Below are 57,671 nucleotides of genomic sequence, written 5' to 3'. Positions count from 1 at the left end.
ATTAATGCGGAAATTTTAAATGTTTTATAATAAAATCCACTTCGTCGATACAATAATATTTCTTCAAGATGATTTTGTATAGCGGCTATTTTCAGAATTATTCGTTTGGCGTATTTTACACGCACTAATGCAATTTTACTTATTATGATTATGTTATCATCTACTTTGTGTTATTATAGATGCAGAATGAAAAAAGTAAAGCAAGAAACAAAAAATTTTGCGATAAATATCTTGGACTTCTGAATACTACTGATTTTGGCATAATGTTTCTAACTATGGAAAGTCTATATATAGAAGTTCTAATAATACTAAGACTCTCGGATGTACTCCAAAAAAATTTTAAAGTTACAATTGCAAGACCAACAACATCATCTGCCATATTAAATAGCCTTCAGATGGACATTTAATTTGTTTGTCACTTGCCAAATTCAAGTTTAACTTTTAACGAAAAGTTTTTGCTGTGATATAATAAAAATAAAAAAGAAGATGTATTAATAAAAACAGGTAGTATGATAATCCAGAAAAATTCCTGCATAAGGGAATGAAAAATAGTTTCCTAGGAGGTACTATTTTATGACTAATAATGACAATGAATTACAATTTATAAAAGAACAACTTAACGCAATACTGGAATCAAGCTATGATGGGATTTATATTACTGACGGAGAAGGACGATTTTTGAATATAAACAACAGATTACTGGAAATGACTGGTTATAAGAAAGAAGATGTGATTGAAACTCATGCCCAAGATTTGGCCAAAACAGGAATAATTAATAAATCAATAGTAGAAATGGTTATAGAAAAAAAAGAGCGTATTACAATAAATCAAACTTTAAAAGGTAAAACCATAAAAGAAATTATGGTAACAGCTACACCTATATTAGATGAGAAGGGAAAAATAAAATACATTGTGGCAAATGTTAGAGACATGACAGATTTAATCTACCTTGAAAACGAATGCAAGAAAATTCAGTCTCTTTCAGAACAATACTATTTGGAGTTAATGAAAGAAAGGGGCTATTCAGGGAAAGTAATTGCTGAGAGTGAAGAAATGAGAAAAATAATGCAATTAGCATATCGCGTAGCACAAGTAGATTCTAATGTTTTATTGGAAGGAGAATCTGGAACAGGGAAAGAAGTAATTGCAAGATTTATTCATGAAATGAGTCCTCGTAATAAAGCTCCTTTTATTTCCATAAATTGTGCTGGGATACCTGAGTCATTGCTGGATGCTGAATTATTCGGCTATGAAGAAGGTGCTTTCACTGGTGCAAGAAAAAGAGGAAAAGTGGGGTTAATAGAACTAGCTGATGGGGGAACACTTTTTTTAGATGAACTTAATTCACTTCCGATCGGCTTACAAGGAAAACTTTTAAGAGTCATTGAAACGTTTGAAATAAGAAGGTTGGGTTCCGAAAAATCAAAAAAAATCAATTTTAGATTAATTGCCTCGACTAATAAGGATTTAAAAGAATTGGTAGATAAAGGACTGTTTAGGAAAGATCTATATTTTAGAGTAAATACCGTTCCTATAATTTTGCCGCCTCTTCGAGAAAGAAAAAAAGATATAATACCACTTGCAATTCACTATCTTCAGTATTTCAATAAAAAATATAATTCCCGCAAAGATTTGTCTATAAATACATTTAAATATCTTGAAGCATATAATTGGCCAGGTAATGTGAGAGAATTAAAAAATGTGATTGAAAGATTAGTCGTCATGACTGAGAATGATGTAATCACTGAAAAAGATCTCCCCAATGAACTTATAAATAGTTTAAACAATGATAAATTTCAGATTATACTTAGAGACATTGTACCACTAAAAGAATTAATTGATGAAGCTGAAACAAAGTTGATCAAACTTGCGATGGAACATTGCCACTCCACGAGGGAAGCTGCAAAAGCTTTAAAGATCAGCCAAACGTCGATTGTAAGAAAATATAAGAAGATACGAGAAAAATTAGGGAGTTGAACCAAAAATGCTTCAACTGAATCATTAATAAATCACAGCAAAAACGTCTAGACTAAAGTGTTTTAGCTAAGAAGAGTGATATATGAACCATAAATGATTCATATATCACTCTTCTTTTTCACTATTAAATCTTAGCAAGTTTAATAAATAAAAGTTAAATTAATATAGTATATAAATTTGGCACGCTTATTGCTAATATATTAACATGACAAATTTATTTTATTAATAACAGTGCTTTTCTATATATGGATAATTAGGTTAAAAATAACAAATGCATAAAAGGAGTGTGATTTTTATGCTTAAAAATTTTTGAAAGGAGTAGAAGCGACAAGTTTGTTTGATTATTAACAATCAAACTTTTTACCGCAAGTAGCGAAGTGACGCGGTAATGGCAGCACACTAGTATGTATTTGCAGGAAGTAAATTTATATCAATAATTTGAGGGGGTAATGAGGTTGGAAAAAAGATATTCTAACTTGTTTGAACCTTTTAAAATCGGAAAACTTGAAATTAAAAACAGGTTTGTGATGGCACCAATGGGACCCGGAGGATTGTCAACGCCTGATGGAGCTTTTAATGAAAAGGGCATTGAATATTATGTTGAGAGAGCAAAAGGCGGTACTGGTCTTATAATTACCGGCATATGCTACGTGGAAAATGAAATTGAAAAAAAAGCTATGCCTACAATGCCATGTCCTACCTTGAACCCTGTAAGCTTTATTAAAACCGCCAGTCAAATGACTGAAAGGGTACATGCTTATGATTCAAAAATATTTTTGCAATTAACAGCAGGATTTGGAAGAGTGGCAATACCAGCCATATTAAGAGGTGAAGCCGTAGCACCGTCGCCTATTGAGAACTTTTGGAATCCTAAAATAATGTGCAGGGAACTGACCACCGAAGAAGTCGAGACTATTGTAAAAAAGTTCGCTGAAGCTGCAGTTATAGCTAAGATGTCCGGCTTTGATGGTGTAGAGATTCATGCTGTACATGAGGGATATCTACTTGATCAGTTTACAATAGCACTATTTAACAAAAGGACTGATAAATATGGTGGAGATTTAATGGGAAGATTGAGATTCCCTATAGAAATAGTTCAGGCTATAAAAAAAGCCTGTGGAGACGATTTTCCTGTATCATTGAGGTATAGTGTAAAGAGCTATATAAAGGGTATAAGGCAGGGAGGACTTGCTGAAGAGGAATTTACTGAGCTTGGTCGCGATATTGATGAAGGGCTTGAAGCCGCTAAAATACTTGAAGAAGCAGGCTATGATGCATTCAATGCCGATGCAGGGACATATGATTCCTGGTATTGGAACCATCCGCCCATGTATCAAAAGAAGGGACTTTATTTGCCTTTGACCGAAAAACTAAAGAAGGTGGTAAATGTTCCGGTATTAGTGGCGGGAAGAATGGAGGATCCAGAGTTAGCAAGCAGTGCATTAGAGGAAGGAAAAGCCGATGCTATTGTTATTGGGCGGGGCCTTTTAGCAGATCCTCAATTGCCCAATAAGATAAAATCAGGAAAAGTAGACGATATTCGTCCATGCCTTGGTTGTCACGACGGTTGCATGGGAAGAATAGCTCAGGTAAAGCCACTATGCTGTGCTGTTAACCCACAAGTTGGCAGAGAAGCTGAATATGGGGTAAAACCTGCTGAAAAAACAAAAAATGTAATGGTTATAGGCGGTGGAGTAGCAGGCATGGAAGCTGCAAGAATTTGCGCATCAAGAGGACATAAAGTGAGTCTTTACGAAAAAGGCGATACTTTAGGCGGAGTACTTTTAGCAGCAGGGGTTCCTGATTTTAAAAAGGATGACATAAGATTGGTGCACTGGTATGAAAAGCAACTTAAAGATCTTAAAGTCGATGTGCATTTGAATACAGAAGTTACAAAAGAACTAGTAGATGAAATTAATCCAGATGTTGTTGTAGTGGCTACAGGCTCTACTCCAAAACAATTAAATATACCGGGTATTGAAAGAACTTTGCAAGCCACAGATGTACTGCTTGGGAAAAAGAAAGTAGGAGATAAAGTAGTTGTGATCGGAGGTGGTCTTGTAGGATGCGAACTGGCACTGTGGCTTGCTAAACAAGGCAAGAAGGTTATTATTGTGGAAATATTGAAAGACATATTATCAGCTGGAATGCCGATACCGCATATGAATTCAGAAATGCTGAAGGATTTGTTAAAATTCTACAATGTTGAAATAAGAACCAATACTTCTATAGCTGCAGTAAATGATACAGGAGCTGTTGTAAAGACCGAAACTGGTGAAGAAATTATAGCAGCAGACAGCGTGATTATGGCAATAGGTTATGATCCTGATAACAGATTATATAAACAAATAGCACCGTATAAGGCCGAAACTTACCTTCTGGGTGATGCAAGAAAAGTACAAAATATCATGAATGCCATCTGGGATGCTTATGAAGTTGCTAGGAACATTTGAGGAGGTGAATAAGCCATGAAGCAGTATAAGATGGAACTTACCGATGAAGAAAAGGAGATACTGGAGGGAAAACATGGCGAAGTGATGCGAAAAGTATTGGAGTCTGTAGTGCTTTACGGAGAAGCCTTTGAAGCTAGAAGGCTTCTCCCTATTGATGGTCCAGTACATTTGGTTACATCATTTGCGCTGACAGGGATAGAAAGCGTATTTGATATGATGGATGAACTAATAAATGCAGGATTGAAAACAAAAGAACCTTTTACGGTAGATCCAAGACCTATTGATTATGATAATGTAGAATGTACCGAAGCACAAAAAAAGATATTTAATGCTATGTATGAAAATCAGGAAAGATATGAGATACAGCTCAAAAAATTAGGCCTAAAGGATGATAGCGCATTTACATGCACATGTTACATGCCAGAAGTCGGGAACATTCCTAAAAAGGGGCAGATTCTCTCGTGGGCTGAATCTTCTGCTGTAGTATATGCAAATTCTATAATAGGTGCGAGAACTAATCGAATGTCTGCCCTTATAGAGCTTTTATGCGGTATCATTGGTAAAGTGCCAGAATTTGGATTGGTAACGGATAAGGGAAGACGGGCAACATGGCTTGTTGAAGTCAAAACTTCTACACTTCCAAACGCACAAGTTTTAGGAAGTGCAATAGGTATGAAAGTTATGGAGGATGTACCGTATATTGTGGGTCTTGATAGATTCCTTGGAAAAGGGATTAATAGTACTACTTTAGATTACCTTAAAGATATGGGTGCTGCTAGTGCATCAAATGGTGCCGTGGGTTTATATCATGTGGAAAATATAACTCCAGAAGCGGTTGAGCAAGGGAGATCTCTTTTGGTTGAAAACTACCGCATATATACTATAGATGATAATGAGATTAAAAGAGTAATTGATTCGTACCCGATACTCTGGAAAGATTTAGATGCAAAGCCTACTATGTGCTTTATAGGATGTCCCCATCTATCACTTGGACAAATTTATGGTTGGGTTGAAAAGATTTCTGATAGACTTTCAAAAGCAGGGAAAGATAAGGTTTCAATAAATACTGTATTATGCGCAGCTCCAGACGTTATTTCAAAGTTTAAATTAGATAATGAGGCATATAAGAAATTGGTTGACATGGGATTGCATCTAACTTATATATGCCCGCTTATGTACATGAGTAATCCTGAGTGTGCAAAGCAACCAATTATAACAAACTCAAATAAATTAAGAACTTATTCTACGGCCAGATTCTTCCTGGACGATGATATATTAGACATAATAGTAAATGGGAATATATAAGGGGGTGTGGAATTTGACAAGGACGTTTAAGGGAAGAGTTGTTCTTGGCGGAAACGTAAGTGGAGAAAGCATTGTAACTCATCAAGGATTAAATATACTCGCATCATATTTAAAAAGCCTTAATGATAGAAATGGAAAGGCAATTTGCTCCGATCAGAATAATAAAGATCTTTACAACAAGGATCTAGCGGGTAAAATAATCTGTCTTCCACAAACTATTGGTTCCACCACCGGAGGTATGATTCTACAGAGCGTTACAGAACTGGGTATAGGTCCAAAAGCAATGCTCTTTTCAAAGCATATAGATTCTCTTGCAGCTGCTGGGATTATACTTTGTTATGTATGGAATAATAAAAAAATTGTAACTATTGACCAATTAGGAGATGAATTTTTAGAATTTGTAAAAGATGGACAGCATATTGAAATAAGTGAAGATGGTACTGTGATTGTAAGTTAGAAGCTACGATAGCAACGATGAAATGTCGGACTTACTCGGAAATTTAAGTCCTGAGTAAGTCTGACAAAATTCTTAAAATGCCTTACTCTTTAAAATTATTTCAATAAAACTCTCATAATTGGTGTACCGCAAATAACCGTATTATCTAAATTTAACTTTTCCATTTTCGTTACCTTTTCATCCATATTCGTAATTACTACTGGTGATATCAGAATTATATGATTTACTATGTATTTTTTCAAGAGCAAATGTTAACAATTTGTCGCCTTTCTTAACATCCTGACCGTCCTCTACATACATTTCAAAACCTTCACCGTTTAATTCAACAGTCTCAAGGCCTATGTGAATCATAATTTCGACACCACATTTTGAACGGAGGCCGATAGCGTGCTTTGTTCTAAAAACATTTATGACAACACCATCTACAGGTGATACAACCACTCCATCGGTCGGCACTATAGCAATTCCGTCTCCCATCATTTTTTGTGAAAATACCGGCTCGGGAACATTTGTAATATCAACTAAATCGCCGGACATCGGAGATGTAATTATTTCTCCCTGGTGTCACTTTTCTTTTTACCAAATAAATTTCTAACACAATGAACACCCTGTTTTATTCAAGTCCGAGAATATCTTTTATTTTGCTCTTGTCTAATACCTCGTGTATACCATATAGCAATAGCTTATACAGGCTATTCTATTCGTCGATATTTTCAAGGAGCTACTTGGCAGGAATGTCAAACCCACTTTATGCGTAATATTCTTGACAAAATTCCGAAAGTTTTACAAAAAGAAATCCATGCCAAGGTAAGAGCTATATTTGAAGCACCATATGCCAAAACAGCAAGAATGGTACTAAACAAGTATTAGATGAATATAGAAATAAAGCACCTATGGCAATGGAAGTTTTAGAAGAGGGGTTTGAAAATGCAATACGAATTTTAGAACTTGCTGAACTTTACCAAAGGAGACTTCGCACTACTAATATGTTATAGCGGCTAAATGAAGTGATTTGCCGCCGTGAAAGAGTGATAAGGATATTCCCCAGTCGAGAATCTGCTATTCTCCTAATCGGAACTTTACTAATGGAACAACAAGATGAAAAAATGGTCTTGTGGCAAAAAGTACTTGGATACGGCCGAGTATTTTAAATGGCAAAAAAAACAAGAGAAAAGATAGTTAACCATTATCACCACCGGTAGCTTTTAATAACTGCTGAAGGCTCTTGGTGTCAAGGGCTGTCAAGGCCCGGCGATAGCGTATCTTTGACACCTACATGTCCGGAGGCAGTATAATAGGCCGTGCAGCGGTAATATGAGCATCTGGTTGTATCCAGCGGAATTTTTATACAGAAATTTGGACTTGACCTATTCTGATGCCTCTTTTTTAAAAAGCTCCCTGTTTTAATAAAATATTTCTCATGCTGCTCTACTCGCCACGGTCTCTGTCATTTGCCCCGTTGTCATAGCAATTGGTAAAACTCTTATATAGTTTATATTAACAGAGTAACTCTCTTTTGTAATGTAGTCATCAAATTTCATCTTTCAATATTTTAAAGCCGCAATCTCAATTTATTTATAGTTGATTCTAGTGTAAAAAGCCTCTTTTCTTTATGAAGAAGTATAAATATAAAATAGATTGAATAAATAAACATAAAAATATAGGTAGTACAAATTTTCATAGAATTATGTTAGAATCAAAGAAGCAAAAATTACAACAAATGGGGTGTTGCACTTGTTTAGAGAAAACAGCGACCATTTTCAACAATCTTTATTTGAAAGTGTTAACTTCATGGATTCAAGGATAAAGGCTAAACTAGAAAAATCATGGGCACCCATATTCTATAAATACGTGTTCTGCAACATCGATGAAAAACCCTTTTCAGTCTTATACAGTGATACAGGAAGGCCTAACTTCCCGGTTAACATACTCCTTTCCCTGGAATACATAAAACACCTTAAAAACTACTCTGATGATGAACTTATTGAAAACTTTAACTTCAATTACCTGATAAATTACGCTGTAGGAATAAGGACATTAGGAGGCATGAACCTTTCAGAGAAAACCTTGTATGACTTTAGATCAAGGATATACCAATACCTCATAAAACATCCTGAACAAGAGGACTTGATATTCGGGCAATTTCTAAATCTTACCAGTATTTTTGCCAAAGAAGCAGGCATATCCATGAAAGAACAGCGCATGGACTCCACCATGTTCATGTCAAACATCAAAAAAGCAGGAAGAATCGCCCTTGCCTTTGATGTACTTTACAGGGCAGTAAAATCCATCCCTGAAGATAGACTTTCAGAGAACCTGAAAGAAGTCCTCAACCCTAAATTCAAGACAGAAGTGATACATAAAACCAAGCCTTCAGAAAGCGAAAGCAGGCTCGAAATACTCTTGAATCTGTGCCAAGAAGCAAAGGAAACAATCGAAAACATTCCCGGACTTGAAAAATCCGATGCATATAAAATCCTCGCAAGATTCCTGTCAGAACAGGCGTACTACGACGAAAAAACCAAGAGGCTCAAGGCCAAAGACAGCAAAAGCATACCCAGCGATTCCCTTCAGTCAGCATACGATGAGGATGCTACTTATCGCAAGAAGGGGAACAAAGCTGAAAGCGGATACGTTTTAAACCTCAGCGAAACCTGTTCAAAAGAAAATCCCTTCCAGCTCATAACAGACTATACGGTAGAAAAGAACATAAAAAGCGATGTAGAACTTTTAAAAGAAAGACTACCTATTGTAAAACAAAATACTGAATGCCAAGAAGTCTATGTAGACGGTGGTTATTACTCCGAAGAAGTAGTGCAAATTGCAAAAGAAAACGGTGTGGAACTCCACTTTACCGACTTAAGCGGCAGGAAGCCTATTTCTAGGATATCAGTGACCGAATATGAAATAGATGAAGAAACGAAAGTGATAACGAAGTGCCCAAGGGGAATAATACCCATCCATGCCGGTGTTAAGAAGGGGCAGACGGTGGCCCATTTTCCAAAAGAAGCCTGTGCAATGTGTGAATTGAAAAATCAATGTTACTGCAAAGAACAGAAAAAAGATTACGTGGTGAGGATAAATCTAAAATCGATAGAAGCAGCCAAACAACGGGAAAAGATAGAATGTAGGTGTGAGGAAGACAAGAGCAAAAGAGCTGCAATAGAAGGTACCAATTCAGCCTTGAAGAGGGGTCATGGTCTTTCGAAGCTTCGAGTAAGGGGACTTGTAAAATGTAGAGTAAACGTAGGCTTAAAGGTATTGGCCCAGAACTTTAAGCGTTTTGCAAGATACATGTTGGAGCGAGCTAAAAAAGCTATTCCAAAGGTCCGAGGGGGAAGTGTGCCCATATTGGCCCAATAAATGGTAATAACGTATTATAAAGGTAAAATATAAGCTTTTCTTGGCGGACTTTAAACTGGATTTTTGTTATCATAGGTGCAAATTACCACAATTTACCTAAATAAATTTGTCAAAGTACAGAAAAGCAGATTCTAAAATTGAGTTTCTACACTAGAATCATAGTTATGTTATTTCATATTTTCGTATTATCCTAAATTTTACCTATTTGTAATTACTTCTAAATATAATTTCCTATGTTCGTATTTTTTTATTACCATAAAAATTTTCCCAATCTTTAACAAATTGCAACACACTCCAATCAGTCATTGGATGGAAAATCATTTGATTTATCATATCATAATTAACCGTAATAGCATGAGCTCCAGCCATACATACTCCATAAATTTGTTCGACATTTTTAAAACTTGCTGCAATAACTTTAGTATTAAAATTATATATATTTATAAGTTTTACAACATCTGATACAACTTTAATGCCATTTGCGGATATATTATCTAATCTGTTTACATAAGGCGCAACAAAATCGGCACCAGATTTAGCCGCTATAAGAGCCTGTTGAGGTGTAAATACAGCAGTTGCCGTTGTTTTTATTTCTCCTTTAAGCATTTTTATGGCTTTTATTCCTTCAGGTATTACGGGTATTTTTATATATAAATTTCCTCCTATTTCTCTATTTATATATTTTGCTTCTTCTACAATTTCATCTGCTTTCTGGCTAATAACCTGTACATGAAGCATTTTATCATATCCTATTATATCTCTAATTTCCTTCAATAATTCAATAAAATCCCTTTTTTCTTTTGCTATTATAGAAGGATTTGTCGTTACACCATCTATCGGATACATTTCAATGCTTTGTTTAATTTCTTTTATGTTAGCTGTATCCATTAATAATAACATAATAATTTTCCTCCCTTCTTTTTGCCCTTGTATAACCTTAAATTTTTCATAAACTAAACAAAACGAAACGGAGAAAATCTATGAAAAGCAAAGTTAAACACACATCTCTACTTGGTTTTATGGTAAATTAATTATTATTATTCCCTCACAATTACTATTGCATCCCCTACATTTATAATTGGTATATTTTTATTTTCTACATGTAAAGTTCCGGGTAGTTCTGCTATCGTACTTCCGTCAAATTTTATAGTAATGTGTCCTAGATTTTTAAGGTTAATATTGACCAATTCACCCACTGCTGTTATTTTAAATTTTTCTTCATTTATCTTAAGTATATCTCCAACTTCTATATTTTTATAATCTATATGCGCTTTATCTATGTTATTATTATGTAGTACACAATACTCAATTAATTCATCCGGAACATTATCTCCAAATAATATAACAATTTTTTCTGAATAAAAATCTTGTGCTTTTGCACCTATTTTAGTAACTATCGTTTCATAAATAGTATTCATTTTGCTCTCCTCCTAATAAAATTCTTAACATTTAGGTCTTTGCAGAATCCCAAAATCCTTATGGATTAAGGGATTCTGCTATATATTTTCAAAGGAATTCCTCCACTTTCGTCGAATTTATATAGAGAACCAAATCCCAAAAAGAAATGGAGGAAATCCTATGAAAATCAAAGCTAAACAACTTTCTCTCTCCGATATTTACGATGATGTTCAATCCTTCTTTGAAGAAGATAAACCCAAGTTTATTAAACTCTTTGATTCCTTTATTGATTTATCTGAACTTATTCCACCTTCTTTTTACGCCCATTATTATTCTCACTTCGGGCGTCATAGGGATTTTTCTCTTGAATCTATGCTCACTTCTTTGATTATCCAAAAAATTCTCTCTATCCCTACTGTTCAACTCCTTGTCCATGTTCTTAAGCTCTCTAAAGAATTAAGAGAGCTTTGTGGCTTTAAAAGAGTCCCTCATCCTTCTCAATTCTCTAGATTTAAATCCATTTTCCTCAAAGATTTGGAGAATTTCTTCAATAATCTTGTTAATTTAACTGAGCCTATTTGTCAGGCTATTAATCCTTCACTTTCTAATATCCTCATCGCTGATACTACTGGCTTTCAACCTTATGTCAGAGAAAATAATCCTAAGTTCTTTGATTCCCTTTATAGAAATATTAAAAAGTTCTCTAAATCTAATCCTGATTTTGATGCCCACTCTTATGCTTGTTCTAAAATGCCTAAGTTCGCTCACTCTAATCCTGATGCTAAATTCTCTTATATTAATGGCCATTATTGTTACTCTATCAAAGCTACCATCCTCACTAATGGCTTAGGCATTATTCAGCATATTAGTTTCTATGACGATGATTCTTTAAATGTCAATACTGCTAAATCTGCTGCCGAGTCTAAAGATTTGTACGATTCTAAAACTTTAATCCCTTCTCTTAAGGAATTCTTTAATTTACATCCTAATTTCTCTTATAGATACTTCTTAGGTGACGCTGGGTTTGATTCTTTTGATAATTACAAATACTTGTTCTCAGAGCATGGCATAATCCCTATTATCCCTATTAACCCTCGAAATTCTAAAAACTTACCTCAGCCTACTTTTAACTCTGATGGTATCCCTACCTGCCCCCGTGACCCTTCTCTTAAAATGTCCTATGATGGCATCGTCCGGGAAAAAGGTAGAACTACCAGAATTAAATGGCTTTGCCCTATGTCCAAAAAAGTTAGACTAAACGGTAAAACTACTTATATCCTTCAATGTGATAACCCCTGTACCTCTTCTAAATGCGGCAGAATATTCTATACTACCCTTGATATTGATTTTAGAAAAAACACTGTTGTCCCTCGTAACTCTAAAAAGTGGTCCAAACTTTATGAAAAACGCCCTATTATTGAAAAATCTATTTCTCTTTTAAAAAGTTCTATCGCTGTTGATAGCTTTAAACTCATAAATACCAGGTCAATCAAAGCTGATGTTTTTCTTGGGGCTATCACTCAACATATTGGTTTAATTATTACTGCAAAACTTGGTACTTTTGAACATCCTTTATCTTTGAAAAAACTTTTGGCTTGATAACTTGTTCTTATGGTTTGATTCGTTTGTCACCTTTTTACATTAAAAAGGTGTGTTAGGTATTGTCTTTTTTGAATTTGTATCTTTCTTCCATTTCTCTTTTCCCCTCTTGAGCGTGCCTTTAAAATGTAATTTCTTTATTTTGTTCCTTGTAATGTAACTTTTTTACTCTAATATTTATCTCATTTTGCAATCACCTAAAATTCTTAACATTAATTAATAATAAGGAAAGAAGATAGTGGTACTATCTTCTATTCCCTTATTATTTTACCATTTTATTTTGAATAAAGGCCAAAACTTGCAAGCCATGCAACAAATACAGTGGTAGGACCAGTCAAGAATCTACTATACAATACAGATGGTACACCAACTTCTACTGTTTCCGGTTCTGCTTCTGCAAGTCCAAGCCCCACAGGTATAAAATCACATGCTGCCTGTGAGTTTATTGCAAATAAAGCAGGTAAAGATAATTGTGGAGGAATATGGCCTTTGCCTATTTCAACACCAACTAATACACCTATAACCTGAGCTATTACCGCGCCAGGTCCCAAGAACGGCGAAAGAAATGGAAAAGAACAAATTGCTGATATCAGTAACAATCCAGGTAATGTACCAGCAAGAGGCGTTAATACATGTGCCAACGCATCGCCTATTCCAGATTTTAATATTATGCCAATTAACATAGATACAAAAGCCATAAATGGAAGAATCGTCCTTAATACTGTATCTATAGTATCACGCCCTGCTTGATATAGTACCCCAACTAAGTATCCCATGCCTTTACCTATTTTAACCATTAAATTTCCTGTATTTGATTGTTCACTAATTTTTTTACTTGTATCATACTTTGGCTTTGGAGTTGCTGCTGCAACTTCTTCAATGTTAGCTTTTATCTCTTCTATAGGCCCATTAAATAGTTCTATGTTGTTCGTTTTAACTCCTGAGACATATATATCAGGTTTAATATATTGTGAAAGCGGACCGCTTGGGCCAGCAGGTGTCAAATTTACTGTTGGTATATTTTTTTGAGGGTATATACCACACCTTAATGTTCCACCACAATCTATTATTACGCACGCAATTTCATCATCTGGAACTGTAGTTTTGAAACCGTCTATCAGTTCACAACCCGTTAACTCAGCAATCCTTTTCGCAACAGGTGAAATATCTCCTCCTGTAATCGTCACAACTTTGTTTCTTTTCTCTGTAGGCGTTATAATTAAAGGTCCACCAAATCCACCTGGCCCCGCAGTTATCTTTATACTCCTATATTTGCTCATTTTTCATCCTCCTTTATTGTAAATTTTGTGTTATTAAAAGTATTTTAACTAAAAATTTCCTTAGTAAAGGCTTCATAAATATTTTTGTTTAACTTCATTTCTTCTGTTAAGCAATTTATCTAAGATAACTTATTTTTTATCGCTCAAGATTATTTAAGAGAAATTACCGTCTTTAATTTAACATTTTGTTGCTTTTCAACCCAAGAAGTTGTGAAATCTGTTATCCAACCTCTAAAGAAATTCGTTACAACTCCTACCAAAAAATATCTTAAAGCCAAGTCACTTGTTGGCAAACCTAGTTGAGTAATACCATTCGCTATACCTAAAAACACAAAGAGTTCAGCTGGATTTACATGCGGAAACAGTCCATTCATGGTATGACATGAAAAGGATGCTGCTGCATAATAGCTAGGTTTGTATTTTTCTGGTAAAAATTTACCTAATGATAATGTCATGGGATTGCAGAAAAAGAATGTTCCAACCACAGGTAGTATAAGATATCTTGTAAATACATTTCTTGAACTAGCTTTTGCTAATTTTTCAACCTTTTCAGGACCAACAAATTTTATTAATGCATTCATCGCAACAAGGAGCATTATTAATGTGGGAACTATCCCAGAAAGCATATTTACAAATGTTTTCCCACCTTCTTGAAATAAACCTATAAAAACTTCCGCCGCATGTGTCAATACTTCCATAAAATTACCTCCTTTTTGTTCTTTTATTTAATTTTGCATAACTACTTATAAACTATTTAAAACATTTCTTCTATTCCTCACCTCCTTCACCAGAAAATTTTTTAAAATTTTCTATTGCATTCTCTATAGCTTTAGCTGTCAATTTGTCAAAATTTTTTAGTGTGTTATTATCTATACTGAGAATATTTTTGTCTTCTAATCCTTTCACAGGTTTCATTCTGGCAAAGACCGAAACACCCTTCATTTTTTCAACTCGAATAATGTTACCATTTCCGTCGACCGCAATTAGAACAACTACCCCAGCTCTTATTTTGCCTTTGTTCTTCCCTATTGCAACTCTTCCTAATTCTCTCATTTTTTTAAAATGCTTATTAAAATGTTTTATTTGCAAATATCCTAAAATACTCTGTATAAACCATGCAGCTCCCAGCAATATAACTATATGCCAAACCATAAAATCCCTCTTTTAAAAATTGTTTCTAAAATTATTTAATAATGCATTTTTTACATATTGTTATTTAATTCAATTAATAATTTTGCAGTTCTTTCTGTAGTAATAAGCACATTTATAAATCTACCATTTAACGCTCCTAATATTGAGGGAACCTTTTCAAGAGATTCAGCAACTCCTATTGAATATTCAATATTTCGCAGTTTTTCTAAATCTATCGCTATTGTTCTATCATTTAAATCCGAATTTATAATATTACCATTTATGTCGTAAAATCTAGAACATATATCACCAACTGCATTTACCTTTTTCAAAAATTCAATATCTTCATTTCCAAAATAACCTGACCATATTAGATTAGAAGACTTAATAGGTGCGCCTATTCCTACCACTGCAATATTAACTTTATTCCATAATTCTAGTATTGATCTTAAATTATTATCATTCATAATAGCTTTTTTCGTTTCTTTTTCTGCAGTAATAGCCGGAGCATAGAGATAATGTCCTTTAGCCTTAAAGGCAGACGCAACTTTTGATACTATTGTATTAACATGGTATTCACTTTCTATGTTTCCTGGTCCACCTACAAGGGGAATAATATTAGCAGATATACTATTACAGTCCGACAATGCATTTGCAACTGCAGCCATGGTAGTACCCCATGCAAACCCAATTACGTCACCATCTTTAACAATTCTCTTTAAATATTCTGCTCCGGCTTTACCAAGCATTTGTTTTAATATTATTTCGTTTTGCTCATCTGTAGATGGTATAACAACTGCTTCTTTTAAAGAAAATTTACTTTCTAATAATTTTTCCAATTCTAAGCACTCACCAAAATCACTTTTGATCACGATTTCTACTATTCCCTTTTCTCTTGCCTTTTTCAAAAGTCTACTTATAGTTGTCCGATAAATACCTAATTTTTTGGATATCTCACTTTGAGTTAAGTTTTCAATATAATACATCTGAGCAATTTTAGCAAGAAGCCTTGTTTCTTCCCACTTACTCATAGCATCACCCCTCATTTTTTATTCTACTTTAGTAGTATAAACTTTTTGACACAAATGTGCAATAGTGTAATATTTGATTTATAAAACGCAAAACATGAGGGGTGATGAGAGTAGAAAATTATATGTTGAGCAACTTAACCACGAGATTTTCCACCTGAAATGTTGTAAGTAACTCCATGAATATAACTTGCTCTTTCTGAAGCCAAAAAACAAACCAAATCTGCTATTTCACTAACTCTACCAGCTCTTCCTAGAGGTATTGATTTATTTTCATAATTTTCTCTTAATTTTTCTACAGTGATACCTCTCGTATAAGCAAGAGCCTTTTCATATTCTAAAGTTCTTAATCCTGTATCTTCAATAATTCCTGGAGCAACTCCTACAACTCTTATTCCATATTTGCCCAATTCCTTTGCCCATGACCTTGTAAAAGCATAAATAGCACCTTTTGTTCCTGCATAGCAACTCTGACCTTCTGAACCTTCAAGACCTGCTTCCGAGCTCATATTAATTATGACACCGTATCCATTTTTTATCATTTCTCGCGCTACTTCCTGAGTGCAGAAAAAAGTGCCCTTTTGATTTACTGCTACCATTAAGTCAAAATCTTGCTCGTTTAACTCATATTTTCCGTTTGGATCTTTAGGATCTACTAAAAGTCTTGGAATATTTATACCAGCATTATTAACCAATATATCAATTTTTCTAAATATCTTAATAACATTCTCTACCATCTTCCTAACACTATCTTTTTTGGCAACATCTGTTTGTAAAAATAGATGTCTTTTTCTTCCCCCACTTAATTGATTTATGACTTTCTCACCATCAGAATTTATATCAGCTATAACTACTGATGCTCCTTGTTCTGCTAACTTAATTGCTATTTCTTTACCTATACCAGAAGCACCTCCTGTTATTATCGCAACTTTGTTTTCTAGATTTAACCACGATTCTCCCACAGCCTGCGATAAAAATGGATTTGTATTAGGAGTAAAAATAACAGCAGCAAATGTCCACGACAGCGTAATGTCTGAAGAAGTATTAGAAGAAGTTGAGGGAAAAGTAGGAACACCAAAAGCAATATCCCCACTTTCTACGTTCCGAAAGTGGGGCTTAAAATTAATTTTGTCAACAAACTGAATATCACTTTACACTTTGTATATAAAGTGATTCAGATTGAAGACAAACCCCACTTTTTATACATGTAAAAAGTGGGGTTTGCTTTATATTTGGATATAATTGTATATAATCTGATGAATATTGGATAAAAACATGCAAATTATGAATTTGTGTTTTATTGCTTCTTCTAGTATCCTCGTAAATATTTTTTCGAATATATCTGTGTTTTTGAATTTTCTTTCATAGTTTTTCCCAAAGGTAGAAAAGTGGGGTATTTCTTCGTTTAATCCATATCCTCAAAACCATCTGTAGGTCACATGTGTTTGTATTTCTATTGTTAGTATGTTTTTGTAAATGATAAAATATGTATTTAATGCACTTATTCTGTATGCCTAAATTTTAGCATCTAAACAATATATATATAATAGACATTCAAAATAAGTGCTCTATACTTCAAACAAGGTCACTTCTACCTGCCCTCAATATATTAGTATATAACCTAAAATATAGTACAAAAGAACGAAAAAGAAACTATTGGAAATAATTATAAATTGCAATTCCCAATTTTACCCAATGTATAGCAAACCATTTTCCCATAATCATTTTTTTTAATTAAATCAAAGGCTTGCTTTGCAAATTGTTTTGCCATATATCTATCATATGCAGTGGGACTTCCTCCTCTTTGTTTATGTCCTATGATTGTTACATGTACTTTTCTGTTTAAAGCTTGTTGTAACAATTCGCTATAATGCATTGTTCTTTTTAGTCCTTCACAGATTGTTATTATTATGTATTTATTGCCATTACTAAATTTTTCCTTTACCATATTAACAAGTTCTTCATCACTAATTGGCATTTCAGGTATCAATGCTATATCTGCTGCACCTTGATCAAATGCAGCCTTTGCTATATTTCCAGAATCGCCTCCTAATGTTTCCACTATGTATATTTTGCCAGGCATAGCAGTAGCAGTATCTTCAATATCATTTATAACCTCCAGTGTTTTATTAATAGCGGTATCAAAACCTAGTGTATAATCTGTACCTTTGACATCATTATCTATCGTGGCTGGGACTCCAACTACCTTTATTCCTAAATCAGACAATTTTTTAGCAGCTCTTAAAGAGCCATCTCCGCCTAATACCACCAGCCAATCTACTCCACTCTTGTTCAAATTTTGCTTTAAATAAATCATTTTTTTGTCATCTTTTAAATTTTCATATCGACCTGTGAATAATATACTTCCTCCTCTTTTCCCTAATGACATACCACTTATACTATTAAAATTAAGATCGATAAAATTATTTTCCTCTACCCCTTTATACCCTCCAATATATCCAATCAAATCACAATCCGTTTTGCTACATAATTTTGCTAATTCCAATATAAACGCATTCATTCCGGGGCAATCCCCTCCACTTGTTACTACACCTATCTTCATGAAATTCACCTCGGAGATATCGATAATCATATCCTATTAAAACTACCAAATATCTCAATATATTGTTTTACAAGTTCTTTGATATCATTCTGAATAGTAGAAATTAAATGTCTTACATCATTTTTATTAATAGTTCCAATATATCTTTTTATAGTTTTAAAATATGTTATCTTTATTTCAGTTCCAATATTTACTTTACTTATACCTAATTTTATAGCTTTTTTTATATCTTCTAAAGGTATACCTGTGCCTCCATGTAAAACTAAAGGCACTGATGAAATATCATTAATTTTTGAGAGTCTTTCAAAATCTAACTTAGGTTTGTCTTTATATAATCCATGTGCATTCCCAATAGCTATTGCCAAAGAGTCTACTTTACTCCTTTCTATGAATTCCACTACACTATCCGGATCGGTTAATACATCATCAATATTTTCAACATTTTCTTCTATTCCTGATATTCTGCCTAATTCACCTTCTAATGGTATTCCTCTGTCATGGCATAATTCAGCTATCATTCTGGTATTTTTAATATTATTTTCAAAATCAAGCAGTGAGCCATCGTACATTATAGAATCAAATCCATCGTTTATACACTCTTTTATTATTTCTATATTTTTACCGTGATCAAGATGTAAAACAATAGGAATATTAAAATCTTCTTTTAGCTGTTTTACATAATTAACTATTTTTTTAACTCCTAAAAATTTAACTGTTCCCTCACTAGCCATCAAAAATACAGGAGAACTCAATTCATATGCTCCTAAAACTATGCCTAATGCATCATCATAAAAATTAAAATTAAAACCTCCAATAGCATACTTATTCTTTCTCGCCGCTATAAGTAAATCATTCAAATTATGGGCCCCCTTTTTCGCAATTTTTCTAATTTCTACTTCCTAAATTTATTCGTTAAGATATTTTAAGAATAGCTTTGGAGTTTTTAACAATACCCTCCGCTGTCAATCCATAATACTTTAAAAGCTCTTTAGGTGAACCTGATTGGCCAAATTGGTCTTTTATACCTATTCTCTTTATCTTTACTGGGTATTCTTCTGAAAGAACTTCTGCCACAGCAGACCCAAGTCCTCCTATTATGTTGTGCTCTTCTGCTGTTATAACTTTGCCCGTCTTTTTAGCTACTTCTACTATTAAATCTTTGTCTATCGGCTTTATGGTGTGGATGTTCACCACTGTCGCTTCTATTCCCTCTTCTTTTAGTTTATCTGCTGCTTCAATCGCTATGGCTACCATTATCCCTGTCGCTATTATCGCTACGTCTTTCCCTTCTCTTATTACTTCACCTTTTCCTAATTCAAATTTGTAGTTTTGATCGTGTATATCTGGTACTGCCATCCTCCCCAACCTTATGTATACTGGTCCATAGTGCTCTGCCGCCGCAAATATGGCTTGTCTCGTCTCTTCTGCATCGGCTGGGTTTATTACCACCATCCCAGGTATTCCTCTCATAAGGGATATATCCTCTATTGATTGGTGTGTCGCCCCGTCTTCTCCTACTGTTATGCCAGCATGGGTAGCTGCTATTTTTACGTTTAAGTGTGGATAACCTATGGAGTTTCTCACTTGCTCATAAGCTCTTCCTGTTGCAAATATGGCAAAAGTGCTGGCAAAAGGAATTTTCCCACAGGTAGCGAGTCCTGCTGCTGTTACCATCATATCTTGCTCTGATATTCCCATGTTAAAAAATCTATCTGGATATACTTTTTGAAAATCTGCCGTCTTTGTGGATTTTGATAGGTCAGCGTCTAATACCACTACATCTTTGTTTTTTGCGCCTAATTCTACTAAGGCTTTCCCATAGGCTTCTCTTGTCGCCATAGCCATTTATACTCCACTCCCTTCAAGTTCTTGTATAGCTTTTTGTCTTTGTTCTTCATTAGGCGCACTGCCATGCCATCCTACTTGATTTTCCATAAAGGATACGCCTTTCCCTTTTATTGTATGAGCTATTATCAATGTAGGTTTTCCTTTTGTAGCTTTTGCTTCTTCTATGGCTTTGTCTATTTGGTCAAAGTCGTGGCCGTCTATTTCTATTACGTGCCATCCAAAAGCTTTGAATTTTTCATTTACTGGTTCTATGTTTTTTACTTCTCTGTTTGGGCCATCTATTTGTAAGCCGTTAAAGTCAAGTATTGCAGTCAAGTTGTCGAGTTTGTAATGGGCTGCTGTCATAGCTGCTTCCCATATTTGCCCTTCTTGTAATTCTCCATCTCCTAATATTACATAGACTCTATAGCCCTTTTTATCTAATTTACCTGCTAATGCCATTCCATTTGCAGCGGAAAGCCCTTGCCCTAATGACCCTGTGGTCATATCAAGTCCCGGTGTGGATTTCATATCGGGATGCCCTTGAAGTATTGAACCGAGCTTATCTAAAGTAGATAAAATCTTTTCTGAAAAATAACCTTTTTTAGCAAGAGTAGCATAAAGTGCAGGTGCCGCATGACCTTTTGACAGTACAATTCTATCTCTGTCTTCCCATTTAGGATTGTCTGGTTTTACATTCATTTTGTCAAAATAGAGTGTTGTTAAAATATCTACACAAGAGAGCGAACCTCCAGGATGTCCATGAGCCGCTTCTGAAATCATATTAATTATAGCTAATCGTATTTCCTTTGCTATTCTTTTTAAATTTTCTTTTTTATTCATGTTAAAAATATCTTCCCTTCCACTTTAATTTTAAAAATTTATTGAAAATTGACCAAGGAACATTTCCTTGGCCAATTTTGTAAAAATTAGATTAATTTACTTTGCATTTGCTATTTTTTGAGGTTTAGCAACAAGAGAAATTATAATAAACAGTAATATCAATATTCCAATCAAAACATACACACCCGTCTTAGAAAAAAGCTTTGCCGCATATCCTACAATAATTCCAGTTACTGCAAAATCGGCATCACCAAAAGTCGTGTTTGCAAATCCAAGTTGACCCATAACTGGTAATAAAATTGCAGGAAGGAAAGTCAAGATTAAGCCATTGACAAAACCTCCTATAATTGTTCCCCTTAAACCTCCTGTTGCATTAGACAATACGCCGGCAGCTGCACCTACAAAAAACAACGGTATCAAACCAGGAATAATAACTGGTAATCCTATATGGGGTAATATAAGGAACATTACTATTCCACCTACAAGAGATGATAAGAAACCAACAATTACTGCATTAGGAGCAAATGGGAAAATTACAGGACAGTCAAGAGCAGGTATGGCATCTGGAACTATCTTTTCTGCAATACCTTTAAAAGCAGGCACAATTTCGGCAAGCATCATTCTAACACCTTGGAGAACAACTACAAAACCTGCTGTAAATGTTAATGCTTGAATAATAGCAAATATAAAAATGTTTTGATTTCCCGATGCTTCTAAAACTAGTTTTCTATCTGCGGAGTATAGCGTTACTAAGAAAATTATCATCATAATTATTGCTGTTGATATAGTATTATCTTTGAAAAAGCTTAATCCTTGTGGTACCTTAATATCTTCTGTTGACCGTTTTTTGTCTCCAACCAAACCACTAATATATGCGGAAATAAAATATGTCAAAGCATTATAATGACCCATTGCAACACTATCATTTCCTGTAACTTTTCTATAATATGGTTGCACAATTGCTGGTGTAAGCACCATTGTAGAACCTAAAATTAATGAACCAACTATAACTAATTCAGTTCCTCTAAAACCAGCTGTACTCAATACTGCAGCCAAAAGACCTGACATAAATAATATATGGTGCCCTGTTAAAAATACATACTTAAGAGGTGTAAGTCTTGCTATAATTAGGTTTACTAAAAATCCAAATGCCATCATTAAAGCCATTTCTGTTCCAAACATTTTTTGTGCTAGTCCAATTACCGCTTCGTTCGTTGGAATAACTCCTTGTAAATGGAAAGCATTTTGGAACAATGGACCTAATACATTAAGTGAATCAACAATTGCTCCAGCGCCAATCTGTAAAATAATAAAACCAATTATTGTTTTTAAAGTACCATTAATAATTTCTTGCACAGATTTTTTCAAAGCAATTAAACCTATTAGGGCCATTATGCCAACCATTATTGCTGGTTGACTAAATAAACTGACTATAAATTCCATACTTATCCTCCTTTATTTTAATTTTTTTATTGCTTCTAACACTTTTTCTTCAATATCTTTTTTGTCTATTGCATTTTTTACAAATACTATATTAAAATTCAAATTTTTTAACTCGGATTCTAATTCGGAAGTTGAAACAACTAAATCCGCTACTTTCCCTTTTACGGAACCAAGGTCACACGCCTCTACATTAGCAGCAATTCCATTTTTTTTTAAAATTTCATCAACAGCCATCTTGAGAATTAAACTAGTGCCAAATCCCATGCCACAAACCGTTACAATATTCATACCATCACTCCTTTATCAATTAGCTCACACAATTTTGCCTCAGCTTCTTCCATTATTATATGGCTAAGAGCCATTGCAAATTCTTCACAGAGATCAGACTCTTTATCAGGTATCGTAATACTTATATCTACTAGTTCACCTAATTTGCCTCCATTATTTCCCAAAAAGCCTATTGTCTTAATACCCATTCTTTTTGCTTTCTCGACTGCTTTTATAACATTTAGAGAATTACCACTTGAACTAAGCGCGATAAGTATATCTCCTTTTTTACCTATTCCTTCCAGCTGCCTTTCAAAAACTACACTATAATCGTAATCATTTCCTATCGCTGTTAAAGTACTTGTATCTACAGTTAAAGCTACCCCTGCAAACCCTCTCCTCTCTCTCTTAAATCTACCAACTATATCTCCTGTAATATGTTGGGCATTAGCTGCACTTCCACCATTGCCACATGTTAAAACTTTATTACCATTTTTAATACATTCTACTATTTCTGAGCTAATTAAATGAATCTTGGCTATCATTTCATTGTCAACATAATTTAAAACTCTTATTCTCTTTTTTATAGCCTCTCTTGCATCAAGCAATTTCCTCTCCTCCTTTTTTATATTTACTATAGGTCTTTGCAGAATCCCAAAATCCTTATGGATTAAGGGATTCTGCTATATATTTTCAAAGGAATTCCTCCACTTTCGTCGAATTTATATAGAGAACCAAATCCCAAAAAGAAATGGAGGAAATCCTATGAAAATCAAAGCTAAACAACTTTCTCTCTCCGATATTTACGATGATGTTCAATCCTTCTTTGAAGAAGATAAACCCAAGTTTATTAAACTCTTTGATTCCTTTATTGATTTATCTGAACTTATTCCACCTTCTTTTTACGCCCATTATTATTCTCACTTCGGGCGTCATAGGGATTTTTCTCTTGAATCTATGCTCACTTCTTTGATTATCCAAAAAATTCTCTCTATCCCTACTGTTCAACTCCTTGTCCATGTTCTTAAGCTCTCTAAAGAATTAAGAGAGCTTTGTGGCTTTAAAAGAGTCCCTCATCCTTCTCAATTCTCTAGATTTAAATCCATTTTCCTCAAAGATTTGGAGAATTTCTTCAATAATCTTGTTAATTTAACTGAGCCTATTTGTCAGGCTATTAATCCTTCACTTTCTAATATCCTCATCGCTGATACTACTGGCTTTCAACCTTATGTCAGAGAAAATAATCCTAAGTTCTTTGATTCCCTTTATAGAAATATTAAAAAGTTCTCTAAATCTAATCCTGATTTTGATGCCCACTCTTATGCTTGTTCTAAAATGCCTAAGTTCGCTCACTCTAATCCTGATGCTAAATTCTCTTATATTAATGGCCATTATTGTTACTCTATCAAAGCTACCATCCTCACTAATGGCTTAGGCATTATTCAGCATATTAGTTTCTATGACGATGATTCTTTAAATGTCAATACTGCTAAATCTGCTGCCGAGTCTAAAGATTTGTACGATTCTAAAACTTTAATCCCTTCTCTTAAGGAATTCTTTAATTTACATCCTAATTTCTCTTATAGATACTTCTTAGGTGACGCTGGGTTTGATTCTTTTGATAATTACAAATACTTGTTCTCAGAGCATGGCATAATCCCTATTATCCCTATTAACCCTCGAAATTCTAAAAACTTACCTCAGCCTACTTTTAACTCTGATGGTATCCCTACCTGCCCCCGTGACCCTTCTCTTAAAATGTCCTATGATGGCATCGTCCGGGAAAAAGGTAGAACTACCAGAATTAAATGGCTTTGCCCTATGTCCAAAAAAGTTAGACTAAACGGTAAAACTACTTATATCCTTCAATGTGATAACCCCTGTACCTCTTCTAAATGCGGCAGAATATTCTATACTACCCTTGATATTGATTTTAGAAAAAACACTGTTGTCCCTCGTAACTCTAAAAAGTGGTCCAAACTTTATGAAAAACGCCCTATTATTGAAAAATCTATTTCTCTTTTAAAAAGTTCTATCGCTGTTGATAGCTTTAAACTCATAAATACCAGGTCAATCAAAGCTGATGTTTTTCTTGGGGCTATCACTCAACATATTGGTTTAATTATTACTGCAAAACTTGGTACTTTTGAACATCCTTTATCTTTGAAAAAACTTTTGGCTTGATAACTTGTTCTTATGGTTTGATTCGTTTGTCACCTTTTTACATTAAAAAGGTGTGTTAGGTATTGTCTTTTTTGAATTTGTATCTTTCTTCCATTTCTCTTTTCCCCTCTTGAGCGTGCCTTTAAAATGTAATTTCTTTATTTTGTTCCTTGTAATGTAACTTTTTTACTCTAATATTTATCTCATTTTGCAATCACCTATATATTTACTAATATATTCCAAAACCTCCTCCTTTCTTTCGGCTGTTGCTAATAAAGACACAAATTTCTCATCCCCCAAAAGTTCTACCAGTTCGGATAATGCTTTAAGGTGTGAAGAATGGTCAATTGCACAAAGAGAAACTACAATTTTTACTGGATCGTTTTCTTTGTTTCCAAAGTTAACAGAATTTTTTAGTGTAATTAAGCTCATGCCTATTTTTTTTGCCCCTGCTTCTGGCCTTGCGTGAGGCATTGCTATTCCTGGTGCAATGACAATATAAGGGCCTATCTCTTTTACAGTGTTTATCATTGCATCAATATATCTTGGCTCAATTGCTCCGCTTTTCTCTAATAACTCACCTCCTATCCTCACTGCTTCTTCCCAATCTTTTGCTTCAACATTCAGTTTTATAGTATCCTCAGTCAAAAGGTCTTTTAACACTGGTTGCACAACTCCTCTCGCATTTTCATATGATGCTATATTTAAAAATTTTGATAAATCTTCCATCAATTTTTCACGATTGTTTATGACACAATGCTTTTCTATTATTTTTATTAAATCGTCAATAACTGTATGTTGTACTTTAGGTTTAATAACAAGATTTTTTAATAATTCTATGTCTTTTTCTGTAAGAAGAGGATTTACTTCAATAGTTTTAATCCCTTCATATTGGATTGGAACAGTAGACACTATTAAATCTACATTTTTTTCTTTTAATATATCTTTTACCTGATGGTATGCAACAGTATCTACTATATTTACATCAAAAACTAATTGTAATCTCGAAGAAAGAAGTTTCGCCGTACCTATTCCTGTACCACATACAACGAGGATATTAGGCTTAGGTGCTTTAGTAGCTTTTAGTCTTTCAATCGCAGCACCAAAATGTATTGTAAAATAACCTATTTCTTCGTCATTTAACACTTTGCCTGTATAATCTTCTAAAGGTTTTAAACTTTCTTTGACTATTTCAAACAATTCTTTATAATTCGCTTTAATCTCATCCAAAATAGGATTTTTTAATTTAAGGCCGTGCCTTAACCGGTATACTGTCGGTCTCAAATGGTCCAAAAGCCCTTCAAAAAGCTGTCTATCTCCTGACAAATCTTGATTTATTTTGCTGCTGACATTTCTAATAATTTTTTCTGTTAATAACTGATACCCAACCCAATTTTCATTAGCATAAGGTCGCGTTTTTGTTACATTGCTTCCTAGAAGATGAACTGTAATATATCCAATTTCATCATGTGGAATAGAAACCTTAAAATGGTCCTCCAGCATTTTTGCAATATTTGATGCTACAGCAAACTCTTTTGTAATTTCTAAAGCTTTTAATTCTTCTTTTGGCATAATTATGTCTTTCCCAAGTTGTATCCTTTTAATTGCTATTGCTATGTGAATTACAAGGCCAGAAAATGCAGCATCAGAAAAAACAGTTTCCAGTTCTCTTTCTGCTATTTGTATACATTCTTCGATATAAGGTATGTCTATATCCTCAAACAGCTTGGTAATTTGTTTATCAATTCCTACACTAGAACGAGTATAAATCGGAGATTTTACAATATCCAATGCCTTATCAATATCAATTACCTCTGTTAAAAGTTCTATAGCGGCTCGTCTTAATTGTTTTTCATCCCCCACAACTTTGATTCCATATTTCGGTGCAGACTTTAACTGAAGTCCATGACGTGTAAGCCACTCTCTTACATCTTTTAAATCTTTTATAATGGTACTTCTTGACACCATCAATTTATCTGCAATGCTATTGATAGTGATGTAGTCTTTTTGCTGTATAAGTTCACTTAATATGATATTTACTCTTTCTTTTTGTGATAAGTTGTAATAATAAATATTAAGATTATCAAGAAGAGATAAAACTTTATTTCTGTGTTCCAATAGTTCAGAAAATTTCACACCTACATTCGGTTTGCGCATCAATTGTGGCAAATTATTGTACTTTAAAAACTCATCAATTGTATCAAGGTCATATCTTATAGTTCTACTGCTTACATTGAATATTTTTGCAAGGTCAGAAATTTTAATAGGCGCATTAGAATTAATAAGTTTAATAAGAATTTGAGTACATCTTTCATTGAGTGTGATAATTATCACCTCTTTCATTTTAAATTATATTCTATTTACACTATAATGAAAAGCTTAACATTTTTCAATGTAAATGTGGCAAAAGTAAACTAAATAAAATAACAAAAAAATAAACTGCGGAAGGTAAGTTATTCGCCTTCCGCAGTTTATTTTTAAAATTTTGACATAAATTCTTTCATTCTTTTCACTGCTTCTTCTAAGTTTTCCATAGATGTTGCATAAGCCATGCGAACATGCCCTTCACCATTTTCTCCAAAAGCATTTCCCGGTACAACTGCAACTTTTGCTTCGTAAAGGAGTCTCTTAGCAAATTCCATTGAGGTAAGGCCTGTCTTTTTTATTGAAGGGAATATGTAAAAAGCACCCTTTGGCTCAAAACAATCGAGTCCCATTTCTCTCACACTTTGAAGCAAATACTTTCTTCTTTTGTCGTACTCTTCTCTCATCATTAAAATATCTCCGTCCCCATTTTTTATAGCCTCTATGCCCGCATACTGACACATCGTTGCTGCTGCTGTTACGCCGTATTGGTGTATTTTTGTCATATGTTTTATAAAATATTCTGGTGCCGCTATATATCCGAGACGCCAACCTGTCATCGCATAGGATTTAGAAAAACCGTTTATAGTAACCGTCCTTTCCCACATGTCTGGCAAAGATGCAAAACTTACATGTTCAAAACCACTGTATACTAGCTCAGAATAAATTTCATCAGTAACTACAATGAGGTCATACTTTTTGACCACTTCAGCTATCTTTTCCATCGCCTCTTTTGGCATTACTGCCCCAGTTGGATTGTTAGGATATGGTAAAATTAATACTTTTGATTTGTCTGTAATGTATTTTTCTAAAACATCTGCCCTTAGTACAAAGTCATCTTCTTCATATGTTGGCACAAAAACAGATTTGGCACCTGCGAGTATTGTACAAGGATGGTATGCCACAAATGAAGGCTCTGGAATTAATACTTCGTCTCCTTCCTCTACCAAAGTATTTAAAGCGACGTATATTGCTTCTGTAGCACCAATTGTGACTAAAATTTCAGTTTCCGAATTGTAAGAAAGGTTATACCTTCTTTTGAGATAATTTGAAATTTCCTGCCTTAGTTCAATAAGCCCTGGATTTACAGTATATCCTGTTTTACCTTCATCGAGGGCTTTTTTCGCTGCTTCCCTTATGTGCTGAGGCGTTACAAAATCTGGCTCTCCGATAGCAAGGGATATTGCTCCCGGTACCTCTCTAGCCATGTTAAAGAAATATCTTATGGTAGATATTTCTATGGACTTTGCTCTTTTTGCCACTCTGTCTTCAAAGTTCATCTCTAATCCCCCTAAAACAATAGTTTTATTATTATAGTTCTACAAAAATCTTAAAAATCCTCTATCGAGTAGGAGCTGAATAATTATTTTATTCAGCGTCCTCTCACACCACCGTACGTACCGTTCGGTATACGGCGGTTCATTAGGAATTGTGTACAATTAGATATCTTTGGGATAAACTCTTATAACCTATGCTTTCAAAGTATTTATTTGTAAGAGTCTTATTTAGGATTGGGCTATTGGATATTCTCCAGTAGCCTTTCCTTGTATTGGCGTATTCCCAGGCTTTTTGTTCTTCTACTCCTAGTTTTACTAAGTTATCATGCTTCGTTTTTATCTTCTTCCATTGTTTCCATATACATGCCCTTAGTCTTCGCCTTATCCATTCGTCAAGGGTTTTCATTATGCTTTTCGCGTCTGCTAATCCAAAATAGTTGACCCATCCTGTTGTTATTTGATTTAGTCTTTTTATTCTGTTTTCCATGCTTATTCCCTTGTTCCGATTGGTTATTTCTCTTACTTTTTCCTTAAACCTTTTGATGGATTTTTCATGGATTCTTATTCTTACTTCGTTTTCTTTTGTATAGAATGAAAATCCAAGAAATTTTCTTCTCCATGGTCTATCTACAGCACTTTTTGCTTCGTTGACTTTTAGTTTTAATTTGCTTTCTATGAACTTCTTTATGCTCTTCATTACTCTGTTTCCTGCAGACCTGCTTTTTACATATATGTTGCAGTCATCTGCATATCGGCAGAATTTATGCCCTCGTTTCTCAAGTTCTTTGTCTAGTTCGTCCAACATTATGTTTGCTAATAGGGGACTTAATGGCCCTCCTTGGGGTGTCCCTTCTTCTGTTGATACTTTGATTCCGTTTATCATTACTCCTGATTCTAGGTATCTTCGTATTAACTTTAGTACCCTTTTATCTCCTATCCGCTTTTCTAGTTTGGACATTATTATGTCGTGGTTTACTCTGTCAAAGAACTTTTCTAAGTCCATATCTACAACCCACGTGTATCCTTCATTTATGTATGCTTCTGCGGCTTTTATTGCGTCTTTTGCACTGCGTCCTGGTCTGAATCCATAACTGCTATCTGAAAATGTATGGTTGTAGACTTTATTTAGTATTTGGGCTATTGCTTGTTGTATTAGTCTGTCTAGTACTGTAGGTATTCCTAGTAGTCTTACTCCTCCATCTGGTTTGGGAATTTCTACTCTTCGCACTGGTTGTGGTTTGTATTTCCCCTCCAGCAGTTGTTGTTTTATGGTTGCCCAGTTTTCTTTGAGATACGGTAGAAGTTCATCTACTTCCATCCCATCGACTCCATGGCTTCCTTTATTTGCAACAACGCGCTTGTATGCTGCTTCCATGTTCCTTCGTTCTACTATCATTTCAAGCATCTTGCTGGTATATCTTTGTACTTCGTTTCTTCCATCTTCCGACGCCGATGATATACTATGCACTTCCGTTGTCTTTTGAAATTCCATTTCTCTATTCAACGGATAGCCTCTTTGTTGAGTTGTCTGCAGTCTCTGCATATCTTTCGAGTCCATAAGATTTCCAAAACCTCCTAACGTTCGGTCCTTCCTTATCTATTCATGTCTAGATAAGTACTATGACCTCTGCTGACTTCTCAAGGTTCAGCCATACATCACTGCATGGGTTGTCACTTCAGATTTTACTTCCATGACTTATCCTTGAGACCTCCCCGGGTAAGAACGATAACTTTCATCTCATATATCTGCCAGATTTACTGTATGGGATTCGGGTAGTGTTGGACTTCGTTTTGTTACGCAAACTCATCCACCCCAATTCAGCCTCTTATCTGGTTCTTGTTCATCAGACCGAGATTTTGCCTTAAGCTTCCTTCAGATTCCACCTCACGATGGACACCCTTGCTCTTGGCTAGTGGTTCCCACTACCAAGCCCACAGCGGACTTTCACCGCCTAGCTATCGCCCATGCCGGGCGCACATAATCAAAAGCACTCCACCGCAAAAAGGTGGAGTGCTTTTGATTATTATTCAACGACCACATCTGACAAAACTAATTTTACTGGATTTGCTAAAGAATCTCCTACTGGGCAAGTCTTTTCTATAAACTTTGCAAACTCTTCTACTTTTTCTTTCGGTGCATCTGTCTTTATGTGCATTTTAAATCTTATCTCTTGAAAACCTGGCCTTACACCAGCTTTTCCCATGAATCCGTCTACATCAAGATCCCCTTCTAATTCAACCCAAAAGCCTTGTAGGTCTATACCTTTTGCCTTTGCAAAAGCAGCTGCAACAATCGTCTGGCAAGAACCTAAAGCGCAAAGCAAAGCCTCTACAGGATTCATTCCTTTATTCGTACCGCCTAATTCTTTAGGCTCATCTAAGATTATTTTAAAGCCTCTTACCTCGCTTTCAACTGCTAAACCTTCTGGTAATTTTCTTGAAACCGCTTTAAAGGTTTCAATTGCCATTTTAAACTCCTCCTTTTATTTTTCAAATTTTATGTATTTCGAAAGCTCTATAAGAGCTTCGAAAGCATATAGATAAATGACGTTAAAATTACACTTTGTGTACAGACTCACCAACGATGTCCTTAACAGCTTCCATAATAGTTTCACTTTTAGTTGGGTGAGCATAAACTGCTTTTTTCAGGTCTTCTACTTTTGCTCCCGCCTGACAAGCAGTTGAAAGTATGTGTATAAGTTCAGAAGCTCCACTACCTACCACCCATGTACCGACTACTTCTCCTTTTTCATTTGAAATTACCTTTGCAAAGCCCTCTGTTTCTCCATACGTCTTGGCTCTTCCATTGTGTTCAAAATTAAATCTTCCCACTTTTATATCGTTAAATTTCTTTCTCGCTTCCTCTTCAGTATAGCCAAAATATCCAATCTCTGGCTCTGTAAATACTGCTGCAGGTATTTTCGCATAATCTAATATACTTTGTTCTCCAAAAATATTATCTACTGCTACTTCCCCTTGTGCTGAAGCAACATGAGCCAACATCATTTTGCCTGTGACATCACCTATAGCATAAACCCCTTCTAAATTTGTCCTCATGTGTTCATCAACTTTAATAGCTTTTCCTTCAAATTCTAATAGTTCTACAATTGGACCAATATCCGTATTTAACTTCCTCCCTATAGACACAAATACCTTGTCTGCGTATATGTGTTTTATATTTTCACCATTTTTAACAGATACTATGCTTCCGCCGTTTTCTTCTTCATCTATTCTCTCAACCGTTGAAGAAGTATATATTTTAATCCCTCTTCTTTGAGCCACGGCCCTAATAAAAGAACTTATCTCTTTATCAAGTGTAGGAAGAATGTCTGGCATCATTTCAACAACAGAAACTTTTACTCCAAATTGATTCATTATAAAGGCGAATTCCATGCCTATTACTCCGCCACCTATAATGCATAAACTTTGAGGTAAAGAGGTCATTTCAAGAATAGTATCGCTATTCATGACATTTTTAGAATTAATGCCTTCAATAGGAAGTTCAGCAGGTGATGACCCAGTTGCAATAATAATGTTTTTCGCTTTAATTTTGTTTTCTCCAAATAGTACATTCTTTTCCTTGTCAACTTTTGCTTCAGCGTAAAACAAGTCCACTCCATTAGCCTTCAGCAAAGCATTAATGCCTTCAACAAGCTCTCCTACAATACCATCTTTTCTCTTTACAACTTGAGTATAATCAAAAGAGTTTACTTTTACATCAAATCCAAATTCTCCAGCTCGTTTTAAAATGTCATACACTTCGGCAATTCTTGCATAAGCTTTTGTTGGTATACATCCTCTATTTAGACAGGTACCACCTAATTTATCCTTTTCAAATAAAGCTACTTTTGCACCTTTTTTAGCAGCTTTAATAGCAGCAACATATCCTCCAGGACCTGCCCCTATGACAGCTAAATCATATTCTTTGTATTCATACTTAATTTCTTTTTGCGTCTCGGAAGGCTTGACTTCTTCAGACTGTGTAATAATTGCAATAATATTCCCAGGCTCGACTGTAGTTCCAGCAGGACAAACAATTTTTGAAATAATGCCTTCATAATCACTGTACACTTCAAAGCTCATTTTATTTACTGCTACATCACACAAACAAGCCCCTTTTTCTACATATTGCCCTTCTTCAACATACCATTTTGTAATTCGCCCGCTTTTCATGGTATCTGACAAAGCAGGCATCTTTATTTCTATATCCATCAATATACCTCCACTTCCGTCTTTCTTAGTAATTTTGACCACTAACAATATCTCATTTGGCAAACTGTACCCTGGTGGGAGGGGGTTGAATTTGATAAAATAAAAACGATAATTATTTAACAATTTCGTTTGTATATATTTTACCACTTTTCCGTTAAAAGTTCAACAACCTAAAAATATTTTTAACCTCTCAGAACATCACTTCTATTAAATTGTCAACAGTTATGTTGGCAAAATAATCATTCATGTCAATATTTGAAAGCACTTTTCTTATCTCTTCTTCTGAATGCTTTACTCCTTTTAAAAGGTTTTCTACCTCTGAAACATCGTATTTTCCAAAAAAGTCTCCATAAATTTTTATATCTTTTATTATTCCCTTTTCTACATTTAAATTTACTTCTACAGTGCCACCAGTAAATTTTTTCTCATTTTTAAAACTGTAATCTGGCGATGTTCCAAAATTCCATTCCCATGTGCTATACTTTTCTTTAACCAATTTCTCTATTTTTTTTATGTCTTCCTGCGTAAATTCATACATTTCACTTCCACCGGTTTGTTCTCTAATGTGATTCATAATGAGGTCTATAAACTGTTCTATTGTAATAGGCTCTTTTAGATGCTCACTTATGTTTGTAACTCTTTTAGACACAGATTTTACACCTTTATCTTCAAATTTTACAGGTCGCACTTTCAGTGCTGCTGACAAATCTGTAATGCTGGAAGAAAACAAAAGTGTTCCATGGTGTAATATTCTATTTTTGTAATAATACTGCGCATTTCCTGAAATTTTTTTGCCGTCAATTGTTATGTCATTTCTCCCTGAAAACTCAGCATTAACAGAAAGTTTTCTAAGCACATCTATAATTGGCTGTGTAAATCTTTTAAAATCACTGAAACTGCTGACATCCTCATTTACTATAAAAGTAAAATTTAAATTGCCGAGGTCGTGAAAAACCGCTCCTCCACCCGATAATCTTCTGACAACTGGAATTTTATGTTGTCGCACATAATCCAAATTTATTTCCGCTAATGTGTTTTGATTTTTGCCTACTATAATGCTAGGTTCATTTCTCCATAACATGAAACATTCTTCTTGGAATTCTTTTAAAACGTACTCTTCAGCAGCTAAATTAAAATAGGGATTTGTGTTCTTATTGTAAATATATAACATATCCACCTCTCCTCGTTTTGATTATTGACTATTACGGGGAATATAATATAATAAAAGTATAGCATATTTTAAAAAAATTTAATACTGTTCTAGATGAAGATAGCGAGAGATATCTTTGTAAAAAGATAGCCGAAGGGGAAATATAAAGGCCCGCCAAGCCTTTATAGAAGCTCTCAGGCAAAAGTATCGCTATCGGATAGACCTCTGGAAAGCTCGCAAGAGCACCGAAGGAGCAATACATAAGTAGAAGCTCTCAGGTCAAAAAACAGAGGAGTTGTGATGGCATATTCTCTTGTTGTGCTCATCATAACTCCTCTTTTAAATTTTATGAAAGGGTGTGGTATGTTTGGATAACCTCAAAAAAACACCTCTTTTTGAACTTTACAAAAAATATAATGGAAAAATCATTGACTTTGCAGGATGGGCTCTCCCTGTTCAGTTTGAAAGTATAATCTCTGAACACGAAGCAGTGAGAAATGCTGCAGGACTCTTTGATGTTTCTCACATGGGAGAAATAACTGTAAAAGGAAGAGAAGCTTTTAAGTTTTTGCAAAATCTCATAACAAATGATTTGTCAAAACTAAAAGGCAATCAAGTCCTTTATACTTTTATGTGCAATTACAATGGCGGCGTTGTAGATGACTTATTAGTCTACAAATATTCTGATGAACACTTCTACTTGGTTGTAAATGCGGCTAATATAGAAAAGGATTACAAATGGATGAAGGATAACAAAGGAGTATATGAGGTAGAGATAAATAACATTTCAGATGAAATTTCAGAGCTTGCAATACAAGGTCCAAAAGCAGAAGAAATACTTCAAAAACTTACAGATACTGATCTTTCGCAAATCAAATTTTTCTGCTTTAAAGACAATGTAAAAATAGCTGGAATCGAATGCCTGGTATCAAGAACAGGATATACGGGTGAAGATGGCTTTGAAATTTACATGCCTAATAAATACGCAGTAGAATTGTGGGAAAAAATAGTGGAAGTTGGAAAAGAATATGGACTTAAACCGGCAGGATTAGGGGCAAGAGATACTTTGAGATTTGAAGCAGGTTTACCTCTATACGGAAATGAACTTTCAGAAGAAATAACTCCTTTAGAAGCAGGTTTTGAGTTTTTCGTCAAATTTGACAAGGGCAATTTTATCGGAAAAGATGCTCTACTAAAGCAAAAAGAAGAAGGGCTTAAGCGTAAAATCGTGGGATTTGAAATGATAGACAATGGAATTCCAAGACATGGTTATGAAGTGCGTGCTCACAATCAAAAAATCGGCTATGTAACAACAGGGTATTTCTCTCCTACACTAAAGAAAAATATAGGTCTTGCATTGATTGATTCAAAATATGCCCAATTAGGAAATCAAATTGAAATTGTGATAAGAAATAAGCCACTTAAGGCTTTAATCATAAGCAAAAACTTTTACAAGAAAAATTATAAAAAATAGGAGGTTTTTGGTATGGAAGTTTTAGAAGGCTTGTATTACTCAAAAGACCACGAATGGGTCAAAGTAGAAGGAGATAAAGCATACATAGGAATAACTGACTATGCACAGCATTCCTTAGGAAACATAGTGTACATTGAGCTTCCAGAAGTAGGTGCAGAACTCTCGGCTGGCGATGTACTTGGAGTCGTAGAATCTGTAAAAGCTGCATCTGATGTTTACACACCTGTAGATGGAAAAGTACTTGAAGTAAACAATGCTATCGTTGACGACCCCTCTTTAGTAAACAATGACCCCTATGGCAGTTGGATGGCATTAGTAGAACTCAAAGACAAGTCACAGCTTGATAATTTGATGACAGCCGAAGAATATAAAAAATTTTTAGATGAGGAGTGAGAGCATGTTTCCTTACCTTCCTGCCTCCTCCAATGACGAAAAAGAAATGCTAAAAACAATAGGAAAAAATTCTATAGAAGAACTGTTTGAAAACATACCTCAAGAAGTTCGCTTAAAAAGGCCTTTAAATTTAGGTAAGCCCATGTCAGAAATAGAGCTTACAGCTCACATAAAAAAATACGCTAAAGAAAATAAAAGCCTTGAAGAGCTGACAAGTTTTTTAGGCGCTGGAGTATATGACCATTACATTCCTTCTGTGGTAAAGCACATAATATCTCGTTCTGAATTCTACACGGCCTACACTCCTTACCAGCCAGAAATAAGCCAAGGAACACTACAAGCTATCTTTGAGTACCAGACAATGATTACAAACCTTACAGGAATGGAAGTCACAAACGCTTCAATGTACGACGGAGCAACAGCCTGCGCAGAAGCTGCAATTATGGCTTGTGAAAATACAAAAAGAAAAACCATATTAGTTTCAAAAACTGTAAATCCAGAAACGCGAAAAGTTTTAAAGACTTATATGCATTTTAGAGATATCCAAGTAATTGAAATAGACGATAATGAAGGAGTAACAGATTTAGAAAAATTAAAAGCGGAAATTGGGACTAACACTGCGGCAGTAATTGTACAGTATCCTAATTTCATGGGAATCATCGAAGACCTGCAAGAAATTGAGAAAATAACCCATGAAAATAAAGCAATGTTGATAACTTACGTACATCCAATACCTCTCGGCATACTTAAATCGCCAGGAGAAATTGGCGCAGATATAGCTGTAGGAGACGGTCAGTCTCTTGGCAATGGATTAAATTTTGGTGGCCCTTATCTTGGTTTTTTAGCTACAACACAAAAGCTTGTGCGGAAAATGCCAGGAAGAATAGTAGGCCAGACAAAAGACGTAGATGGTAGACGTGCTTTTGTGCTTACTTTGCAAGCAAGAGAGCAACACATAAGAAGGGAAAAAGCCACTTCGAATATATGCTCAAACCACTCATTAAATGCCTTAACAGCTGCAGTGTATCTAGCAACTATGGGCAAAAAAGGTATAAAAGAAGTGGCTTATCAGTGCACTCAAAAGGCTCATTACGCTTTTTCAATGCTTACCGCATCAGGAAAATATAAACCTGCTTTTAACAAGCCCTTCTTTATGGAATTTGCATTAAAGACTGATGTAGATGTAGACTTAATTAATAAAAAACTTTTAGAAAAGGGCATATTAGGCGGATACAACCTCCACAGAGATTACGACAAATACAAAAATACAATGTTACTAGCCTTTACAGAAAAAAGGACAAAAGAAGAAATTGATGAGTTAAAAGCTCTGTTGGAGGTGATAGAATGAAAGAGTACAATAAATTGATATTTGAATTGTCAAAGGAAGGAAGAAAAGCCTACACTCTCCCTAAGTTGGATATAGAAGAAAAACCTTTAGAAGACATACTTCCGCAACAAATGATGAGAAAAGAAGAAATAGAGCTTCCCGAAGTAAGTGAAGTAGACATAATAAGACATTACACCCTTTTATCAAATAAAAACTACGGCGTCGATACGGGTTTTTATCCATTAGGTTCTTGTACTATGAAGTACAATCCTAAAATAAATGAAGACATGGCATCCTTTATCGGTTTTACAGCTCTACATCCCTATCAACCAGTAGAAACTGTGCAAGGCGCTTTGAAACTCATGTATGAATTAGAAAACATGCTCTCTGAAATAACTGGAATGGACAAATTTTCATTACAGCCTGCTGCAGGTGCCCACGGAGAATTGACGGGACTCATGATAATTAAGGCCTATCACGAACACAGAAATGACAAAAAACGTAAAAAAATAATCGTGCCAGACTCTGCTCATGGTACTAACCCCGCTAGTGCAGCAGTTGCAGGTTTTGACGTAATTGAAATTAAATCCAACAAAGAAGGGGCTATAGATTTAGAAGCCTTAAAGGCTGTTTTAAATGATGAAGTAGCAGGACTTATGCTGACAAACCCAAGTACTTTGGGGCTTTTTGAAGAGAACATAGTAGAAATCGCAAGATTAATACACGAAGCAGGAGGTCTTCTATACTACGATGGTGCAAATCTAAATGCTATAATGGGAATTACGCGTCCTGGAGACATGGGATTTGACGTTGTACATCTCAATCTTCACAAGACCTTCTCTACACCTCATGGCGGTGGTGGCCCGGGTTCTGGACCTGTAGGTGTCAAAAAAGAGCTTGCCGACTTTTTGCCAGTGCCTGTAATAGAATTTAAAGACGGCATATATAGCTTAAACTATGATAGGCCGCTTTCTATTGGAAAAGTGAGAAGCTTTTATGGCAACTTCAATGTGCTTATAAAGGCTTATTCCTACATTTTAACTATGGGAGCTGAAGGACTTAAGAGAGCCAGCGAAATGGCAGTTTTAAATGCTAATTATCTTAAAGAAAAACTCAAAAATCACTACAAAGTCGCTATTGACAAAGTATGCATGCATGAATTTGTTTTAGCTGGTCTTTTAGAAAAAGTCAATGATATCACAACATTAGATGTAGCTAAAAGACTTATAGACTACGGTTTCCATCCACCCACAATATATTTCCCATTAATTGTTGACAGCGCCATAATGGTAGAGCCTACTGAAACAGAAAGTAAAGAAACATTAGACGCTTTCATTGAAGCAATGATTAAAATAGCAGAGGAAGCAAAAGAAAATCCGCAACTTTTAAAAGAAGCTCCACACAACACGCCTGTAAGAAGGGTTGATGAGGTACTGGCTGCAAGAAATCCTGTTTTAAAGTGGAGCAAATAGAGGGGGACCATTGAAAAAGCGGGGGATAAAAAAGACGGGACATACCCGTCTTTTTTATCTTTCCTTGCTGCGAGTTGCTACATCAAATATGACAGCGGCAGCCAAAACTATTCCAAGAATTATATATTGAAGCGAAATATCCACTCCTAGAAGATTCATTCCATTAGTCAAAGTTGACATAACAAATGCTCCAATCAATGAGTTGATTACTTTTCCCACTCCGCCTGCTGCAGATACTCCTCCTATATAAGCTCCAGCAATAGCATAAAGTTCAAAAAGAGTACCAGCAGTAGTTGTAGCTGATTGAAGTCTGGAAGCAAACAATATTCCTGATAAACCTGAAAGAAAACCCATCGAAGCAAAGACAATAAGGGTAATTTTTTTCACATTAATTCCACTTAAAGCAGCCGCTTCTGGATTACCACCTACTGCATAAATATGTCTTCCCAAAACGGTTCTATTAGTAATAAAACTATAAATAACTGTGGTAATTATCATAATTACAAGGGTCCATGAAATCCCTCGATGAGCTGCTAAAATAAAAGTTATATATAACAATAAAGCATCAATAAAAAGCAATTCGATAAGGAAAATGTCTAGTGGAAGTACATCAAATCCTCTTTTAATTTGTTGGGCTCTATTCTTAAGAGAAAAATAAACAATTAGCACTGCTGCTACAATACCCACTAACAATGTAAGCTTATGATAATTAGGTAAAATATTATTTATAAAAGGCAAGTCTGGAATAAAACCGTTGCCTATAGCATTAAAAGTTTTATTGGTAATTATAATAGTTCCAGATCCTTTTGTAGCCAACAAAAGAGCGCCACGATAAGCTAACCAACCTGCTAAAGTAGCAACAAAAGCTGGGATTCTTAAGTAGGTTACTAGCGAACCGTTTAGTAATCCAGCTAATGTTCCTAATCCTAGCACTATTATAATGGCTGATAAAGCAGAAAAGTGATAAAATTGCATCAATATAGCTGCAATTGCTCCTAAAAATCCAGACAAAAATCCTACAGAAAGGTCAATATGTCGTATAACAATAATTAAAGTTTCTCCAATTGCAAGAACAGCTATATATCCCGTCTGGTCCACAAGATTACTAATATTTACAGGTGATAAAAAATCGCCGCCAGAGAGGGCCGCAAAAACAGCCATTATTGCAAAAAGTGCTATAAACATAGCATAATCTCTTACATGATCTTTCAAAAATTCTTTTAAATGGCGAATAAATTCCTTCAATCTTAAACCCTCCTTTAGCTCACGGCATAAGCCATTACGATTTCTTGATTGGCTTCTTCTGATTTCAATTCCCCTGTAATTTTACCTTTGCTCATTATATATATTCTATCACTCATTCCCAATATTTCCGGTAATTCAGAGGATATAAGGAGAATGGCTTTGCCTTCACTTGCTAATTCTCTTATTAATGTGTATATTTCATATTTTGCGCCAACATCTATACCTCTTGTAGGTTCATCCAAAATAATGACATCTGGTTCAGCAAAAAGGCCTTTAGCTACCAAAACTTTTTGCTGAGTCCCTCCGCTCAAAGTAGAAACATTAACTTCAACATTACGAGCTTTTATATTAAGTCTTTTCTGAAAACCTTGGGCTATTTCTATCTCTTTGGCTTCATCAACTGTAATTCCTTTCTTCAAAGCTTTTAAATTCGCCAAACTTATATTTTCCTTTATGCTGTTTATCAAAATCAGCCCTTTTTCTTTTCGATCCTCCGTTAAATAAAGCACTCCCTGCTTAATTGCATCTTCCGGAGTCTTAAACTTTACTTTTCTGCCATTTAATATTATATCTCCAGAAATAATGTAGCCATATGGATTCCCAAAGAGGCTAAGTCCAAATTCTGTACGTCCAGCACCAACTAATCCAAATAACCCTACTATTTCTCCTTTTTTTAATACAATGTTTGCATCTTTTACTAAATAGCGGCCTGTATTGGGTTCAACTACATTCCAATTTTTAGTTTCCATTATAGGTTCATCTAGAGGTTCGGCTATAGGCATTGGATAAAGATTTGTAATCTCTCTTCCAACCATATGTTTTATTATCTTTTTTTCATCTACTTCTTCAGTTTTGCAATTAAAATAGGCTACTGTTTGCCCATCTCGTAAAACAGTTATAGAATCCGCCACTTTCAAAACTTCTTTTAATCTATGACTTATAAGAATAATTGTAACTCCTTGTTCTTTAAGTCCTTTTAAAAGAATAAGGAGATTTTCACTTTCAGTTTCGCTTAAAGCAGAAGTTGGCTCATCCAGAATTAACACTTTGGGATTTTTTGAAAGTGCTTTTGCTATTTCAACAAGCTGCTGCATACTTACACTAAGGTCCTTAGCCTTTACAGTAGGATTAATATTTTCACCTTTGACTTTTAATAAAAGTTGTCGTGCTCTTTCTATTTCCTCAAAAGTATCTACTATACTTCCCTTTTTAATTTCATTTCCCAAAAAGATATTCTCATATACTGTCATCTCTGGAACTAAAGAAAGTTCTTGATGGATAATGGAAATTCCGGCTTTTTCACTGTCTTTTATGCTAAAAAATCTTACAGGGTATCCCTCAAGTCTTATCTCTCCTTCGTATTCACCATAAGGGTATACCCCGCTTAAGATTTTCATTAAAGTACTTTTGCCGGCTCCATTTTCTCCAACTAAACAATGTATCTCCCTTGGTTGAACTTTAAAATTTACACCAAATAATACTTGTACACCTGAAAAACTTTTACTTACGTTTACAAGCTCTATAAGCGGGGTACCCATTCTTTACACCTCCAACATTATTTAGGCCAAGTAAAATCGCTTTCTTGGTAATATCCAGAATCTATTAGAACTTGTTTTACATTATTCTTATCCACTACTTGTACAGGAGATGGTTTAGAAGGAACATCTTTTACACCATTATTATAAGTTTTCGTAGCTTCTGGCGTTTTTCCGTCCAAATATGTCAAAGCAGCATTTATCGCATCCTTAACAAGAACCCTAACATCTTTAAAGACAGTCATGGATTGTTTGCCATCAATAATGTATTGAATAGATGGTTTTTCAGCATCTTGTCCAGTAATTACATAACTTTTAATGTCCGGATCTGCTTTAAAAGTATCTGCTATTGACCTTGCGGTACCGTCATTAGGAGCAAGTATAAATACATTACCCTTTAAATCTTTTGTTGCCTTAGCAAGGTTTGCCTGAGCAAGGTTTTTAGCAGTATTAAAATCCCAATTTGTAGTAATTTGTCCTATAATACTTGCCATTTCATCACGAGTTAAGTCTTTTTTATCTTTTAATGCAACTGCTTTGTCAGAATTTGCAATTACAAAAGTACCATCAGCGATCTTTGGCTGTAAAACTTCCCATGCTCCTTGGAAGAATAAGAAAGAGTTGTTATCAGACAAAGCACCAGCATAGAGATATAGAGGATTGCCTTTACCTGTTGCATGATCAACTAAATATTGACCTTGTTCTTTACCTACCTGTACACTATCAAAAGTGACATAATAATCTACTGCATCTGTGTTAAGTATTAACCTGTCATAAGATATAACCTTTACACCTGCTTTTTTAGCTGCCTCTGCAGAAGCTGCTGCCGCATTTGCATCGTGAGGGCACAAAATAAGTACTTTTATACCTTTACTTAGCAAAGTTTCTACATTAGCTTTTTCTTTAGCAGGGTCACCTTGGCTGAAAAGAATTTCAGCAGAATAAGGGGTATTCTTTAATGCATCCTGAAAGCGTGTCTCATCTTGAATCCATCTGGGTTCATCTTTTGTCGGTAATACAATACCAACGGCCAATTGTTTTTTCTCAGAAGTTTGCTCTGAGGAATTAGAAGTTTGTTTTGAGGAAGAAGAACAACCACCAAGAAAAGCAGATACTAACAATAGGAATGCTATTACTACTACTATAAGTCTGCGCTTGTTACTCATTGTACATTACCTCTCCTTTCTAAAATTTTATTTTAATAATTAATTCTACCTCCCCCCTCAAATTGCCTCTGGAACTTTTTTTGTTATCCTTTACTTTTTTGGCAACTTAAATTTTTTAACTTACTTATCTGTAATTTTTTAAGACAAAAAAATACAGGCTTAAAGCCTGAATAATCATTTAGCAACATTTCTGTATACCTCATCGCGATTGTGAAAACCGTCTTTTATTACAGTATCATCTATATTAGTTTTATCAACAGCAATTGGTTCAAGAACATAATAAGGAACGTAATATTTCCCGTCATATATGGTATTTTTAACGTTTAATTTTTCTCCTCTCGCAAGTTTCATAGCCATTTTTGCGGTGGCTTCTGCCAATTTGTCAATTGGTTTGTACACTGTCATAGCCTGAGTTCCTTCCACTATCCTTTGACATGCAGCAAGGTCAGCATCCTGAGCTGCAACCAATACTTTTCCCGCCATTCTGTGCTCTGATAAAGCCTCTATAATTCCTCCCGCTAAAGCATCATCCCCTGCTATTACGGCATCAATTTTCACGCCCTTTTGCAGCAGTTCATCAGTAGAATTAAAAGCATATTCTGTCATCCAATTAGGTGCCCAGTCTTCTTTTACAATTTTTATGTCTCCACTTTCAATTCTGGGCTTTAGAACACTGTCATATCCTTCCTTTATCATTTTTGTGTTGTTATCCGTCGTAGCACCGTTTATTATGAGATAATTTCCTCTTGGCACTCTTTTCACTAAATATTCCGCCATCAATTTTCCAACTTTTACGTTGTCAAAGGATATATAAAGGTCTACATTTGATTTTGTAACAAGCCTGTCATAGGATATCACTTTTACTCCTTCTTTTTGTGCCAATGATACCGCATAAGAGGCTTTTTCAAGGTCATTTGGAACAATGATAAGTACGTCAATTTTTTGGTCCAAAAGGTATCTCACCTGTTTTAATTGGTCTTGGTCATCATTATTAGCATTTTGCACTAAAACCTCTGCCCCCAATTCCCGTAATTTTGCCATTACTATATCTCTATCTTTAATCCATCTTTCTTCTTTTAAGGTACCAAGAGAAAAACCAATTTTAATTTTATGCCCTTTTTTATCTAAGTTAGAGTTTACATTCTTTACCTCTCTATACGCTACTACATGCTTAACAGTCAAAAAAACTAAAACACCAAAAATAATCATCAGGACAATTGCTACTATCACTTTGATTACATTTTTACTCTCCACCAACTACACCCCCTTTTTTGTAAATAGCCAATCTGTACTCTGTAGGCGTCATCCCTGTAGCTTTTTTAAATATCTTGCTAAAATAATTTGGGTCGCTGTAGCCAACCTTGTAGCACACTTCTTTTATGCTTACAGTTTCATCCTCTAATAGTTCTTTGGCTTTAGTTACTCTCAAATTTGTCAAGTAATCGATAAAATTTTTTCCAGTTTGATCTTTGAAAAATTTACTAAAATAGTGGTAACTCATATTGACTTCTTTTGCAACGTCATCCAGTGTAATGTCTTTATTGAAATTGTCCTCTATAAATCTAATTATTTTGGCCATAAAGGTATCCGTTTTTTCTTTGTTGATAGTTTTTATGCTGTCGAATAGATTTTTCAGAGTATTGATAAATATAAACTTTATTTTGTCAACATCGTTTATTTTTAAAATTTCTTCCAGCTCTCGGTTTTCAATAAAGTTTTCCTCCTCAGCATAATAGGAAAGATTCCTTTTAATAACACCGATTATTTCTATAAGTTTGGACTTTATTTTATCTACATCCTCTTGGTATTCTAAAACCATCCATTCGTAAATTTCATTAAATATACTGAAAGATCCTTGAAGGTCCCCAGTCATAAGTCTATCAATAAAAAGTCTTTCTTTATTAATAGGATAAGGCTTAAATCTATTTTGTGGCATTGCAATATCATCAAAATGTACAATCAGTTCATTTTTTGCCATTTTTAATGCCATTTCTGCTTCATAATAAGACTTCAAAATATTCTCGAAACTGTAAACTCTACCCATTCCAATCCTGTAAGGAATTTTCACTTTTTGGTTTATAGCTTCTATTATTTTCTGCGCTGTTTCTATAGAATTATTTTTAATCTCAAATGAATCTCCCTCCTCCACAGGAAAGTACACAAATAACTTGTCAATAAAGTATGGCCCTATCAAACATTTTTTAATATTTTTTACAATTGTTTTAAAATAATCATAAAAATTTTGTTTTTCTATGCTCAATTTTAGATTTTGATCTTTGATGTTTTTACCAAAATCCTCCACTGTCACTATCATGGCATAACCCCGTTTTAATTCTATTCCAAATACATCTTCATAAAAGGACAAGTCATCATAGGTTATACCACTAAAAAGAGTAGTATACAAAAATTGCCCTTCCAAATAAGGAATAATCTTATTGAGTTTCTCCTTTAACTCTAACTCTTTTAACATTGCCTCTCTTCTTTTTTCAATCACCTCAATAGCTTTCTTTATAGTTTCTACGACTTTATTTCTATTAAGAGGCTTTAAAAGATAATCTAACACTCCAAGGTCTATTGCCTCTTTTGCATAATTAAAATACTCGTAAGCGGTAATAATAACAAAAATTATGTCCTTATGCCTTTCTTTAATTTGCTTTATGGCTTCAATTCCATCTATTCCTGGCATCTTTATATCCATAAAAACTACATCAGGTTTTAAAATTTCCACTTTTTCAATGGCTTCTCTTCCAGATTTAGCAAAACCAATTATATCAGCTTTTACATCATTCTTTTCTATGATAAATTTAATTGAATCTATAACTATTTGCTCATCGTCCGCAATAAACAATTTAATCATTTTCTTTATCACCCTTCATTAAAGGAATTTTTAAAGTAACTTTTGTTCCTTCTCCTATTTTGCTATCTATCTCAATTACATCTTCTATAGCAGAAGTGTTATAAAAAAGTCTTAGTCTGTTTATGATATTGTGCATGCCAATACCCGTAACATGCCTTTTAGATAAATCCTCATTGTCTGCTGATAATATTGCCCTTACTTTTTCTTCACTCATTCCTATCCCATTGTCAATAACCTCTATTAAAACTTTATCATTATCCTTCTTTACCGTAAGTTTAATAAAACCTCCTTTTTCTGTATCTTCTAATCCGTGAATAAAAGCATTTTCAACTACAGGCTGAATTATTGTACAAGGCATTTCTACATCTAAAACCCCTTCGTCTACATCTACTTTAAAATCTACTCTGTCGCCAAATCTCGTTTTCAAAATGTACATATATGTCTTTACATTGTTTATCTCGTCTTGCAAAGTAACTGTAGTATCCAATTTTTTTAGATTATATCTAAATAGGTTTGCAACGTTTTCTATAAACTCCGAAGATTTATCTGCCCCTTCCATCATCGCTAATTGTGCAGCTGCATTTAAGGTATTAAAGAGAAAATGTGGATTTATTTGAGACTGCAAAGCCTTAAGTTCTGCCTCTTTTAAAATATTTCTCATTTTGAGATTTTGCATCTCTTGTTCTTTTAATTTTTTCTCTACTTCTGCCTGATTTTTGATTTCCCCTATATAATTTTTTATGCTTACTACCATTTTATTAAAAGCTTCTGCAAGTATATTTATCTCATCGTTTGTCTTTATAGAAAGCGGTCTTACATCAAAATCTCCTTTTGAAACTCTCACTGCCAAATGGGAAAGGTCTATAAGAGGTTTTGTAATTCGATAGGTAAAAAATATTGCAAGAAATATGTTAAAAAGAATAGAACCTATTATCAAAAACACATTCAAATAGCTTATAAACTCCATGTTTTTTGTTATAGATGCATATTTTAAAGAGCCCTCTTGCAATTTACTGTTGAGAAGATTATTAATGTAAAGTTTTATATATTCACTTATTTTATTGGACCTCGTAAAATGTGCAATGTACTCGCTGCTTATCCTGCCTCTTTTAGCATTTATTGCTGCGTCAGTTTCATTCAAAAGGCTTTCAATCATATTCCCTATATCCTTTAACATTAAACCATCCTGGTCATAGTTTTTTTCATTTAAAATAGCGGAGGCTTGTTCTTGAAGTTTGTTATAGAGGGTATAATAATTTAAAAGGGCGTCCGAAGATTTGGTAGATAAATACTTCTCCACTTCTGTTTCCAACATGTTTACATCCGCATTTAAATTGTTAAGGTATATATAATCCACAAAAATTGATTTTAAACGATTTATAACTGACTTTGCATTATAATACGAATAAAAACTTGTGATACCCATTAAAATAGTGATTATGAGGTAATAAACTATCAATTTTCGCCTTATGCCCGTAAATCTCCACATATCTTTTTTCATGCCATCACCTTATTCTATTGATTGTATTCTTTTGAAATATTCTTTGACATTGTCCTTGGTAATAACATTTACTCCTATATCAACAAATGTAGAAACATTATTTTTTTCTTTAATTTCCACCATAGATTTTACACTTTCATATCCTATTCTGTAAGGGTCACTCATAACTGTACCGTATATTATTCCCTTGTCGATATACCTTAAAATATCCGCTGTATCTCCATACCCTACAATCGCTATGTCTCCCACCTTGTTAAAATCAACTATTACTTGTGCAGTACCAATGGTATCCACAGAATCTGTAGTGTAAATGGCATTTATGTTTTGTTTACTGCTTATAATTGACTGAGTAATCTCTTCTGCGCTTAAAGTACCTAATTTTGAAGTGTAAACTTTTACTACTTTCATTTGAGGATAATCCTTTATGGCATCTAAAAAACCATTGATTTTCAAATTTTGATTTACAGTGTCCAATTGATAATCATTACTGACAATTATAGCAATGTTGGCTTTCCCTTTAGTAGCTTGAATCATAAGTTTTCCTGCTTCTTCTCCTAATTGAAAACTGTTAGTACCTATAAAAGCCTGTCTTTTGCTATCTTTCGCGTCATTTTCTATTGTAATTACTGGTATACTTTCTTTATAGGCTTCTTCAATCAAGTCTACAAATTCTTTACTGTTTGAAACATGAGTTATTATACCATCAACTCTAGACAGTATAGCAATATCCAAATATTGAAGTTCCTCTTGGATGTTATTAAATTTTGGCGCATTAAATTCAATTGCAACATTGTAACGTTTTGCAGCATCCATGGCACCAATTTTTACTTCTTTCCAAAAAGGATCTACAGAATTTTGGGCTACCATGTAAAAGTGATATTGAGGCGTTTTTGCAAAAATGGGTTCTTCTACCTTTTGAAGCTTATATAAAAAAATGCTCAATGCTGCTATCAAAATGACCAAAATTAAAATGACCTTGTCCATTAACTTAAAAAACTTCTCATTTAACGTTTTCATAAAAATCACTATTTCCTCCCTACGTATCCTTTACAATAATAATAAAGCACTAACAAATACATATCAATTCAAAATTATTAAATAGTTGTCACATAAAATTGTCCAATCTTTTATATTTATTATATTTATTCGATAAACTTTTCAAAAATCCTTTCTTGAAAAAATGTAAAAATGAGGCGCAATTTGCACCTCATTATTCCTCCCATCTCCCTTGAAGTTTTTCAACAACATGAGGTAGGGTAGTGTATTCCAATTCCTCTAAAGGCAACCTGTGAGGCTCAAAGGGTCCCATCTTTCTTATGTAATCGGCTATTTCTAACGCTTTTTCCCTTGCATTGTCAAAAGCAACATCTTTAAAGAAGTCCTGCGGGCCAATAAGCTTACCCTCTACTAATTGAAAACCAAGTGCGCATACTCTTGGAGGCCCATCAAATCTGGTAGGCACAGCATCTTCCAATGAAACAGGTATCATAGGTCCATTATGAGACCCCCTCATCCAACCAGCAACAAGATAGGGATTAGCAAAAGGTTCCAACGCTTCGCCTACTGCTGGAAGACCATTCTGGCATCTCACAATAAGTACAGGGTCATCCTTTCCTATATACTTCCCCGCCATAAAATTCATTCTTTGAGTAGAAGACACTGCTGCAATTTCATTGTTTTTTGTATACACTCTTCGTATGCAATATCGTCCTGTCGCTCCAATAAAGACCAGCATATCATAAATATCTTCTGGAGTTTCAAATATTATTTTTTTATGCCCAATCATATCATAAACTTCAAATTTAAATCCTTGGTGCATATTAGGGTCAATTACAAGTCCTACTGTATTAAAAGGATCTGCAAACATCTTGTAAAGTGGTAAATTCCATGCTCCTGGCTCTGTTTTATCAGCCATAAAAATTATGACAGGCTCACTTTTTCTTTCTTCAATTTCCATCTCTGCAACTCCCGGTCCTAACCCCTTTATATTGCCTGAAAATGAATCTTTCAACAAATCTTGTCCTGCACCGTACAATTTAAGTTCTTTAGCTTTCTCACCACAAGACCAAAGTGCATCCCATGCAAGTTTATGAACTTCTTCGTTATCTATTCCTTTTCTATGAGTCATTATAAGTTCAATGTCATCTCCTACTCTAGTCACATGAAAGTCAATGAGCATTTTCCCTTTTTCTTTTAAATGTTTCTTAGCGATTTCAAGAAGTTCAGGATGTACGTCTGTATGCCCTACAAAGCCACCAACATCTGCTTTAATCACAGTTAAAGTTATTTTGGACATAGAATTTTCCTCCTTTTTATATTAGTATGTTATATTTTATTAATAATGCTATACTATTTATACTTATATTTTAAATTATTATGTCTATTTTTTCAATAGTATGTCCTATTTATTTGCGATTCTTGTGCTTTCACTTAATTTCACTTATATCGTTTAAATTAGAAACATTTCAAAAATAATTGAAGGAATTTTTAAAAGTTTGTCGAAATACTAATGAGTAGTGACAAAATTATAAAGAAAGGGATGATATAAATTGGGTTCCTATCTTGCTCTAATTTACGGGGTTATAATTATTGCAGCCCTCGTTATAATTGGTTTAATTAAATTTATCTTTGCACAAGATAAAGGCGATGAAAAAATGCAGCAAATTTCAGACGCTATAAAAGAAGGAGCTATGGCTTTTTTAAACAGACAATATAAAACAATTGCGTTTTTAGCCTTAATTGTAGCTGTAATAATTATTGTAGCTAATTATTATGGACATCTATCTGAAGGAACAAGTACTGCGTTAAGTTTTGCATGGCATGTAGGACTCGCTTTTATTACAGGTGCTTTTTGTTCAGCTCTGTCGGGTTACATTGGAATGTATATGGCGGTAAATTCGAATGTAAGGGCTGCTGCTGGTGCAAAATCTGGTCTTAACAGGGCTCTCCAAATTGCTTTAAAAGGAGGAGCTGTAACAGGTCTTGCAGTAACAGCATTGTCTCTTTTTGGAGTCGCTACGTTATTTTTGGCATATGGTGGTTTATCTGGACAAGATGAGCTTATAAAAGAAGCTCCTTCTCTCATCGTCGGTTTTGGTTTTGGTGCTTCTTTCGTAGCATTATTTGCCCAGCTAGGCGGTGGTATATATACCAAAGCTGCCGATGTAGGAGCTGACCTTGTGGGTAAAGTAGAAGCTGGAATTCCAGAAGATGACCCTAGAAATCCTGCAGTTATAGCTGACCTTGTTGGAGATAATGTAGGAGACTGTGCAGGAAGAGGAGCTGACCTCTTTGAATCAACCGCTGCTGAAAATATTGGCGCTATGATATTAGGAGTAGGTCTTTATCCTGTATTCGGGTGGAAAGGAATACTTTTCCCATTAGTAGCTCGTGCAATAGGTATAATTGCCTCTATCATAGGCATCTTTTTCGTCAATGCAAAAGATGAATCAAAAGACCCAATGATAGCTTTAAATAAAGGTTACTTTGTCACTACAATTGTAAATTTAATTGCTCTTTTCTTTGCAGTAAAAATAATGCTTTCTGGCCATTTGCCTGATGGCAGTGAAGTTAATTATTGGTTACTGTATGGTGCAGTAGTAACAGGTGTTGTACTAAGTTACATCTTTGTATTCTTGACAGACTATTATACTTCTGTAAATAAACGTCCTGTACAGGAAATTGCCAAAGCTTCCACAACGGGAGCTGCTACAAACATAATTACAGGTATTTCTGTGGGTATGGAATCTACTGCCCTTCCAGTTATATTTATATCTGCAGCAATATTTATAGCTTATAAACTTGGTGAATTAGCACTTCCTCATATAGGGACTTCTGGACTTTACGGCACAGCTATTGCAACAATGGGCATGCTATCAACAACCGCCTATATACTTGCAATGGATACATTTGGACCTATTACTGACAATGCTGGTGGAATTACTGAAATGTCAGGGGCACCAGAGTCAGTAAGACATGTGACAGACAGGTTAGACGCTTGTGGAAACACTACAAAAGCTTTGACAAAAGGATACGCAGTAGGTTCAGCCGCTCTTGCAACTTTCCTGCTTTTCTCAGCATATCTGGATGAAGTCAAAAAGATATTAGGTAAACCCATTGATTCCTGGTTTGCTGTAGATATAGGAAAACCCGAAGTTTTCATAGGAGCATTTATAGGAGCAATGATTGTATATCTCTTTAGTTCAACTGCAATAAGAGCTGTTGGTAAAGCGGCACAATATGTAATTCTGGAGGTAAGAAGGCAATTTAGAGAAATTCCCGGCATAATGGAAGGTACTGCAAAGCCGGACTATGCTAAAACAGTAGATATTGTAACTAAAGGCGCTTTAAAAGAAATGGTGATTCCGGGACTTATCGTAGTAGTAACACCAATATTAGTAGGTGTAATCCTCGGTAAGGAAGCCGCAGCAGCTTTCTTAATGATAGGTACTATTTCAGGTGTAATACTGGCTTTATTCTTAAACAACGGCGGCGGTGCGTGGGATAACGCAAAGAAATTTATAGAACTTGGCAATTACGGTGGTAAAAAGTCTGAAGCTCATAAAGCTGGAGTTGTAGGAGACACTGTAGGTGATCCATTTAAAGATACAGCCGGTCCTTCACTGCACGTTCTCATAAAGCTCATAAGCACAATAACCCTTGTCTTTGTGGCTCTATTTAGATAATAAAAAAGGCGGGAAAACCGCCTTTTTAGTTCTTTTCTTGTACTAATTTATCTATAAAATTCATAATTTCTTCTGTTATTCTCATGCATTCCAAAACCTCTTCTTCCTCCACATAAAGAGGTTCTTCAGCAGGATATCTTGTTTCAATGTAATATGAGTTTACTAATGCACAATCCTTAAGAAAATTTTTGAAATTCTCATTATATTTTTGTGCTTCTTTACAAAGTTTTACCAAACTATGTCCTTCATTAATTACACCCGTTTTTGATATTAAATAACCCTTTAAATATTTTTCTATAGCTTGTTGACAGTGAAAGCATATAAGATAATAATCGCCACCATGTTCATACAAAATTTTTGCACCCTTAAAATCTTTCTTAGCCATATTAAACCAGTCTTCAATTTTTTTTGAATCAACCAAGCAAACTCACTCCTTTTGATTTAATTAAATAAGCGAAAGTTGAAGGGTCATTTTTGTACTTTTTCCATTCTTCCGGAGTGTAAACTATTATATCTATGTCAACGGTGTAATCAAGTTCTATGAGCATTTGCTGAATGAGTTTTCTTTTGTTATCCGTATCAATAATCACACATATATCTATGTCACTTCTTTTAGTTATTATACCTCTCGCACATGAACCAAAAAGGTATATATCCTCTGGCTTATATTTTTGAATTATCTGATTTTTTATGCTTTGTATTTCTTTTTCATAAGGTCTCATACATCTTTCTCCTTACAAGTTTTAATTTCTATGCCTTAACTTACCTTACCAATCTTTCCTTCTTAATAATTAATTATACTATTCTTAAGTTCATATTACAACTTTTTGTAACAACCGGTCATGGGTCAAAATTTTGTACTATGCAAATGCCATGCTGAAACAAGTTTTTTGTGATATAATTATAGTGTAAAAAATAAAAATTAGAAGGATGTGGTTTTATGGGGTATAAAAGTGTATTAATTGAAAGAAGGTTTATGGGAAAATTTCCATACGGAAAAGACCTTTTAGAAGAAATTAATAAAGTCATCACCAGTGAAAATATACGTTCTGGTGAAGTACGCATAATAGGTGCTGTATCAAAAGCAGTATTTGGCTACTATGATGCACAAAGCAAAAACTACATATACATATCAAAAGACGAGCACATGGAAATACTAAATGCCACAGGAAATATTTCAGTAAAAGATGGCAAGCCCTTTGCTCATGTCCACATAACATTAGCAGATAAAAACGGAAACGCTTTTGGCGGTCATTTAATGGAAGGGACAATAATATTTGCTGCAGAATTCGTAATAACAGATTACGGTGACAATAATTTGGAAAGAGTTTACGATGAAACAACAGGACTTCAATTGTGGAATATTTAAGGCCCAGTTTAATCACTGGGTCCTGTTTGTTATTTTCACAAGAAAATGTAAATATTTTATCACATCTAAATTAGTTTTGTACATCACTCTTTTAACTATAGGATTTCCAATCACTTTTACTATTCTATCATAGTCTTCATTTTTTATACTATCCATCATCTTCCTAAAATCTACAAGTTTATCAACTCTATCTGTTATTTTCTTTACTTTTTTCTCATAATCTTCGCCATGTTTAATTGATTCAGCTGAATAAACCGCACTTTCTACAGCGTTTAAAAGTCCAAATCCTAAAAAAGGATCTAAAAAACCTCCTGCATTTCCTATTAGATATATATTGTCTATTTGGTGTCTATCTGTTATACTTATGTCTAATTCCGTCTCAAAAGTTTCTATCATCTCATAATTTAGTTTTTCTTGATACAAAAAGGTGTGCCACATATTTTCAATCTCTTCTTTTTGCGTATAAGTAGCCACAAGAATTATTGACGCTTTATTTTGACTAAGAGGTACAAGATATCCAAACCCTGACCTCGCGTACATTGTGTTAAGCCATAAGTACACAGTATGAGGCTCAAAATCTCCTAAAGCAATTCCTCCTTTGATCCTTGAAGAAACTATATTTTCAACTTCTGTAAGTTGTTTTGCTATCATACTATTTCCTGTAGCAACTACCACATAATCATAAGATTTGGCTAATTCCTTGTAATCCGCATTAATATTAAAATTTATCTTTGCATTTATTTTTTTTGCCAATTGGTTTTCTACACTTTCTTGCTCTTGACCTCTTTGCACAATATATCCAAGATTTTCTCCCTTAATAACTGTTATGTTTTTTGGAGATTTGATAATTATTTTTTTCACTTTGGTCAAAGGTATAATAGAAATTCTAAACTGACTCTCCATAAACTTAAGAGGATCTTTGTGAGGCCTATGAACAATTTGCAACAGCAATTCTCCAAAAGAATAGAGGCTTCCAATTGTATGCTTCCTTTCATAAATATCACACTGTACACCTAATTTTTCAAGAATGTAAGCGCAGCATAAGCCTGATACTCCTGCGCCGATTATTGCCACTTTCATTTTTATACCCTCTTTCTATGTTCATAAGGCTTATTGTGTAGCTTGTTTACTGTATATTCCATAAAAAGTGAACCGTATTTTATCGCATTGAAATTAGTATTGTAAACAAGTTTTTTCACAGGAGGAAAAGTAAGAATTTTTATAAACTTGTCCAATTTATCATTGTCCATAAGGTCTAAAGCTTTTCTAAACTCCAACATTTTTATATTAGCATTTGACAAAAAACTAATTTCTTTTTCAAAGTCAATTCCCTCTGCTATGCTTTTAGCAGCTATTGCCCCACTCATAATAGAGTTAAAAGTTCCAAATCCTAAAAAAGGCTCTATCGCCCCTCCTGCATTCCCAACAAAAAGCAAGTTTTCATATTGATGTGGAAAACAATTACCCGAAGTATGCTGCAAATCCACCATATTGACAATATCTACATTCATTTTCTCTACTTTTAGAAAGGTATCCCAATAATACTGCAGCTCTTCTTTTGAAATGTAAGGTATAACCATAGCTAAAACAGCTCTTTTTTCATTGTAAGGAATCAAATACACATAGCCGCTCTTAGTGTATAAAGTATTTATCAACATTATAAGAGTTTTTGTATCAAAATTTCCTAATACATTTGCAACTCTCACCCAGGTCGTCACCAGCTCTTGCCAACACCCCAATTCTTTTGGAATTTGCGAACTTCCCGTAGCAATAATGACATAATCGTAATTATTTTTTAACTTTTTATAATCAGCTTCTATATTGAAATTAACTGGTATTTCTAACTTATTATACAATTGATTTTCAAGAGAGTTTGCGTCCTGCCCTCTTAAAATCATATACCCAAGATTACTCCCAGTAACAGAAGCCGTTACAGTTGGCCCCTTCATAACTATTTTGTCAATTGTGTTAATTGGCTTAACCTCTATTCCATAAACATTTTTAAGATGATGAAGCGGATCCTTTATAGGCCTATTTATCACTTTTAATAACCCCGCAACATGGTTAAATAATTCACCTATTTTGCACTTTTTTTCGAAAATATCTGGTGTAATACCATATCTTTGAAAAGTAATCGCCGCAGCCAGCCCTGAAACACCAGCGCCAATAATAGCCACTTTCATGTTAACTCATCTCCGGTGTATTTAAAACTGTGTTATTTGGAATAGAAGGTTTCGATTCCAGACTTTCAATCTCCATTTGAAGAATAGAAATAAATCTCATAACATCATCCCTCATTTGAGTAAACAATTGCCTTACATATGGATTAGTTATATTTACGACACTTTCGTTGTAAAAAGCCTGAATATTGACTAAATTTTTTAGTAAATCTTGAAGCATGTCTAAAGGCTCTTGAGACATGTTCTTTTTGGAAAGCGAGCCAATATGCATAGTTTTTTCTGCTTTCTTTATATCCTCTTTGTGGTTTTTGACCATTATTTCAATTTGTTTTAGCAATGCTTTTGTTTGATTGTCCATCACTTCTTTCCCATATTCTCTCACTTTGTCCAATAATATTTTTTCCAAATTTTGAGCTTCAACAAAAGAACTTAGTATAATCTCTTGTTGTGTTATCTTTTGCACAGCCATCACATCCTAAAAAATCATTGTTTTAATTATTATATTTTCACACTGTGACTTTTTATATGCAAAAAAGAGGGTTTCCCCTCTTATATGTCAAGCTCTTGTATTACACTTTTTATAATTTCGGCTGACCTTCTAAAAGCAGCAATTTCTTCCTGTGAAAGTGGTAATTCAAGTATATTCACGATTCCATTTCGTCCAACAACGGAGGGAAGGCTCAAAGCCACATCTGTAACACCATATTGGCCGGTTAGCGGAGATGACACAGTCAAAATGGAATTTTCATCTCTTAAAATAGCTTCCACAATTCTTCTTACTGCGAGAGCAACCGCATAATATGTCGCACCCTTTTTTTCTATTATCGTATAAGCGGCTCTTACAACATTATTGAAAATCTCCTCTCTAAAATCTTTTTCACATACTTTTCCACATAAATTGCAATAATTATCAATTGGTATGCCTGCTATGTTTGTAATGCTCCAAGCTGCGAGCTCAGAATCGCCATGCTCCCCAATTATATATCCGTGTATATTCCTCGGATCTATGTTACAATGTTTGCTTAAAAGATATCTGAATCTCGCACTGTCAAGAACTGTGCCAGACCCCAGCACTCTTCCGTATGGCAAACCAGATATTTTATAGGTAACGTATGTAAGAATATCTACAGGATTTGTAACTATAAGGTATATTGCTGTGTCATTTACTTTAATAAGTTTTGCAACTATGTCTTTAAAAATCATTGTGTTTTTCTTCACTAAGTCAAGTCTGGTTTCCCCCGGTTTTTGTGCTGCTCCCGCTGTAATAATTATTATGTCAGAACCTACAGTATCACCATAATCTCCCGCATACACTTCAACTGGACTAATAAATGGTACCCCGTGGCTTATATCAAGAGCATCACCTTCCGCTTTGTCTTTATTAATATCTATTAATACAATAGTTTTGGCAATTCCGCTTAAAGCCAGTGTGTATGCAGTAGTAGCACCGACAAATCCAGAGCCTATTACAGATATTTTGCTCATAATATCTTCTCCTTTTCAACATTAATTTTCCGTTAATAAAAGTCTACCAAACTTTAAAAAATAGTCAAGTCTATTTTTCCCTCTAATAATTTAATGTATTCAACGTTTAAAATAAGTTCTCTGTGGAATATTAAGAAAGAGGTGATATTTCATGGGAGATATACAAGAAATAAAGTCTTTGATGGAAGAACTCATAAAAAGCGAAAAACATAAAGAAATGGCAAGTAAAAAAATGCAAGAAGTGCTTGAAAAGTCTATATCAGAAATAAAGAGTATACTTTTGGCAATAAAAAAATACATAGGAGTCGAAAATATAAAACTTAGAAGTTATAGCGGAAAAACCTTTGAAATAGGAGAAGGTATAATAATCTACGATAAAAGCATAGATGAAAAAATAGTTTTAAAACCTGACAACATTTTTTATCACTATAAAATAGAAAGTGAGGAATTAATCGCAGTTCCGATCTCCGACCTTGAAATACATAATTACATCACTTATGATGCGCTTTTTGAAACCGTAAAAAACTCTCTTAAAAAATGTATACAAAAAAACGAAGAAGATATACGCATATACAAAAGTACCATGTTTAAAATAGATAAATACAATAAAGAATTAGAGGAAATATTATCCCTTAAAAACTCCATAGAAAACGCAATAAAAGAAGACTCTCCTGAAACTCTGATATGAAAAGTATCAGAGTTTTTTGTAACCTTTTTGTAATAAAAACTTAATAATTTCTTAATAAATTTTAATATTTTCCGTGTTATAGTATTTATAGAGTGTTACAGTTATTTATAGAAATGTATATAAGCTGAAACCAAAAGCAAGATGAATGCGTCTTTTTATATAGAGAAAGGATGTGGAGAAATTGAAAGGAAAGA

General features: G+C 34.3%; 53 protein-coding genes, 2 pseudogenes and 2 riboswitches (1 of these 57 running past the window's edge). Of the genes and pseudogenes, 18 read left to right on the top strand and 37 right to left on the bottom strand.

What is annotated here, in order from left to right:
* Positions 1–179: 179 nt before the first annotated feature.
* The 5 genes from rmuC to EB239_RS03795 all read left to right on the top strand — a co-directional run bounded on the left by rmuC (position 180) and on the right by EB239_RS03795 (position 6,192).
* Positions 180–407 carry a DNA recombination protein RmuC gene (gene rmuC / locus EB239_RS15205; protein WP_042835454.1) on the top strand — a complete coding sequence of 76 codons (228 nt, stop codon included), beginning with the start codon at positions 180–182 and terminating at the stop codon, positions 405–407.
* A 166-nt stretch (positions 408–573) separates the two neighbouring features.
* Positions 574–1,977 carry a sigma-54 interaction domain-containing protein gene (locus tag EB239_RS03810; RefSeq protein ID WP_003869928.1) on the top strand — a complete coding sequence of 468 codons (1,404 nt, stop codon included), beginning with the start codon at positions 574–576 and terminating at the stop codon, positions 1,975–1,977.
* Between the two features lie 449 nt (positions 1,978–2,426).
* Positions 2,427–4,430, top strand: coding sequence for an oxidoreductase (locus EB239_RS03805; RefSeq protein ID WP_003869929.1), 2,004 nt, complete (start codon positions 2,427–2,429; stop codon positions 4,428–4,430).
* 15 nt (positions 4,431–4,445) lie between these two features.
* The gene (locus EB239_RS03800) at positions 4,446–5,735 is read left to right on the top strand and encodes an aconitase X (protein WP_003869930.1); all 1,290 of its coding nucleotides are present in this window, start codon (positions 4,446–4,448) and stop codon (positions 5,733–5,735) included.
* A gap of 13 nt (positions 5,736–5,748) precedes the next feature.
* Positions 5,749–6,192, top strand: coding sequence for an aconitase X swivel domain-containing protein (locus tag EB239_RS03795; protein ID WP_003869931.1), 444 nt, complete (start codon positions 5,749–5,751; stop codon positions 6,190–6,192).
* Between the two features lie 177 nt (positions 6,193–6,369).
* Here EB239_RS03795 and EB239_RS03790 read toward each other — a convergent pair whose 3' ends face one another.
* Entirely contained in the window at positions 6,370–6,729 is a 360-nt protein-coding gene (locus EB239_RS03790) for a PTS sugar transporter subunit IIA (protein WP_003869932.1), read from the bottom strand.
* A 159-nt stretch (positions 6,730–6,888) separates the two neighbouring features.
* Here EB239_RS03790 and EB239_RS15200 point away from each other — a divergent pair.
* Positions 6,889–7,371, top strand: a pseudogene (locus tag EB239_RS15200) (transposase); the annotation flags it as partial.
* Positions 7,372–7,610: 239 nt separating this feature from the next.
* Here EB239_RS15200 and EB239_RS14855 read toward each other — a convergent pair.
* Complete coding sequence (locus EB239_RS14855) at positions 7,611–7,733, bottom strand: hypothetical protein (protein ID WP_267127634.1); 123 nt, start codon at positions 7,731–7,733, stop codon at positions 7,611–7,613.
* 184 nt (positions 7,734–7,917) lie between these two features.
* On the opposite strand from EB239_RS14855, the gene EB239_RS03780 reads away from it, so the two are divergent.
* The gene (locus tag EB239_RS03780; protein WP_003869710.1) at positions 7,918–9,555 is read left to right on the top strand and encodes a transposase; all 1,638 of its coding nucleotides are present in this window, start codon (positions 7,918–7,920) and stop codon (positions 9,553–9,555) included.
* A 231-nt stretch (positions 9,556–9,786) separates the two neighbouring features.
* On the opposite strand, the gene EB239_RS03775 is transcribed toward EB239_RS03780, so the two are convergent.
* Complete coding sequence (locus EB239_RS03775; protein ID WP_003871453.1) at positions 9,787–10,455, bottom strand: transaldolase family protein; 669 nt, start codon at positions 10,453–10,455, stop codon at positions 9,787–9,789.
* 137 nt (positions 10,456–10,592) lie between these two features.
* The gene (locus tag EB239_RS03770; protein ID WP_003871454.1) at positions 10,593–10,973 is read right to left on the bottom strand and encodes a PTS glucitol/sorbitol transporter subunit IIA; all 381 of its coding nucleotides are present in this window, start codon (positions 10,971–10,973) and stop codon (positions 10,593–10,595) included.
* 160 nt (positions 10,974–11,133) lie between these two features.
* Between EB239_RS03770 and EB239_RS03765 the strand changes: the two genes are divergently transcribed.
* A complete protein-coding gene (locus tag EB239_RS03765; RefSeq protein WP_003871455.1) occupies positions 11,134–12,552 on the top strand; it encodes a transposase in 1,419 nt (472 codons plus the stop codon).
* 275 nt (positions 12,553–12,827) lie between these two features.
* On the opposite strand, the gene srlE is transcribed toward EB239_RS03765, so the two are convergent.
* From srlE to EB239_RS03740, 5 genes are all read right to left on the bottom strand, one after another.
* Positions 12,828–13,832, bottom strand: coding sequence for a PTS glucitol/sorbitol transporter subunit IIB (gene srlE, locus EB239_RS03760; RefSeq protein ID WP_003871418.1), 1,005 nt, complete (start codon positions 13,830–13,832; stop codon positions 12,828–12,830).
* A gap of 149 nt (positions 13,833–13,981) precedes the next feature.
* A complete protein-coding gene (gene srlA / locus EB239_RS03755) occupies positions 13,982–14,530 on the bottom strand; it encodes a PTS glucitol/sorbitol transporter subunit IIC (protein WP_003871419.1) in 549 nt (182 codons plus the stop codon).
* Between the two features lie 70 nt (positions 14,531–14,600).
* Positions 14,601–14,984, bottom strand: a complete 384-nt coding sequence (locus tag EB239_RS03750; RefSeq protein ID WP_003871420.1) for a transcriptional regulator GutM — start codon at positions 14,982–14,984, stop codon at positions 14,601–14,603.
* A 50-nt stretch (positions 14,985–15,034) separates the two neighbouring features.
* The gene (locus EB239_RS03745) at positions 15,035–15,994 is read right to left on the bottom strand and encodes a sugar-binding transcriptional regulator (RefSeq protein WP_003871421.1); all 960 of its coding nucleotides are present in this window, start codon (positions 15,992–15,994) and stop codon (positions 15,035–15,037) included.
* Positions 15,995–16,128: 134 nt separating this feature from the next.
* On the bottom strand, positions 16,129–16,953 hold the full coding sequence (locus EB239_RS03740) for an SDR family oxidoreductase (RefSeq protein ID WP_003871422.1): 825 nt from the start codon (positions 16,951–16,953) through the stop codon (positions 16,129–16,131).
* Here EB239_RS03740 and EB239_RS03735 point away from each other — a divergent pair.
* Positions 16,922–17,134, top strand: a complete 213-nt coding sequence (locus EB239_RS03735; RefSeq protein ID WP_129545089.1) for a hypothetical protein — start codon at positions 16,922–16,924, stop codon at positions 17,132–17,134. The genes EB239_RS03740 and EB239_RS03735 overlap by 32 nt on opposite strands.
* A 113-nt stretch (positions 17,135–17,247) precedes the next feature.
* Here the strand turns inward: EB239_RS03735 and EB239_RS03730 are convergent.
* The 8 genes and pseudogenes from EB239_RS03730 to EB239_RS03695 form a co-directional block, all read right to left on the bottom strand.
* A pseudogene (locus tag EB239_RS03730) lies at positions 17,248–17,445 on the bottom strand (transposase); the annotation flags it as partial.
* A 212-nt stretch (positions 17,446–17,657) separates the two neighbouring features.
* A complete protein-coding gene (locus EB239_RS03725; RefSeq protein WP_318261431.1) occupies positions 17,658–18,512 on the bottom strand; it encodes a 6-phosphofructokinase in 855 nt (284 codons plus the stop codon).
* A gap of 68 nt (positions 18,513–18,580) precedes the next feature.
* Entirely contained in the window at positions 18,581–19,411 is an 831-nt protein-coding gene (locus EB239_RS03720; RefSeq protein ID WP_003871424.1) for a class II fructose-bisphosphate aldolase, read from the bottom strand.
* A 55-nt stretch (positions 19,412–19,466) separates the two neighbouring features.
* Complete coding sequence (locus EB239_RS03715; RefSeq protein ID WP_003871425.1) at positions 19,467–20,399, bottom strand: transketolase family protein; 933 nt, start codon at positions 20,397–20,399, stop codon at positions 19,467–19,469.
* Positions 20,400–21,224 (bottom strand): transketolase, encoded by an 825-nt coding sequence (locus EB239_RS03710; protein ID WP_129545088.1) that lies wholly within the window; start codon positions 21,222–21,224, stop codon positions 20,400–20,402.
* A gap of 96 nt (positions 21,225–21,320) precedes the next feature.
* A complete protein-coding gene (locus EB239_RS03705; protein WP_003871554.1) occupies positions 21,321–22,667 on the bottom strand; it encodes a PTS ascorbate transporter subunit IIC in 1,347 nt (448 codons plus the stop codon).
* Positions 22,668–22,679: 12 nt separating this feature from the next.
* Positions 22,680–22,955 (bottom strand): PTS sugar transporter subunit IIB, encoded by a 276-nt coding sequence (locus EB239_RS03700; protein WP_003871553.1) that lies wholly within the window; start codon positions 22,953–22,955, stop codon positions 22,680–22,682.
* On the bottom strand, positions 22,952–23,542 hold the full coding sequence (locus EB239_RS03695; RefSeq protein WP_003871552.1) for a D-sedoheptulose-7-phosphate isomerase: 591 nt from the start codon (positions 23,540–23,542) through the stop codon (positions 22,952–22,954). The genes EB239_RS03700 and EB239_RS03695 overlap by 4 nt, the downstream gene beginning before the upstream one ends.
* A 157-nt stretch (positions 23,543–23,699) precedes the next feature.
* Between EB239_RS03695 and EB239_RS03690 the strand changes: the two genes are divergently transcribed.
* Positions 23,700–25,118: a transposase gene (locus EB239_RS03690; RefSeq protein ID WP_003871455.1), complete on the top strand. Its 1,419-nt coding sequence runs from the start codon at positions 23,700–23,702 to the stop codon at positions 25,116–25,118.
* 177 nt (positions 25,119–25,295) lie between these two features.
* Here the strand turns inward: EB239_RS03690 and EB239_RS03685 are convergent, their stop codons facing one another.
* From EB239_RS03685 to EB239_RS03655, 6 genes are all read right to left on the bottom strand, one after another.
* The gene (locus EB239_RS03685; protein WP_003871456.1) at positions 25,296–27,440 is read right to left on the bottom strand and encodes a BglG family transcription antiterminator; all 2,145 of its coding nucleotides are present in this window, start codon (positions 27,438–27,440) and stop codon (positions 25,296–25,298) included.
* A 134-nt stretch (positions 27,441–27,574) separates the two neighbouring features.
* Positions 27,575–28,741 carry a pyridoxal phosphate-dependent aminotransferase gene (locus EB239_RS03680; protein WP_003871457.1) on the bottom strand — a complete coding sequence of 389 codons (1,167 nt, stop codon included), beginning with the start codon at positions 28,739–28,741 and terminating at the stop codon, positions 27,575–27,577.
* Between the two features lie 142 nt (positions 28,742–28,883).
* Entirely contained in the window at positions 28,884–30,296 is a 1,413-nt protein-coding gene (gene ltrA / locus EB239_RS03675; RefSeq protein ID WP_129545087.1) for a group II intron reverse transcriptase/maturase, read from the bottom strand.
* Between the two features lie 466 nt (positions 30,297–30,762).
* Positions 30,763–31,206 carry an OsmC family protein gene (locus EB239_RS03665; RefSeq protein WP_003870816.1) on the bottom strand — a complete coding sequence of 148 codons (444 nt, stop codon included), beginning with the start codon at positions 31,204–31,206 and terminating at the stop codon, positions 30,763–30,765.
* Positions 31,207–31,294: 88 nt separating this feature from the next.
* Positions 31,295–32,950, bottom strand: coding sequence for a dihydrolipoyl dehydrogenase (gene lpdA, locus EB239_RS03660; protein WP_003870815.1), 1,656 nt, complete (start codon positions 32,948–32,950; stop codon positions 31,295–31,297).
* A 190-nt stretch (positions 32,951–33,140) separates the two neighbouring features.
* Positions 33,141–34,121 carry a lipoate--protein ligase gene (locus EB239_RS03655; protein WP_003870814.1) on the bottom strand — a complete coding sequence of 327 codons (981 nt, stop codon included), beginning with the start codon at positions 34,119–34,121 and terminating at the stop codon, positions 33,141–33,143.
* Positions 34,122–34,214: 93 nt separating this feature from the next.
* A riboswitch (glycine riboswitch) is annotated at positions 34,215–34,320 on the top strand.
* 2 nt (positions 34,321–34,322) lie between these two features.
* A riboswitch (glycine riboswitch) is annotated at positions 34,323–34,393 on the top strand.
* Positions 34,394–34,467: 74 nt separating this feature from the next.
* On the opposite strand from EB239_RS03655, the gene gcvT reads away from it, so the two are divergent.
* The 4 genes from gcvT to gcvPB are packed head-to-tail and all read left to right on the top strand — an operon-like array spanning position 34,468 to position 38,766.
* Complete coding sequence (gene gcvT / locus EB239_RS03650) at positions 34,468–35,574, top strand: glycine cleavage system aminomethyltransferase GcvT (RefSeq protein WP_003870813.1); 1,107 nt, start codon at positions 34,468–34,470, stop codon at positions 35,572–35,574.
* 12 nt (positions 35,575–35,586) lie between these two features.
* Entirely contained in the window at positions 35,587–35,967 is a 381-nt protein-coding gene (gene gcvH, locus EB239_RS03645) for a glycine cleavage system protein GcvH (protein ID WP_003870812.1), read from the top strand.
* A 4-nt stretch (positions 35,968–35,971) separates the two neighbouring features.
* The gene (gcvPA, locus tag EB239_RS03640; RefSeq protein WP_003870811.1) at positions 35,972–37,315 is read left to right on the top strand and encodes an aminomethyl-transferring glycine dehydrogenase subunit GcvPA; all 1,344 of its coding nucleotides are present in this window, start codon (positions 35,972–35,974) and stop codon (positions 37,313–37,315) included.
* Positions 37,312–38,766, top strand: a complete 1,455-nt coding sequence (gene gcvPB, locus EB239_RS03635; protein WP_003870810.1) for an aminomethyl-transferring glycine dehydrogenase subunit GcvPB — start codon at positions 37,312–37,314, stop codon at positions 38,764–38,766. Before gcvPA ends, gcvPB begins: the two co-directional genes overlap by 4 nt.
* A gap of 54 nt (positions 38,767–38,820) precedes the next feature.
* Here gcvPB and EB239_RS03630 read toward each other — a convergent pair whose 3' ends face one another.
* From EB239_RS03630 to fbp, 8 genes are all read right to left on the bottom strand, one after another.
* Positions 38,821–40,011 (bottom strand): sugar ABC transporter permease, encoded by a 1,191-nt coding sequence (locus EB239_RS03630; RefSeq protein WP_003870809.1) that lies wholly within the window; start codon positions 40,009–40,011, stop codon positions 38,821–38,823.
* 14 nt (positions 40,012–40,025) lie between these two features.
* Entirely contained in the window at positions 40,026–41,549 is a 1,524-nt protein-coding gene (locus tag EB239_RS03625; protein WP_003870808.1) for a sugar ABC transporter ATP-binding protein, read from the bottom strand.
* 17 nt (positions 41,550–41,566) lie between these two features.
* Positions 41,567–42,712: a sugar ABC transporter substrate-binding protein gene (locus EB239_RS03620; RefSeq protein ID WP_003870807.1), complete on the bottom strand. Its 1,146-nt coding sequence runs from the start codon at positions 42,710–42,712 to the stop codon at positions 41,567–41,569.
* Positions 42,713–42,886: 174 nt separating this feature from the next.
* Positions 42,887–43,966 carry a sugar ABC transporter substrate-binding protein gene (locus EB239_RS03615; RefSeq protein ID WP_003870806.1) on the bottom strand — a complete coding sequence of 360 codons (1,080 nt, stop codon included), beginning with the start codon at positions 43,964–43,966 and terminating at the stop codon, positions 42,887–42,889.
* Positions 43,956–45,569, bottom strand: a complete 1,614-nt coding sequence (locus EB239_RS03610; protein WP_003870805.1) for a response regulator transcription factor — start codon at positions 45,567–45,569, stop codon at positions 43,956–43,958. Before EB239_RS03610 ends, EB239_RS03615 begins: the two co-directional genes overlap by 11 nt.
* The gene (locus EB239_RS03605) at positions 45,562–47,070 is read right to left on the bottom strand and encodes a sensor histidine kinase (protein WP_003870804.1); all 1,509 of its coding nucleotides are present in this window, start codon (positions 47,068–47,070) and stop codon (positions 45,562–45,564) included. The genes EB239_RS03610 and EB239_RS03605 overlap by 8 nt, the downstream gene beginning before the upstream one ends.
* A 9-nt stretch (positions 47,071–47,079) precedes the next feature.
* On the bottom strand, positions 47,080–48,087 hold the full coding sequence (locus EB239_RS03600) for a substrate-binding domain-containing protein (RefSeq protein ID WP_042835561.1): 1,008 nt from the start codon (positions 48,085–48,087) through the stop codon (positions 47,080–47,082).
* 193 nt (positions 48,088–48,280) lie between these two features.
* Positions 48,281–49,366 (bottom strand): fructose-1,6-bisphosphate aldolase/phosphatase, encoded by a 1,086-nt coding sequence (fbp, locus tag EB239_RS03595; protein WP_003870802.1) that lies wholly within the window; start codon positions 49,364–49,366, stop codon positions 48,281–48,283.
* A gap of 253 nt (positions 49,367–49,619) precedes the next feature.
* Between fbp and EB239_RS03590 the strand changes: the two genes are divergently transcribed.
* Positions 49,620–51,755 carry a sodium-translocating pyrophosphatase gene (locus EB239_RS03590; RefSeq protein WP_003870801.1) on the top strand — a complete coding sequence of 712 codons (2,136 nt, stop codon included), beginning with the start codon at positions 49,620–49,622 and terminating at the stop codon, positions 51,753–51,755.
* A gap of 25 nt (positions 51,756–51,780) precedes the next feature.
* Here EB239_RS03590 and EB239_RS03585 read toward each other — a convergent pair whose 3' ends face one another.
* Both EB239_RS03585 and EB239_RS03580 read right to left on the bottom strand, forming a co-directional pair.
* Complete coding sequence (locus EB239_RS03585; protein ID WP_003870800.1) at positions 51,781–52,176, bottom strand: HEPN domain-containing protein; 396 nt, start codon at positions 52,174–52,176, stop codon at positions 51,781–51,783.
* Complete coding sequence (locus EB239_RS03580) at positions 52,169–52,477, bottom strand: nucleotidyltransferase domain-containing protein (RefSeq protein WP_003870799.1); 309 nt, start codon at positions 52,475–52,477, stop codon at positions 52,169–52,171. Before EB239_RS03580 ends, EB239_RS03585 begins: the two co-directional genes overlap by 8 nt.
* A 218-nt stretch (positions 52,478–52,695) precedes the next feature.
* Here EB239_RS03580 and EB239_RS03575 point away from each other — a divergent pair, with 218 nt between their 5' ends.
* Entirely contained in the window at positions 52,696–53,124 is a 429-nt protein-coding gene (locus EB239_RS03575; RefSeq protein ID WP_003870798.1) for a PPC domain-containing DNA-binding protein, read from the top strand.
* 12 nt (positions 53,125–53,136) lie between these two features.
* Here EB239_RS03575 and EB239_RS03570 read toward each other — a convergent pair whose 3' ends face one another.
* From EB239_RS03570 to EB239_RS03555, 4 genes are all read right to left on the bottom strand, one after another.
* Positions 53,137–54,204: an NAD(P)/FAD-dependent oxidoreductase gene (locus tag EB239_RS03570; protein WP_003870797.1), complete on the bottom strand. Its 1,068-nt coding sequence runs from the start codon at positions 54,202–54,204 to the stop codon at positions 53,137–53,139.
* A gap of 2 nt (positions 54,205–54,206) precedes the next feature.
* Positions 54,207–55,307, bottom strand: coding sequence for an NAD(P)/FAD-dependent oxidoreductase (locus tag EB239_RS03565; RefSeq protein ID WP_003870796.1), 1,101 nt, complete (start codon positions 55,305–55,307; stop codon positions 54,207–54,209).
* Between the two features lies 1 nt (position 55,308).
* On the bottom strand, positions 55,309–55,767 hold the full coding sequence (locus EB239_RS03560) for a ferritin family protein (RefSeq protein ID WP_019907263.1): 459 nt from the start codon (positions 55,765–55,767) through the stop codon (positions 55,309–55,311).
* 86 nt (positions 55,768–55,853) lie between these two features.
* On the bottom strand, positions 55,854–56,789 hold the full coding sequence (locus EB239_RS03555) for an L-lactate dehydrogenase (RefSeq protein ID WP_003870794.1): 936 nt from the start codon (positions 56,787–56,789) through the stop codon (positions 55,854–55,856).
* Between the two features lie 151 nt (positions 56,790–56,940).
* Between EB239_RS03555 and EB239_RS03550 the strand changes: the two genes are divergently transcribed.
* Both EB239_RS03550 and EB239_RS03545 read left to right on the top strand, forming a co-directional pair.
* Complete coding sequence (locus EB239_RS03550; protein WP_003869095.1) at positions 56,941–57,477, top strand: hypothetical protein; 537 nt, start codon at positions 56,941–56,943, stop codon at positions 57,475–57,477.
* A 172-nt stretch (positions 57,478–57,649) separates the two neighbouring features.
* On the top strand, positions 57,650–57,671 hold the 5' portion of the coding sequence (locus tag EB239_RS03545) for a DUF881 domain-containing protein (protein WP_003869094.1). 725 nt of this gene lie beyond the right edge of the window; only the first 22 of its 747 coding nucleotides appear in the window; it begins with the start codon at positions 57,650–57,652; its stop codon lies beyond the right edge, outside the window.

The organism is Thermoanaerobacter ethanolicus JW 200 (assembly GCF_003722315.1).
Lineage (GTDB): Bacteria > Bacillota > Thermoanaerobacteria > Thermoanaerobacterales > Thermoanaerobacteraceae > Thermoanaerobacter > Thermoanaerobacter ethanolicus.
The sequence above is the reverse complement of the archived record's forward strand: the minus strand, read 5'-3'. Positions and strand labels throughout refer to the sequence as shown.

Bases quoted from the DNA above. Each gene is read 5' to 3' on its own strand.
- rmuC (WP_042835454.1), top strand. From the start codon at position 180: ATGCAGAATGAAAAAAGTAAAGCAAGAAACAAAAAATTTTGCGATAAA.
- EB239_RS03810 (WP_003869928.1), top strand. From the start codon at position 574: ATGACTAATAATGACAATGAATTACAATTTATAAAAGAACAACTTAAC.
- EB239_RS03805 (WP_003869929.1), top strand. From the start codon at position 2,427: ATGAGGTTGGAAAAAAGATATTCTAACTTGTTTGAACCTTTTAAAATC.
- EB239_RS03800 (WP_003869930.1), top strand. From the start codon at position 4,446: ATGAAGCAGTATAAGATGGAACTTACCGATGAAGAAAAGGAGATACTG.
- EB239_RS03790 (WP_003869932.1), bottom strand. From the start codon at position 6,729: ATGTCCGGCGATTTAGTTGATATTACAAATGTTCCCGAGCCGGTATTT.
- EB239_RS14855 (WP_267127634.1), bottom strand. From the start codon at position 7,733: ATGAAATTTGATGACTACATTACAAAAGAGAGTTACTCTGTTAATATA.
- EB239_RS03775 (WP_003871453.1), bottom strand. From the start codon at position 10,455: ATGTTATTATTAATGGATACAGCTAACATAAAAGAAATTAAACAAAGC.
- EB239_RS03770 (WP_003871454.1), bottom strand. From the start codon at position 10,973: ATGAATACTATTTATGAAACGATAGTTACTAAAATAGGTGCAAAAGCA.
- EB239_RS03765 (WP_003871455.1), top strand. From the start codon at position 11,134: ATGAAAATCAAAGCTAAACAACTTTCTCTCTCCGATATTTACGATGAT.
- srlE (WP_003871418.1), bottom strand. From the start codon at position 13,832: ATGAGCAAATATAGGAGTATAAAGATAACTGCGGGGCCAGGTGGATTT.
- srlA (WP_003871419.1), bottom strand. From the start codon at position 14,530: ATGGAAGTATTGACACATGCGGCGGAAGTTTTTATAGGTTTATTTCAA.
- EB239_RS03750 (WP_003871420.1), bottom strand. From the start codon at position 14,984: ATGGTTTGGCATATAGTTATATTGCTGGGAGCTGCATGGTTTATACAG.
- EB239_RS03745 (WP_003871421.1), bottom strand. From the start codon at position 15,994: ATGAGTAAGTGGGAAGAAACAAGGCTTCTTGCTAAAATTGCTCAGATG.
- EB239_RS03725 (WP_318261431.1), bottom strand. From the start codon at position 18,512: ATGAATGCGTTTATATTGGAATTAGCAAAATTATGTAGCAAAACGGAT.
- EB239_RS03715 (WP_003871425.1), bottom strand. From the start codon at position 20,399: ATGGCTATGGCGACAAGAGAAGCCTATGGGAAAGCCTTAGTAGAATTA.
- EB239_RS03710 (WP_129545088.1), bottom strand. From the start codon at position 21,224: ATGAATAAAAAAGAAAATTTAAAAAGAATAGCAAAGGAAATACGATTA.
- EB239_RS03705 (WP_003871554.1), bottom strand. From the start codon at position 22,667: ATGGAATTTATAGTCAGTTTATTTAGTCAACCAGCAATAATGGTTGGC.
- EB239_RS03700 (WP_003871553.1), bottom strand. From the start codon at position 22,955: ATGAATATTGTAACGGTTTGTGGCATGGGATTTGGCACTAGTTTAATT.
- EB239_RS03690 (WP_003871455.1), top strand. From the start codon at position 23,700: ATGAAAATCAAAGCTAAACAACTTTCTCTCTCCGATATTTACGATGAT.
- EB239_RS03685 (WP_003871456.1), bottom strand. From the start codon at position 27,440: ATGAAAGAGGTGATAATTATCACACTCAATGAAAGATGTACTCAAATT.
- EB239_RS03680 (WP_003871457.1), bottom strand. From the start codon at position 28,741: ATGAACTTTGAAGACAGAGTGGCAAAAAGAGCAAAGTCCATAGAAATA.
- ltrA (WP_129545087.1), bottom strand. From the start codon at position 30,296: ATGGACTCGAAAGATATGCAGAGACTGCAGACAACTCAACAAAGAGGC.
- EB239_RS03665 (WP_003870816.1), bottom strand. From the start codon at position 31,206: ATGGCAATTGAAACCTTTAAAGCGGTTTCAAGAAAATTACCAGAAGGT.
- lpdA (WP_003870815.1), bottom strand. From the start codon at position 32,950: ATGGATATAGAAATAAAGATGCCTGCTTTGTCAGATACCATGAAAAGC.
- EB239_RS03655 (WP_003870814.1), bottom strand. From the start codon at position 34,121: ATGTTATATATTTACAATAAGAACACAAATCCCTATTTTAATTTAGCT.
- gcvH (WP_003870812.1), top strand. From the start codon at position 35,587: ATGGAAGTTTTAGAAGGCTTGTATTACTCAAAAGACCACGAATGGGTC.
- gcvPA (WP_003870811.1), top strand. From the start codon at position 35,972: ATGTTTCCTTACCTTCCTGCCTCCTCCAATGACGAAAAAGAAATGCTA.
- gcvPB (WP_003870810.1), top strand. From the start codon at position 37,312: ATGAAAGAGTACAATAAATTGATATTTGAATTGTCAAAGGAAGGAAGA.
- EB239_RS03625 (WP_003870808.1), bottom strand. From the start codon at position 41,549: ATGGGTACCCCGCTTATAGAGCTTGTAAACGTAAGTAAAAGTTTTTCA.
- EB239_RS03620 (WP_003870807.1), bottom strand. From the start codon at position 42,712: ATGAGTAACAAGCGCAGACTTATAGTAGTAGTAATAGCATTCCTATTG.
- EB239_RS03610 (WP_003870805.1), bottom strand. From the start codon at position 45,569: ATGATTAAATTGTTTATTGCGGACGATGAGCAAATAGTTATAGATTCA.
- EB239_RS03605 (WP_003870804.1), bottom strand. From the start codon at position 47,070: ATGAAAAAAGATATGTGGAGATTTACGGGCATAAGGCGAAAATTGATA.
- EB239_RS03600 (WP_042835561.1), bottom strand. From the start codon at position 48,087: ATGAAAACGTTAAATGAGAAGTTTTTTAAGTTAATGGACAAGGTCATT.
- fbp (WP_003870802.1), bottom strand. From the start codon at position 49,366: ATGTCCAAAATAACTTTAACTGTGATTAAAGCAGATGTTGGTGGCTTT.
- EB239_RS03580 (WP_003870799.1), bottom strand. From the start codon at position 52,477: ATGAGACCTTATGAAAAAGAAATACAAAGCATAAAAAATCAGATAATT.
- EB239_RS03575 (WP_003870798.1), top strand. From the start codon at position 52,696: ATGGGGTATAAAAGTGTATTAATTGAAAGAAGGTTTATGGGAAAATTT.
- EB239_RS03570 (WP_003870797.1), bottom strand. From the start codon at position 54,204: ATGAAAGTGGCAATAATCGGCGCAGGAGTATCAGGCTTATGCTGCGCT.
- EB239_RS03565 (WP_003870796.1), bottom strand. From the start codon at position 55,307: ATGAAAGTGGCTATTATTGGCGCTGGTGTTTCAGGGCTGGCTGCGGCG.
- EB239_RS03555 (WP_003870794.1), bottom strand. From the start codon at position 56,789: ATGAGCAAAATATCTGTAATAGGCTCTGGATTTGTCGGTGCTACTACT.
- EB239_RS03550 (WP_003869095.1), top strand. From the start codon at position 56,941: ATGGGAGATATACAAGAAATAAAGTCTTTGATGGAAGAACTCATAAAA.